At 72.6% G+C, this 57,671-nt stretch carries 50 protein-coding genes and 1 tRNA gene (2 of these 51 running past the window's edge); 35 read left to right on the plus strand and 16 right to left on the minus strand.

Features of this window, described 5'->3' with window-relative positions; translation table 11 throughout:
* Window positions 1-189, plus strand: the 3' portion of a protein-coding gene (locus AC069X_RS10960; RefSeq protein WP_007264613.1) for a hypothetical protein. The gene continues 33 nt to the left of window position 1, outside the view; only the last 189 of its 222 coding nucleotides appear in the window; its start codon lies beyond the left edge, outside the window; the stop codon is at window positions 187-189.
* A gap of 13 nt (window positions 190-202) precedes the next feature.
* On the opposite strand, the gene mscL is transcribed toward AC069X_RS10960, so the two are convergent.
* From mscL to AC069X_RS10995, 7 genes are all read right to left on the minus strand, one after another.
* Complete coding sequence (mscL, locus tag AC069X_RS10965) at window positions 203-712, minus strand: large conductance mechanosensitive channel protein MscL (RefSeq protein ID WP_478727288.1); 510 nt, start codon at window positions 710-712, stop codon at window positions 203-205.
* A gap of 123 nt (window positions 713-835) precedes the next feature.
* A complete protein-coding gene (locus AC069X_RS10970) occupies window positions 836-1,387 on the minus strand; it encodes a hypothetical protein (RefSeq protein WP_478727290.1) in 552 nt (183 codons plus the stop codon).
* Between the two features lie 138 nt (window positions 1,388-1,525).
* Window positions 1,526-2,083, minus strand: a complete 558-nt coding sequence (locus AC069X_RS10975; protein WP_478727292.1) for a carboxymuconolactone decarboxylase family protein — start codon at window positions 2,081-2,083, stop codon at window positions 1,526-1,528.
* Window positions 2,084-2,326: 243 nt separating this feature from the next.
* Window positions 2,327-3,160, minus strand: a complete 834-nt coding sequence (locus tag AC069X_RS10980) for an S-methyl-5'-thioadenosine phosphorylase (protein WP_478727294.1) — start codon at window positions 3,158-3,160, stop codon at window positions 2,327-2,329.
* A gap of 86 nt (window positions 3,161-3,246) precedes the next feature.
* Window positions 3,247-3,552, minus strand: a complete 306-nt coding sequence (locus AC069X_RS10985) for an FmdB family zinc ribbon protein (RefSeq protein ID WP_478727296.1) — start codon at window positions 3,550-3,552, stop codon at window positions 3,247-3,249.
* 67 nt (window positions 3,553-3,619) lie between these two features.
* Window positions 3,620-4,930 (minus strand): MFS transporter, encoded by a 1,311-nt coding sequence (locus tag AC069X_RS10990; protein ID WP_478727298.1) that lies wholly within the window; start codon window positions 4,928-4,930, stop codon window positions 3,620-3,622.
* A gap of 414 nt (window positions 4,931-5,344) precedes the next feature.
* Window positions 5,345-6,805: a potassium/proton antiporter gene (locus tag AC069X_RS10995; protein ID WP_478727586.1), complete on the minus strand. Its 1,461-nt coding sequence runs from the start codon at window positions 6,803-6,805 to the stop codon at window positions 5,345-5,347.
* Window positions 6,806-7,085: 280 nt separating this feature from the next.
* On the opposite strand from AC069X_RS10995, the gene AC069X_RS11000 reads away from it, so the two are divergent.
* Window positions 7,086-10,094, plus strand: coding sequence for a penicillin acylase family protein (locus AC069X_RS11000; protein WP_478727300.1), 3,009 nt, complete (start codon window positions 7,086-7,088; stop codon window positions 10,092-10,094).
* A gap of 64 nt (window positions 10,095-10,158) precedes the next feature.
* Here AC069X_RS11000 and AC069X_RS11005 read toward each other — a convergent pair whose 3' ends face one another.
* Complete coding sequence (locus tag AC069X_RS11005) at window positions 10,159-10,773, minus strand: 5-formyltetrahydrofolate cyclo-ligase (protein ID WP_478727588.1); 615 nt, start codon at window positions 10,771-10,773, stop codon at window positions 10,159-10,161.
* A gap of 106 nt (window positions 10,774-10,879) precedes the next feature.
* Here AC069X_RS11005 and galU point away from each other — a divergent pair, with 106 nt between their 5' ends.
* From galU to AC069X_RS11045, 8 genes are all read left to right on the plus strand, one after another.
* Window positions 10,880-11,782, plus strand: a complete 903-nt coding sequence (galU, locus tag AC069X_RS11010) for a UTP--glucose-1-phosphate uridylyltransferase GalU (protein ID WP_478727302.1) — start codon at window positions 10,880-10,882, stop codon at window positions 11,780-11,782.
* A gap of 4 nt (window positions 11,783-11,786) precedes the next feature.
* On the plus strand, window positions 11,787-13,148 hold the full coding sequence (gene glp / locus AC069X_RS11015) for a molybdotransferase-like divisome protein Glp (RefSeq protein ID WP_478727304.1): 1,362 nt from the start codon (window positions 11,787-11,789) through the stop codon (window positions 13,146-13,148).
* An 81-nt stretch (window positions 13,149-13,229) separates the two neighbouring features.
* Window positions 13,230-13,709, plus strand: coding sequence for a cyclic pyranopterin monophosphate synthase MoaC (gene moaC / locus AC069X_RS11020; RefSeq protein ID WP_007264601.1), 480 nt, complete (start codon window positions 13,230-13,232; stop codon window positions 13,707-13,709).
* Between the two features lie 152 nt (window positions 13,710-13,861).
* On the plus strand, window positions 13,862-14,419 hold the full coding sequence (locus AC069X_RS11025; protein WP_478727590.1) for a MogA/MoaB family molybdenum cofactor biosynthesis protein: 558 nt from the start codon (window positions 13,862-13,864) through the stop codon (window positions 14,417-14,419).
* 17 nt (window positions 14,420-14,436) lie between these two features.
* On the plus strand, window positions 14,437-15,054 hold the full coding sequence (locus tag AC069X_RS11030; RefSeq protein ID WP_478727306.1) for a GNAT family N-acetyltransferase: 618 nt from the start codon (window positions 14,437-14,439) through the stop codon (window positions 15,052-15,054).
* A 154-nt stretch (window positions 15,055-15,208) separates the two neighbouring features.
* Complete coding sequence (sepX, locus tag AC069X_RS11035; protein WP_478727308.1) at window positions 15,209-16,258, plus strand: divisome protein SepX/GlpR; 1,050 nt, start codon at window positions 15,209-15,211, stop codon at window positions 16,256-16,258.
* A gap of 78 nt (window positions 16,259-16,336) precedes the next feature.
* Window positions 16,337-16,410 (plus strand) — tRNA-Ala (locus AC069X_RS11040).
* A 155-nt stretch (window positions 16,411-16,565) separates the two neighbouring features.
* Window positions 16,566-17,879, plus strand: coding sequence for a CoA transferase (locus AC069X_RS11045; protein WP_478727592.1), 1,314 nt, complete (start codon window positions 16,566-16,568; stop codon window positions 17,877-17,879).
* 200 nt (window positions 17,880-18,079) lie between these two features.
* On the opposite strand, the gene AC069X_RS11050 is transcribed toward AC069X_RS11045, so the two are convergent.
* Complete coding sequence (locus AC069X_RS11050; protein WP_478727310.1) at window positions 18,080-18,586, minus strand: GNAT family N-acetyltransferase; 507 nt, start codon at window positions 18,584-18,586, stop codon at window positions 18,080-18,082.
* A gap of 38 nt (window positions 18,587-18,624) precedes the next feature.
* Here AC069X_RS11050 and AC069X_RS11055 point away from each other — a divergent pair, with 38 nt between their 5' ends.
* A complete protein-coding gene (locus AC069X_RS11055; RefSeq protein WP_478727312.1) occupies window positions 18,625-19,428 on the plus strand; it encodes an exodeoxyribonuclease III in 804 nt (267 codons plus the stop codon).
* Here the strand turns inward: AC069X_RS11055 and AC069X_RS11060 are convergent.
* Entirely contained in the window at window positions 19,410-20,267 is an 858-nt protein-coding gene (locus AC069X_RS11060) for a MerR family transcriptional regulator (protein ID WP_478727594.1), read from the minus strand. The genes AC069X_RS11055 and AC069X_RS11060 overlap by 19 nt on opposite strands.
* A 224-nt stretch (window positions 20,268-20,491) precedes the next feature.
* Here AC069X_RS11060 and AC069X_RS11065 point away from each other — a divergent pair, with 224 nt between their 5' ends.
* From AC069X_RS11065 to AC069X_RS11080, 4 genes are all read left to right on the plus strand, one after another.
* Window positions 20,492-22,105 (plus strand): flavin-containing monooxygenase, encoded by a 1,614-nt coding sequence (locus AC069X_RS11065; RefSeq protein ID WP_478727314.1) that lies wholly within the window; start codon window positions 20,492-20,494, stop codon window positions 22,103-22,105.
* Window positions 22,102-23,076 carry an alpha/beta fold hydrolase gene (locus AC069X_RS11070; RefSeq protein WP_478727316.1) on the plus strand — a complete coding sequence of 325 codons (975 nt, stop codon included), beginning with the start codon at window positions 22,102-22,104 and terminating at the stop codon, window positions 23,074-23,076. Before AC069X_RS11065 ends, AC069X_RS11070 begins: the two co-directional genes overlap by 4 nt.
* Window positions 23,073-23,957 carry an SDR family oxidoreductase gene (locus AC069X_RS11075; protein ID WP_478727318.1) on the plus strand — a complete coding sequence of 295 codons (885 nt, stop codon included), beginning with the start codon at window positions 23,073-23,075 and terminating at the stop codon, window positions 23,955-23,957. Before AC069X_RS11070 ends, AC069X_RS11075 begins: the two co-directional genes overlap by 4 nt.
* A gap of 76 nt (window positions 23,958-24,033) precedes the next feature.
* Window positions 24,034-24,222, plus strand: a complete 189-nt coding sequence (locus tag AC069X_RS11080; protein ID WP_478727320.1) for a hypothetical protein — start codon at window positions 24,034-24,036, stop codon at window positions 24,220-24,222.
* 254 nt (window positions 24,223-24,476) lie between these two features.
* On the opposite strand, the gene AC069X_RS11085 is transcribed toward AC069X_RS11080, so the two are convergent.
* Complete coding sequence (locus tag AC069X_RS11085; RefSeq protein WP_478727322.1) at window positions 24,477-27,740, minus strand: S41 family peptidase; 3,264 nt, start codon at window positions 27,738-27,740, stop codon at window positions 24,477-24,479.
* A 230-nt stretch (window positions 27,741-27,970) separates the two neighbouring features.
* On the opposite strand from AC069X_RS11085, the gene AC069X_RS11090 reads away from it, so the two are divergent.
* Together AC069X_RS11090 and AC069X_RS11095 are read left to right on the plus strand one after the other, a co-directional pair.
* Entirely contained in the window at window positions 27,971-28,549 is a 579-nt protein-coding gene (locus tag AC069X_RS11090; protein ID WP_478727596.1) for a TetR/AcrR family transcriptional regulator, read from the plus strand.
* A 465-nt stretch (window positions 28,550-29,014) separates the two neighbouring features.
* Window positions 29,015-31,150: an MMPL family transporter gene (locus AC069X_RS11095; RefSeq protein ID WP_478727324.1), complete on the plus strand. Its 2,136-nt coding sequence runs from the start codon at window positions 29,015-29,017 to the stop codon at window positions 31,148-31,150.
* Between the two features lie 222 nt (window positions 31,151-31,372).
* Here the strand turns inward: AC069X_RS11095 and AC069X_RS11100 are convergent, their stop codons facing one another.
* Window positions 31,373-31,834: an SsgA family sporulation/cell division regulator gene (locus tag AC069X_RS11100; protein WP_478727325.1), complete on the minus strand. Its 462-nt coding sequence runs from the start codon at window positions 31,832-31,834 to the stop codon at window positions 31,373-31,375.
* A 177-nt stretch (window positions 31,835-32,011) separates the two neighbouring features.
* Between AC069X_RS11100 and AC069X_RS11105 the strand changes: the two genes are divergently transcribed.
* The 4 genes from AC069X_RS11105 to AC069X_RS11120 are packed head-to-tail and all read left to right on the plus strand — an operon-like array spanning window position 32,012 to window position 35,852.
* Window positions 32,012-33,073 (plus strand): energy-coupling factor ABC transporter permease, encoded by a 1,062-nt coding sequence (locus tag AC069X_RS11105; protein ID WP_478727327.1) that lies wholly within the window; start codon window positions 32,012-32,014, stop codon window positions 33,071-33,073.
* Window position 33,074: 1 nt separating this feature from the next.
* Window positions 33,075-33,836, plus strand: coding sequence for a cobalt ECF transporter T component CbiQ (gene cbiQ, locus AC069X_RS11110; protein ID WP_478727328.1), 762 nt, complete (start codon window positions 33,075-33,077; stop codon window positions 33,834-33,836).
* Entirely contained in the window at window positions 33,824-34,651 is an 828-nt protein-coding gene (locus tag AC069X_RS11115) for an energy-coupling factor ABC transporter ATP-binding protein (protein ID WP_478727330.1), read from the plus strand. The genes cbiQ and AC069X_RS11115 overlap by 13 nt, the downstream gene beginning before the upstream one ends.
* A gap of 37 nt (window positions 34,652-34,688) precedes the next feature.
* Window positions 34,689-35,852, plus strand: coding sequence for a serine hydrolase domain-containing protein (locus AC069X_RS11120; RefSeq protein ID WP_478727332.1), 1,164 nt, complete (start codon window positions 34,689-34,691; stop codon window positions 35,850-35,852).
* Window positions 35,853-35,901: 49 nt separating this feature from the next.
* On the opposite strand, the gene AC069X_RS11125 is transcribed toward AC069X_RS11120, so the two are convergent.
* The 3 genes from AC069X_RS11125 to AC069X_RS11135 form a co-directional block, all read right to left on the minus strand.
* Window positions 35,902-36,381: a YbaK/EbsC family protein gene (locus AC069X_RS11125; RefSeq protein ID WP_478727334.1), complete on the minus strand. Its 480-nt coding sequence runs from the start codon at window positions 36,379-36,381 to the stop codon at window positions 35,902-35,904.
* Between the two features lie 193 nt (window positions 36,382-36,574).
* Window positions 36,575-38,218 (minus strand): penicillin-binding transpeptidase domain-containing protein, encoded by a 1,644-nt coding sequence (locus tag AC069X_RS11130; RefSeq protein ID WP_478727336.1) that lies wholly within the window; start codon window positions 38,216-38,218, stop codon window positions 36,575-36,577.
* An 80-nt stretch (window positions 38,219-38,298) separates the two neighbouring features.
* A complete protein-coding gene (locus AC069X_RS11135; RefSeq protein WP_478727338.1) occupies window positions 38,299-40,065 on the minus strand; it encodes a dolichyl-phosphate-mannose--protein mannosyltransferase in 1,767 nt (588 codons plus the stop codon).
* Between the two features lie 68 nt (window positions 40,066-40,133).
* On the opposite strand from AC069X_RS11135, the gene rsmI reads away from it, so the two are divergent.
* From rsmI to AC069X_RS11200, 13 genes are all read left to right on the plus strand, one after another.
* Window positions 40,134-41,030, plus strand: coding sequence for a 16S rRNA (cytidine(1402)-2'-O)-methyltransferase (gene rsmI, locus AC069X_RS11140; protein WP_478727340.1), 897 nt, complete (start codon window positions 40,134-40,136; stop codon window positions 41,028-41,030).
* Window positions 41,031-41,190: 160 nt separating this feature from the next.
* Window positions 41,191-41,682 (plus strand): hypothetical protein, encoded by a 492-nt coding sequence (locus AC069X_RS11145; RefSeq protein ID WP_478727342.1) that lies wholly within the window; start codon window positions 41,191-41,193, stop codon window positions 41,680-41,682.
* Between the two features lie 9 nt (window positions 41,683-41,691).
* Window positions 41,692-42,588 (plus strand): TatD family hydrolase, encoded by an 897-nt coding sequence (locus tag AC069X_RS11150; RefSeq protein WP_478727344.1) that lies wholly within the window; start codon window positions 41,692-41,694, stop codon window positions 42,586-42,588.
* Between the two features lie 286 nt (window positions 42,589-42,874).
* Complete coding sequence (locus AC069X_RS11155) at window positions 42,875-44,374, plus strand: ubiquitin-like domain-containing protein (protein ID WP_478727598.1); 1,500 nt, start codon at window positions 42,875-42,877, stop codon at window positions 44,372-44,374.
* Window positions 44,371-45,282, plus strand: a complete 912-nt coding sequence (gene rsmA, locus AC069X_RS11160; RefSeq protein WP_478727346.1) for a 16S rRNA (adenine(1518)-N(6)/adenine(1519)-N(6))-dimethyltransferase RsmA — start codon at window positions 44,371-44,373, stop codon at window positions 45,280-45,282. Before AC069X_RS11155 ends, rsmA begins: the two co-directional genes overlap by 4 nt.
* Complete coding sequence (locus AC069X_RS11165; protein ID WP_478727348.1) at window positions 45,279-46,181, plus strand: 4-(cytidine 5'-diphospho)-2-C-methyl-D-erythritol kinase; 903 nt, start codon at window positions 45,279-45,281, stop codon at window positions 46,179-46,181. The genes rsmA and AC069X_RS11165 overlap by 4 nt, the downstream gene beginning before the upstream one ends.
* A gap of 94 nt (window positions 46,182-46,275) precedes the next feature.
* Window positions 46,276-47,688, plus strand: a complete 1,413-nt coding sequence (locus tag AC069X_RS11170; RefSeq protein ID WP_478727350.1) for an acyltransferase family protein — start codon at window positions 46,276-46,278, stop codon at window positions 47,686-47,688.
* Between the two features lie 28 nt (window positions 47,689-47,716).
* Entirely contained in the window at window positions 47,717-49,516 is a 1,800-nt protein-coding gene (locus AC069X_RS11175) for an ABC-F family ATP-binding cassette domain-containing protein (protein WP_478727352.1), read from the plus strand.
* Between the two features lie 186 nt (window positions 49,517-49,702).
* Window positions 49,703-51,358 carry an outer membrane protein assembly factor BamB family protein gene (locus AC069X_RS11180; RefSeq protein WP_478727354.1) on the plus strand — a complete coding sequence of 552 codons (1,656 nt, stop codon included), beginning with the start codon at window positions 49,703-49,705 and terminating at the stop codon, window positions 51,356-51,358.
* Between the two features lie 41 nt (window positions 51,359-51,399).
* A complete protein-coding gene (locus AC069X_RS11185; protein WP_478727356.1) occupies window positions 51,400-53,097 on the plus strand; it encodes an outer membrane protein assembly factor BamB family protein in 1,698 nt (565 codons plus the stop codon).
* Between the two features lie 133 nt (window positions 53,098-53,230).
* Window positions 53,231-53,941 carry a LuxR C-terminal-related transcriptional regulator gene (locus AC069X_RS11190; RefSeq protein WP_478727600.1) on the plus strand — a complete coding sequence of 237 codons (711 nt, stop codon included), beginning with the start codon at window positions 53,231-53,233 and terminating at the stop codon, window positions 53,939-53,941.
* A gap of 116 nt (window positions 53,942-54,057) precedes the next feature.
* Entirely contained in the window at window positions 54,058-55,017 is a 960-nt protein-coding gene (gene galE, locus AC069X_RS11195; protein ID WP_478727358.1) for a UDP-glucose 4-epimerase GalE, read from the plus strand.
* Between the two features lie 519 nt (window positions 55,018-55,536).
* Entirely contained in the window at window positions 55,537-56,310 is a 774-nt protein-coding gene (locus AC069X_RS11200; RefSeq protein ID WP_478727360.1) for a LuxR C-terminal-related transcriptional regulator, read from the plus strand.
* On the opposite strand, the gene AC069X_RS11205 is transcribed toward AC069X_RS11200, so the two are convergent.
* Window positions 56,269-56,766, minus strand: a complete 498-nt coding sequence (locus AC069X_RS11205) for a MarR family winged helix-turn-helix transcriptional regulator (RefSeq protein WP_478727361.1) — start codon at window positions 56,764-56,766, stop codon at window positions 56,269-56,271. The genes AC069X_RS11200 and AC069X_RS11205 overlap by 42 nt on opposite strands.
* 146 nt (window positions 56,767-56,912) lie before the next feature.
* Between AC069X_RS11205 and AC069X_RS11210 the strand changes: the two genes are divergently transcribed.
* A protein-coding gene (locus AC069X_RS11210) for a trans-aconitate 2-methyltransferase (RefSeq protein WP_478727363.1) crosses the window boundary here: on the plus strand, window positions 56,913-57,671 show its 5' portion. Its footprint extends 99 nt past the window's final position; only the first 759 of its 858 coding nucleotides appear in the window; it begins with the start codon at window positions 56,913-56,915; the stop codon falls past the right edge of the window.

Consider the following 57,671-nt stretch of genomic DNA (forward strand, 5'->3'; position numbering starts at 1 on the left):
CCGAAGCCCGAAGCCGGGGCGAAGCCCGAGACGAAGCCGAAGCCCAGGCCGAAGCTCGTCTTCGACGACCCGCTCGACCAGCAGTCCTCGGACGACACCGACCGGGGCTGGGGCGAGCGGCCGCCCGCCGGAGGAAGCGCCGCCGACCTGGCCCGCTTCCTCGACGAGAAGCCCCCGCACCACATCTGAGCCTCGGCGGCCGTCAGACGGCGTCGCGCGCTCCCGGCGCTCCCTGCGTCCGCTTGACCTCGCCGTTCCCGCTGCGCTGCGAGACCAGGACGTCGCGGATGTCCTTGAGTACCTCCAGCTCGGTGACCTCCATGATCTCCTGCACGCCTTCCTTGGCCTTGCGGCGTGCCTCCACCTTGGCGAGGTACTTCGCCATGGGCAGGACCATCAGGAAGTACACGACCGCCGCGGTGATCAGGAAGCTGAGCGCGGCGTTCAGCACGGAGCCCCACATGATGTTGACGCCGGTCGGCTCGCCCTTCGCGTCGACCCCACAGGGTGCCTTCAGACACGAGGTGTAGACATCCAGGTTCTTGGTGCCGATGGCGCCCACGAGCGGGCTGATGATCCCCTTGACGATCGCGTTCACGATGTTCGTGAACGCCGCGCCGATGACCACGGCCACCGCCAGGTCGACCACGTTGCCGCGCATCAGGAAGGCCTTGAAGCCCGCCAGGACGCTCTCCTTCTTCTTCTCGCTCACCACTGAGCCTTTCTTTGTGCCTGCTGTAGACGGAGCCAACGGTTCCGAAAGCTACGGCAGTCACGGCCCGGCGTGTCCAGTCACCGCCCACTCCAGGGCGACTTGACTGCTCATCAGTTCGAATCAGCACAACGTCACCGCCAGCCGCGCCACAGCACCCGCCCCCACGAGAGCGCGTGCCGTATCCCGGGACACGGACAGCACCACCAGTGCTCCGCCGTCCCCGACACCCGCCTCCGGAGCAGGCACTTCGGCCACCCGGGCCCCGGCCGCCACCACCCGTGGCGGCCCGGTCCGCTCCGCCGCGATCACGTCCACCCGGTCCCCGGGACGCAGGAGCCGCACCGTCCCGGCGTCCGCGATGCGTACGGGCGCCGACACCAGCCGCGCCACCGCCACAGGCGCCGGCTTCACCACGGGCGCCGGTGCGGGCACGCTCCGGGATGCCTGCGCCTCCGTTCCGCCGACCGCCAGGGCGGCCGCCACCACGGCCAGCCCGGCCGAGGCGACCCGACGCCTGCGGCGCACCGCCCGCCGCAGCCGGCCTCCCGCCCGGCCCACGCGGAGCGGGGGGAAAGGAGGCACGGGGCGCGCGGGGGCACACGTAGAGGGACAGACGGGACGGGCACCCGCCGAAGAGGAGGAAACGGGGGACGGGCGAGAGGTCCTGGACATGATGAGCACCGCCAAGCTGGTCGAGGAACGCCATCCGGGCCCACTGCCCGGACTCCCTCACGATCCGCTTCCGCGCCGGCCCCCGCTCCGGCCTGTGGACAATCCCCAGCCTGTGGACAACGCCGTCACCCCCACGAGTCAGCGCCGCGCCGGGACCTCGCAGGCCTCCGAGAAGCCCTGGCTGGTCAGACCGAAGGCGCTGTTGACGCGCGAGCGCCAGTTCTCCAGCGCGACCATGGCGGTGAGCTCGACGAACGCCGCCTCACCGAGCCGGGCGATCAGCTCGGCCGCCAGCTCGTCCGTGACCGCCGGCTCGGTCTCCGTCATCGCCTCGGCGTACTCCATGACCAGCAGCTCCAGCTCGGTGAACACCTCACGGAACTCCCGCCACTGCGGCACCCGCTCGATCTTCTCCGGCGACAGCCCCTTCTCGTGGCCCTCCCAGTAGCCGAAGTCCATGCACCACGAGCAGTTGATGCGCGCGGCGGAAGCCATCACCGCCAGGTGCTTGAGGCCGGCGTCGAGCTTGTTCCACTTCGCCGCCTGCTGCTCCATGCGGACGTACGAGAACAGCACGCGCGAGTTGTGGCCGTACGCCTGCCCCGGGTCGAGGACCTTGCCGTAGGTGCGGCGGGAGTACCAGGCGCCGATGCGCATGAGCAGGGTGCGGGGCGGGGTGAGCGAGATGCGCGGCATGACGGGCCTCTTCCGGCGGGGGGTCCCGGTGACCCCTTCGTCAGGAAGACAGGACAGCCCCACGGAATGTGACACCGCCCGAGAAGTTTTCTCACCGGGCAGTGCCTGCGCGCCTGGGAGCGCGGATACGCGGGGCCGGGCAGGGCCCAGGGCCCGACCGCACGGCCCGATCGCCTGGCCGGCCCGCCGGGTTCCTTCACAGGGGAGGAGGGCTGACGGGGCTCCACCGGCCCCCAACCGGCACTACGGCAGCTCGATACCGAGGTCCCAGCCGTCGTGCGCGTGGGTGCACAGGCAGGCACGGGCCTCCGTCGCGGGGAGGGCCGCCACCGCGTCGAAAAGGACCTCGCGCAGCCGTCCGACGTTCTCGCCGAACACCTTCAGGACCTCCGTGTGGGACACGCCCTCACCCGTCTCGGCGCCCGCGTCCAGATCCGTGACCAGGGCCATCGACGTGTAGCAGAGCCCCAGCTCGCGCGCGAGGACCGCCTCCGGGTGCCCGGTCATGCCCACCACCGACCAGCCGGCGGCCGCGTGCCACTGCGACTCGGCCCGCGTCGAGAACCGCGGCCCCTCCACCACGACCATGGTGCCGCCGTCCACCGGCTCCCACTCCCGGCCGCGTGCCGCCGCCAGCGCCACGGACCGTCCCACCGGGCAGTACGGGTCGGCGAAGGTGGTGTGCACGACGTTCGGGACGGTCCCGTCCGGCAGCGGCTCGCCGTCGAAGAACGTCTGCACGCGGGACTTCGTACGGTCGACCAGCTGGTCCGGCACCAGCAGCGTGCCGGGGCCGTACTCCGCCCGCAGCCCGCCCACCGCGCACGGGCCCAGCACCTGGCGGACGCCCACCGAGCGCAGCGCCCACAGGTTGGCCCGGTAGTTGATCTTGTGGGGCGGCACGGTGTGGCTGCGCCCGTGGCGCGGCAGGAACGCCACCTGCCGTCCGGCCAGCTCACCGACGTACAGGGAGTCGCTCGGGGGCCCGTACGGCGTCTCCACCTGGATCTCGGAGACGTCCTCCAGGAAGGAGTAGAAGCCCGAGCCGCCGATTACACCGATCTCTGCGTTCACCATGCGCTCACCCTAACGGGGGACGCGCAAGGCCCCGCCGCCCAGAAGGGCGTGCGGGGCCTTGCGGCAAGCGGAACGCGTACGGGAAATCAGGCGGCCGAGGTGGAGCTGCTGCCCGTGCTGGAGGAGGCCGAGGCGGCGGGGGCGGCGGCAGCGGTCGACGTCGTCGTGGACGACGAAGAGGACGGCTTCGAGGCAGGCGTGCTGCTCGACGAGGCGCCACGGCTGTCGTTCCGGTAGAAACCGGAGCCCTTGAACACGATGCCGACCGCGGAGAACACCTTCTTCAGGCGTCCGTCGCAGCTCGGGCACACGGTCAGTGCCTCGTCGGTGAACTTCTGCACGGCCTCAAGGCCCTCACCGCACTCGGTGCACTGGTACTGGTAGGTCGGCACGAATTTCCTCCTGGCACTCTGACTCAATGAGTGCTAACGACGCTCCATGGTGACGTATTCCGGCGGATCAGTCCACCGTCACGGGCGTGCGGTGACCGATCCCACGCTCGTTCGCCGTGTTGCGGGCGGCCGGCGCGGACGAACTCACGATGCGGCTCGGGGCCTTCGGCGCGAGCTTCGCGCGCAGCGCCACCAGGGTGGCGAGGGCGAGGACCGTCGCCACCAGGGGCACCAGGAAGCCGTACGAGGACCCGTGCGCGTCCGTCAGGCGGCCGGCCAGCGTCACGGCGGCGGCCTGCCCGAACGCGACCGCTCCGGTCAGCCAGGTGAAGGCCTCGGTCCGCGAGGCGGCCGGGACCAGCTGCTCGATCATCGTGTAGCCGGTGATCAGGGCCGGAGCGATGCACAGGCCGACGATCAGGCCGAGCGAGCCCAGCAGCAGCACGGAGTGCGCGGCCCACAGCACCGAGGCGGCGACGGTGAGGCCGACGTAGCCCAGGATCAGGCGGCGGCGCGGGCCGATCTTCCAGGTGACGGCACCCATCGTGATGCCGGCGATCATGTTGCCGGCCGCGAAGATGCCGTACAGCAGACCGTTGGCGCCCGGGTTGCCGATCTCGTTGGAGAAGGCGGCGAGCGAGACCTGCATGCCGCCGAAGACGGCGCCGATGCCGATGAAGGCGACGATCAGGACGCGCAGGCCGGCGAAGGACAGCGCGGACTGGTGCTTGCCGCCGGCCACGGACGGCGCGGCGACCTTCGGCTCGGTGGCACGCTGCGCGGCGAAGAACAGTCCGCCGAGCAGGGTCAGCGCCGCCTCGGTGGCCAGACCGGCCGCCGGGTGGACGCCGGTGCACAGTGCGGTGGCGAGCACCGGGCCGACGACGAAGGTGAACTCGTCGGTGACGGACTCGAACGCGGCGGCCGTCGGCAGCAGCGGGGAGCCCTCCAGCTTGGCCGCCCAGCGGGACCGGACCATGGGCCCGACCTGCGGGACGGAGGCGCCGGCCGGGACGGCGGCCAGCGCGAGCGCCCACAGCGGGGCGCCGAGGAGCGCCAGCGCGGTCAGAGCGGAGACCGCGGCGGCGTGGGCGAGGACGACCGGCACGAGTACGGCGCTCTGGCCGCGGCGGTCGGTGAACTTGCCCATGACCGGGGCGAAGAGGGCCATGGAGACGCCGGTGACGGCGGCGACGATCCCCGCGTCACCGTAGGAGCCGGTGGCGTGCTGGACGAGCAGCAGGATGCTGATGGTCAGCATGCCGAACGGCAGGCGGGCGGCGAAGCCGGGGAGGACGAAGGAGAGGGCGCCGGGCGTGCGCAGGAGGCTCCCGTAGCCGGGTCGGGCGGACTTGTCGGTCGTGACCGCGGATGTCACGGCCTGGCCTTTCCGCTGCCTGGTAGAGCGTCCCCGTCTGCGGACGGCGGGCCGCTTTGTGAGCGACCGCACCCGTACATGTGGGAGCCCCGAGAGCTGTCCTCTTGCGCAGAACCGAGTGATACCTGGGCGCCCACTGCGGGAGGGTGCCACGGCCGCTTTGCGGTCGCGCCAGCTCTGCGTCAGGCAGAGTTGGTTCGATGTGGTGTGCCTTCATCGTACAGGGGAATCCGCTACCACGCCCTGTGATTACGGTGACAAGGCATGTCTTCACCTGCGATTAACCGGAGCGTTGCATTCCGTGCCCTGGAAATGGGTGCAAGCCCTGTCGTAAGCCAGCGAAATTGCCCGAACTAGAACGCCGCTCTAAGTAAAAATGATCACTTGAACAGTGTTCTGGCCATCCTCCGTCACCTAGAGTGACGTTCCGCCACCCGTGCCCAGCCACCCCGCCAGCTTGCCGCCGCGCGCCACCGCCCGCAGCCGCGCCTCTGCCGCGTCCCGCACCGGATCCGTGGCCACCACCAGCAGCTCGTCGCCGCGGCGCAGCACGGTTGACGGCGAAGGTACGAAGCTCTTGGCGTCCCGGACCACCAGCGTCACCGAAGCCCCGGCCGGCAGCCGCAGCTCACCGACCTCCACCCCGTGCATCCGCGAGGCGGACGGGATCGCGAACGACAGCAGGTGCCCGCGCAGCTTCTCCAGCGGCGCCGACTCGATCCCGAGGTCCGACGCGGCCTCGTCGGTGTCGCGCAGGTTCAGCTTGCGAGCCAGCCACGGCAGGGTCGGCCCCTGCACCAGCGTGTAGACGACGACGAGCACGAAAACGATGTTGAACACCCGGTCGCTGCCCTCGATCCCGGTCACCATCGGAATCGTGGCCAGGATGATGGGCACCGCGCCGCGCAGGCCGGCCCACGACATCAGCGCCTGCTCCTGCCACGGGATCCGGAAGGGCAGCAGGCTGACGAAGACCTCCAGCGGCCGCGCCACCATCGTCAGCACCAGCCCGATGATCACCGCGGGCCAGAAGTCGTGCACCAGCTCGTGCGGGGTGACCAGCAGCCCCAGCAGCACGAACATGCCGATCTGCGCGATCCAGCCGAGCCCGTCCGCGAACCCGCGCGTGGCCGGCCAGTGCGGCAGCTTCGCGTTCCCGAGGACCATCGCCGCCAGGTACACCGCGAGGAAGCCGGAGCCGTGCGCCATCGCGCCGGCCGCGTACGCCGTCACCGCGATCGCCATCACCGCGATCGGGTACAGGCCGGAGGCGGGCAGTGCCACGTGCCGCAGCCCGTACGCCCCCACGAAGCCCACCGTCAGGCCGATCGCGGCGCCGATCGCCAGCTCCAGCGCGATCTTGCCGACCAGTACGTACCACTCGTCCACCGGCCCGACCGCCGCGAAGGCGACCACCAGGATGACGACGGGGGCGTCGTTGAAGCCCGATTCGGCCTCCAGTACGCCGGTCACCCGCGACGGCAGCGGCACCTTGCGCAGTACCGAGAAGACGGCCGCCGCGTCGGTCGAGGAGACGACCGCGCCGATCAGCAGCGCCTGGCGCCACTCCAGCCCCACCAGGTAGTGCGCACCCGCCGCCGTGACGCCCACGCTGACCGCGACGCCGAGCAGCGACAGGACCACCGCCGCCGGCAGCGCGGGTTTGATCTCTTTCCACTTGGTGCCCAGACCGCCCTCGGCGAGGATCACGACCAGCGCCGCGTAGCCGATGACCTGCGTCAGCTCGGCATTGTCGAAAACGACGTTGCCTATGCCGTCCTGGCCTATCGCAATGCCTATGCCGAGGTAGATGAGCAGGCTGGGGAGGCCGCTGCGCGAGGAGACGCGCACCGCCGCGACGGCGACGAGCAGCACGAGCGAACACACCAGCAGGAGCTCATTGAGCGTGTGGACAGTCAGCGGGCGGCCCTTTCCTCAGAGCGTGCCTGGTGGATCTTTCCGCCGGCGGCGCATCGGCAAGTACTTCGTTACCTTACCTAATCTTTGACGGACTCTTTACGCGATAACCACATTGTGAAACGCCCGTAGCCGCCTGTCCTACGGACCTCGACCCCTGGCGGATCAACGGAGGCGGTCCTGCGCCTATGGTTGCTCCCAGCACTCCCAGGACCACCCTGCCCCTCTAAGGACAGCGATGCCCGCCAATGAATCCGGACCTTCCGTCAAGAAGAAGGGACGACGCGCACGCCTGCTCGTGCTCGTCATGGTCCTGGCGCTCTTGGCGGGCCTCGGCTACGGCGCGTACTGGAGCGTGGACACCGTGCGCGCCTCCTTCCCGCAGACCACCGGCTCCCTCAAGGTCCCCGGCCTGACCGGGACCGTCGACGTCAAGCGCGACGAGCACGGCATTCCGCAGCTCTACGCCGACAACGACGAGGACCTCTTCCGCGCGCAGGGCTTCGTGCACGCGCAGGACCGGTTCTGGGAAATGGACGTACGCCGCCACATGACCTCCGGCCGCCTGTCGGAGATGTTCGGCTCCGGCCAGGTCGAGACCGACGCCTTCCTGCGCACCCTCGGCTGGCGCCAGGTCGCGCAGGAGGAGTACGACAAGAAGCTCGCGCCCGAGACCAAGAAGTACCTCCAGGCCTACGCCGACGGGGTCAACGCGTACCTGAAGGGGAAGTCCGGCAAGGACCTCTCCGTCGAGCACGCCGCCCTCAAGCTGACCGACGACTACCAGCCGGAGCAGTGGACGCCGGTGGACTCGGTGGCGTGGCTCAAGGCGATGGCCTGGGACCTGCGCGGCAACATGCAGGACGAGATCGACCGCTCGCTGATGACGAACAAGCTCTCGCAGGCGCAGATCGACGAGCTCTACCCGCCGTACCCCTTCGACCGGAACAAGCCGGTCGTCGAGGGCGGCACCGTCGCGGGCGGCAAGTACGCACCCCAGGGCACCCCGGGCTCCGGCTCGACCGGCACGGGCACCGGCAGGGGCACCGGTACGGGAACGGGTACGGGCACGGGCACCCCGGGCACCGGCACCGGCAGCTCCACCACCCCGGGCACCGGCTCCCAGACCACCCCCAACGGCGGGACGGCGGGCACCCCCACCGGCCTCGCCGACAACGCCACCGCCCAGGGCGCGACCGTCGGCCTGCGCACGCAGCTCGGCGCCCTCGCCAAGACCCTGGACGAGATCCCGGCCATCCTCGGCCCGAACGGCAGCGGCATCGGCTCGAACTCCTGGGTCGTCTCGGGCCAGCACACGACCACCGGCAAGCCGCTCCTCGCGAACGACCCGCACCTGTCCCCGCAGCTGCCCTCGGTCTGGTACCAGATGGGCCTGCACTGCCGCGCCGCCTCGCCCCAGTGCCAGTACGACGTGGCCGGATACACCTTCTCCGGCATGCCCGGCGTGGTCATCGGCCACAACGCCGACATCGCCTGGGGCATGACCAACCTCGGCGCCGACGTGACCGACCTCTACCTGGAGCAGGTCCGTCCCGAGGGCTACGTCTACGACAACAAGGTCGTCCCCTTCACCACCCGTGAAGAGGAGATCAAGGTCGCGGGCGGCAAGAGCAAGAAGATCACCGTCCGCACCACCAACAACGGACCGCTGATCTCCGACCGCAGCGACGAGCTCGAGACCGTGGGCTCCAGCGCCCCCGTCCCCAGCTCGGCCCCCGACCGCGGCGACGGCTACGCCGTCGCGCTGCGCTGGACCGCCCTGGACCCGGGCAAGTCGATGGACGCGGTGTTCAAGCTCAACCGGGCCAAGGACTTCAACGCCTTCCGCGCCGCGGCGGCCGACTTCGAGGTCCCCTCGCAGAACCTGATCTACGCCGACAACAAGGGCGCCAACGGCAACATCGGCTACCAGGCCCCGGGCCGCATCCCGATCCGCACCCAGGGTGACGGCCGGCTGCCGGCGCCCGGCTGGGACCCCAAGTACGCCTGGAAGGGCGGCCGGGACGGCAACACCGGTTACATCCCGCAGAACGAGATGCCCTGGGAGCTGAACCCGGCCCGCGGCTACATCGTCACCGCCAACCAGGCCGTCACCGAGTCCGGCACCGTTCCCGCCCCTGCCGCCGGCACGGGCACGGGCACCGGCACGGGCACCGGAACCGGGACCGGCACCGGCAGCGGCACGGGCACCAGCGCCGGGAGCAGCGCCGCCGCCGGCGGCAAGTACCCGTACGTCCTGACCACGGACTGGGGCTACGGCGCCCGGAGCCAGCGGATCAACGACCTCATCGAGGCGAAGACCAAGGACAACGGCAAGATCTCCACCGACGACATGCGGACCATGCAGATGGACAACAGCAGCGAGATCGCCGCGCTGCTGACCCCGATGCTGGCCAAGATCCAGGTCTCCGACCCGGACGTGCGTTCGGCGCAGAAGCTGCTCGAGGGCTGGAACTACACGCAGGAGCCCGACTCGGCGGCCGCCGCGTACTTCAACGCGGTCTGGCGCAACATCCTCAAGCTGGCCTTCGGCGACAAGATGCCGAAGGAGCTGCGGGTCGAGGGCAGCTGCATGAACGTCAGCGAGGAGAGCACCGGCCCGAACGACGACCTCACCAAGACGGTCCGCGAGTGCGGTACGCGCGGCCCCGACTCGGCGCAGCCCGACGGCGGCGACCGCTGGTTCGAGGTGGTCCGCCGCCTGGTCAAGGACGAGAAGTCGCCGTGGTGGACGGCCACCCCGAAGACCGTCCACGACAAGCCGATCAAGACCCGCGACGAGCTCTTCGCCCGGGCCATGGAAGACGCCCGCTGGGAGCTGACCGCCAAGCTCGGCAAGGACCAGTCCACCTGGAGCTGGGGCCGGCTGCACCAGCTGACCCTGAAGAACCAGACGATCGGCAAGGAGGGCCCGGGCTTCATGCAGTGGCTCCTCAACCGCGGCCCGTGGAACCTGGGCGGCGGCGAGGCCACCGTCAACGCGACCGGCTGGAACGCCTCCAGCGGCTACGACGTCACCTGGGTGCCGTCGATGCGGATGGTCGTCAACCTGGGCGACCTGGACAAGTCCCGCTGGATCAACCTGACCGGCGCCTCGGGGCACGCGTACGCCGGCACGTACACGGACCAGACGTCGATGTGGGCCAAGGGCGAACTGCTGGAGTGGCCCTTCGGCAAGGACGCCGTCGACAAGTCGACAGTGGACACCCTGACGCTCAAGCCGTGACCGCGTGACCGCGTGACCGCGTGACCGCGTGACCGGACGGCCGGCCACCCGGCCGGCCGTCCGGTCACGTCGTGAAGCGCACCACCCCCGACGGGGTGGCGACCGCCTGGACGGGGTGGTCGTGCGGTTCCTCCGGGACCCGCGCGACCACCTCTTCGTCGTACAGGAGCACCACCAGCGCCGGATGCGCCCCGGCCCGTTCCAGCCGCGCCAGCACCCGGTCGTACGAGCCTCCGCCGCGCCCGAGCCGCATCCCGCGCCCGTCCACCGCGAGCCCGGGCAGCAGTACGGTGTCGGCGCCGGTGACGGCGTCCGGGCCGAGCGGCTCGCCCGCGGGCTCCAGCAGCCGCATCTTCCCCGGGTGCGCGGCCTCGGCGAGGCTGCCGGGGCCCTCGTACGCGGCCCAGTCCAGGTCGTTGTCGGGCAGCAGCAAGGGCAGCAGTACGCGCTTGCCGGCCGCCCGCAACGCGTCGAGCAGCTCGCGCGTGCCCGGTTCCGCGCCGACGGAGACGTACGCGGCCACCGTGCGCGCGCCGGCCAGTTCGGGCAGGGTGAGGGCGGAGCGGGAGAGTGCGCTGGCCGCGGCGTCGCGGGCCTCGGGGGACAAGGCGCGGCGGGCGGAGAGGAGTTCCCGGCGCAGGGAGGCCTTTTCGGGCACGGAGGGGTGGTTCCCGGGCAGGTTCTCTACCACAGTCGCGTCACAATTCCTTTCACATATGAATCAAGTCGGGCATATTTACCAGAACCTCGCTGGGGCTCCTGTACGACCCACTATCGTTCTGCCCATGACTCAGTCGCACCCAGTGATCAAGAAGGCCGTCATTCCTGCCGCGGGTCTCGGCACTCGGTTCCTCCCGGCGACCAAGGCGACCCCGAAGGAAATGCTCCCGGTCGTGGACAAGCCGGCCATCCAGTACGTGGTCGAGGAGGCCGTCTCGGCCGGCCTGGACGACGTACTCATGATCACGGGACGTAACAAGCGGCCCCTCGAGGACCACTTCGACCGGAACTACGAACTCGAGTCGGCCCTGATCGCCAAGGGCGACGACGACCGGCTGAAGAAGGTCCAGGAGTCCAGCGACCTGGCGACCATGCACTACGTGCGACAGGGCGACCCGCGCGGCCTCGGCCACGCCGTCCTGTGCGCCGAGCCGCACGTCGGCGACGAGCCCTTCGCCGTCCTCCTCGGCGACGACCTGATCGACCCGCGCGACCCCCTGCTGCGCCAGATGGTCGACGTCCACGCGCGCACCGGCGGCACCGTCATCGCGCTGATGGAGGTCGACCCGTCCAGCGTCCACCTCTACGGCTGCGCCGCCGTCGAGCCGACCGGCGAGGACGACGTCGTCCGCATCACCGGACTCGTCGAGAAGCCGGAGCCGGCCGAGGCGCCCAGCAACTACGCGGTCATCGGACGCTATGTCCTCGACCCGGCGATCTTCGGCATACTGCGGGAGACCGAGCCGGGCCGCGGTGGGGAGATCCAGCTCACCGACGCCCTGCAGAAGCTGGCCGCCGACGAGAGCGTGGGCGGCCCGGTGCACGGTGTGGTCTTCCGCGGCCGCCGCTACGACACCGGTGACCGGGGCGACTACCTCCGGGCCATCGTCCGACTCGCGTGCGAACGTGAGGACCTGGGCCCGGAGTTCCGCACCTGGCTTCACCGTTACGTCACGGAGGAGATGTAGGACCTTGAGCAGTTCCGCACCGCAGGACACCGGCCACCACCGTCTGTGGTCGGTGGACGAGCACCTCGCGGACGTCCTCGCCACCGTCCGGCCGCTGGAGCCGATCGAGCTCCAGCTGCTGGACGCCCAGGGCTGCGTCCTGGTCGAGGACGTCACCGTGCCCGTCGCCCTGCCGCCCTTCGACAACAGCTCCATGGACGGGTACGCCGTCCGCACGGCCGACGTCCAGGGTGCGAGCGAGGAGTTCCCCGCGGTGCTCGCCGTCATCGGCGACGTGGCGGCGGGCAGCGGCGAGCTGCCCACGGTCGGCCCCGGCCAGGCCGCACGCATCATGACGGGCGCCCCCCTCCCGCCCGGCGCGGAAGCCGTCGTACCGGTCGAGTGGACCGACGGCGGCACCGGCGGAGGCGCCGCCTCCGGCATGACCCCCGCCAGCGCGGCGCCCGAGGGCGCGGCCGGTGAGGTACGCGTCCACCGTGCGGCGGAGGCCCGGGCGCACGTGCGCTCGCGCGGGAGCGACGTACAGGCGGGTGACCTGGCGCTGGCGGCCGGCACCGTCCTCGGCCCGCCGCAGATCGCGCTGCTCGCGGCGATCGGCCGCGGCACGGTACGGGTCCGGCCGCGCCCGCGCGTGGTCGTCCTGTCCACCGGCAGCGAGCTGGTCCAGCCGGGCGAGGCCCTGGCGGCCGGGACGATCTACGACTCGAACAGCTTCGCGCTGGCCGCCGCCGCGCGCGACGCGGGCGCCATCGCCTACCGCGTCGGCGCCGTCGCCGACGACGCCGACACCCTGCGCGCCACCATCGAGGACCAGCTGATCCGGGCCGACCTGCTCGTCACCACGGGTGGCGTCAGCGTCGGCGCGTACGACGTGGTCAAGGAGGCCCTGACCGCAGCCGGGTCCGGGTCCGGGTCCGGTGACGGTGACGGCGGCGGGCCTGCCGGCGGGGGCGTCGACTTCCGCAAGCTCGCCATGCAGCCCGGCAAGCCGCAGGGCTTCGGGACCGTCGGCCCCGACCACACCCCGCTGATGGCCCTGCCCGGCAACCCGGTGTCCTCGTACGTCTCCTTCGAGCTGTTCGTGCGCCCCGCGATCCGGACGCTCATGGGCCTGCCGAAGTCGGAGGTCTCCCGGCCGAGCGTGCGCGCCGTGCTGGACGCCGACAAGCCGCTCGGCTCCCCGGCGGCCCGCCGCCAGTTCCTGCGCGGCAAGTACAACGTTCAAGACGGCACGGTCACCCCGGTCGGCGGATCCGGCTCGCACCTGATCGCCGCGCTGGCGCACGCCGACTCGCTGATGGTCGTACCGGAGGACGTCACCTCGGTGGAGCCGGGGACTGAGCTGGAAGTGATCCTGCTCGGCTGAGGGGCGGCCGGTGCGGGTAGCGTGTTGCACCACACAGGCCCCACGGCTCCAGGGGGCCCGGAGCGGGAGCGGCACGCAGATATGAGTACGCAGAGCAGGCTGACGCACATCGACGAGGCCGGCGCGGCCCGCATGGTCGACGTGTCCGAGAAGGACGTCACCACCAGGACGGCGCGCGCCAGCGGACGCGTCCTCGTCTCGCCCCGGGTGATCGAGCTGCTGCGGGGCGAGGGCGTGCCGAAGGGCGACGCCCTCGCCACCGCGCGGATCGCCGGGATCATGGGGGCCAAGAAGACTCCCGACCTGATCCCGCTCTGCCACCCGCTGGCGGTCTCGGGGGTGAAGGTGGACCTGACGGTCGCCGACGACGCCGTCGAGATCCTCGCCACCGTCAAGACCGCCGACCGTACGGGCGTCGAGATGGAGGCGCTGACCGCGGTCGCCGTCGCCGGCCTCACAGTGATCGACATGGTGAAGGCAGTCGACAAGGGCGCGGTCATCACCGACGTCCGGGTGGAGGAGAAGACCGGCGGCAAGTCCGGCGACTGGACCCGCGCGTGAACCCGCCGCGCGGCGGCGAGGTGCACAGCCACGCCCACGGCCCTGCGGACGGCCACGCCCACGCGGACGCGCACGCGGACGCGCACGCAGACGCCCACACGGACGCGCACGCAGACGCCCACGGCGGCGTCGAGGGCGCGGCCGTGGGTGGTGTGCCGGAGGCGGCGCCGTCCGCCACCGGGGCGACCGCCGGGCAGGCGCCGGCGGCGGGCCGGGCGCTGGTCGTCACCGCCTCGAACCGCGCCTCGCAGGGCGTGTACGCCGACAAGGGCGGCCCGCTGCTGGCCGAGGCGCTGGAGAAGCTGGGCTTCACGGTGGAGGGCCCGCGCGTGGTCCCCGACGGCGACCCCGTCGAGCAGGCGCTGCGCGAGGGCGTGGCCGGCGGCTACGACGTCATCCTGACCACCGGTGGCACCGGCATCTCGCCGACCGACCGCACCCCGGACGCCACCGCCCGGGTGCTGGACTACGAGATCCCGGGCATTCCGCAGGCCATCCGCGCGGAGGGCCTGGCCAAGGTTCCGACCGCCGCCCTGTCGCGGGGGCTGGCGGGTGTGGCCGGACGCACCCTCATCGTGAACCTCCCCGGTTCCACGGGAGGGGTGAAGGACGGACTCGCGGTGCTGTCGCGGATCCTGCCGCACGCCGTCGACCAGATCCGGGGCGGCGACCACCCCAGACCTGACGCGGCGCCCGGGAGCCAGAGCTGAACGGCCCCACCTGGCCGGTGGTGCTGGCGGACGGCGATGTCACGCTGCGGCCGATAAAGCTGCGCGACCAGCGCGCCTGGCGCGAGGTCAACCGCCGCAACCGCGACTGGCTGCGGCCGTGGGAGGCGACGATCCCGCCGCCGGCGCCGTGGGGCCCGGTTATCCATAGGCCGACATATCGACAAATGGTCCGTCATCTGCGCGCGGAGGCGAACGCCGGCCGGATGCTGCCCTTCGTCATCGAGTACCAGGGGCGGCTGGTCGGCCAGCTGACGGTCGCCGGGATCACCTGGGGCTCGATGTGCGCCGCCCATGTGGGCTACTGGGTGGACCGGGACGTGGCCGGCCGCGGGGTGATGCCGACGGCGGTCGCGCTCGCCGTCGACCACTGCTTCCAGAGGGTCGGGCTGCACCGGATCGAGGTCTGCATCCGCCCCGAGAACGGCCCCAGCCGCCGGGTGGTGGAGAAGCTCGGGTTTCGCGAGGAGGGGCTGCGGCCGCGGTACCTGCACATCGACGGGGCCTGGCGCGACCACCTGGTCTTCGCGCTCACGGCGGAGGAGATCCCGCAGGGGCTGCTGCGGCGCTGGCACCGGACGCGCAAGCGGGAAACCCCGCCGCAGGCACCCGCGTAAAGCAGGTAATCGCAAAAGCGTTCGAATTTCTGGCCGATTCGCCCATAACCTGATCCGAAGAATCACAAAAAAAGTCGGTGATATCAGCCGGATCGTGCGACACACCGGCCCAATTGGCTGATCCCCTCGGCCGCGCCCCTCTACGGTGTGAGGTGTGAGCAGCAGCGGCCTCATCTACGCAGTCATTGTCGGGGCCTGGGCCGCCTACTTGGTGCCCATGTGGCTCCGGAGGCAGGACGAGCTGAACGAAGCGCGTCCGACGGAACGCTTCTCCACCGCCATTCGGCTGCTTTCCGGCCGGGCGGGAATGGAGCGCCGTTACGCCAAGGGGCTGCGTGAGCGCGGTGAGGATCAGGCGGAGGCCCAGCCCCACGCGGACCCGGACGCGGCGACGGAAACGGTGAATTCCGTGGACGCCGACGCCCGGGCCATCGGCGTGTCCCCGACCAGAGCCGAACCGAGATCCGCGGAGGTCGAGCGGGTCCGCCGCCAGCAGCGCCTCCAGGTCCTCGCGCGCCGTCGGCGCACCACCGCACTCCTCTTCCTGGCCTTCAGCGGCGGCGCGGTCGTCGCCGCCGTCGGCGGGATCCGCTACCTGTGGGCCCCGGCCGTGCCCGCGCTGCTGCTGAGCGCCTACATCGTGCACCTGCGGGTCCAGGAGCGGCGGCGGTACGAGTTCACGATGGACCGGCGCCGCGCCGAGGCGGCCGCCCGCAGCCTCCGCGAGAACCGCCCCCAGCGCCACCGCGAGCAGCCCGAGCCCGCCGCCGGTGCCGGTTCCGGTTCCGGTGCCGGCACTGAACCGGACCCCGCGCCCCCGGTCTCCCCGCAGGAGGCCGGGCGTCGCGCGCTCGTGGAGCAGACGGACCACGCCGAGTGGGTCGACCAGCAGCGCGAGCGTGAGCGCGGCCCGGCGCGCGGAGACAGCTGGGAGCCGGTCCCGGTGCCGCTCCCGACGTACGTGACGGCCCCGGTCGCACCCCGCGCCACCGGTCCGGTCAACCCGGACGGCTGGAGTGCGGCCCGTTCCAGCACCGCCGAGCCGACCGATCCCCGCCTGCGCGCCCAGCCGGCCGCCCCGAATGCGGACCCGGCGCCCCAGCCGGCGCCGGCCCCGCCTCGCCCCCGGGGCCGCGATCTCGGCCGCACGCCACTCTTCGACCAGTACGAGAGCGACGACCGCCCGCGCGCCGCAAACGAGTGACGGGTGACCTGCGCGGACCCTCCGGACAACGCGTTTTGGAGCACCCGCGCAGGGATGCTAATGTTTCACACGTCGCAAGGGCCTGTGGCGCAGTCTGGTAGCGCACCTCGTTCGCATCGAGGGGGTCTGGGGTTCAAATCCCCACAGGTCCACAGACGACAGTTCTCGGATAGCTACCGGGAACGTCACGAGATCCCGTCCGGTCGAAAGACCGGACGGGATCTCGGCGTTTTCGGGGTCGTACCCGAACCCCGCAGCGAACGCGGCCGGTTGAACGCTGTGCAGGCGTCGGCACAATGAGCGCATGATGACGATGGACGGGGCCACCGCACAGGCGTGGGAAGCGCTCGGCGGGAACGGTGAGTTGGCCGGGCGGGTGGGATTTCGCGGGGCGAGCGGGCTGGAGGGGCCGCTGCCGGTGCGGGAGTTGGCGCGGGCAAGCGTTGGGGCATGCGCGCTGGCCGCGGCCGAGTTGAACGCCGTACGAGCCGGCGGTACGGCGCTGGACGCGGCTCCCGTCGTCGTCGACGAGGGGGCCGTGGCCACGGCGTTCGTCAGCGAGCGGCACCTGCGCGTGGAGGGCAGGGCGCCGGTGAGCTTCGCGCCGCTGTCGGGGTTCTGGCGGGCGGCCGACGGCTGGGTGCGGACCCACGCCAACTACCCGCACCACCAGGCGGCCCTGGTACGTGCTCTCGGAGTGCCGGCGACCCCGGAGGCCCTGCGGGAAGCACTAGCGGACTTGAACGCCGTACAGGCGCAGGAGGCGGTCTACGCGGAGGGCGGCCTCGCCGTCGCGGTGGCGCCCGCGTACGGGGAACCGCAGCCGCTGGTGGAGTGGGTACGCGGCCCCGGGCGCGGCCGGCCGCTGGGCCCGGGCGCGCGCCCCGCGTCCGGCGTACGGGTGCTGGACCTCACCCGCGTCATCGCCGGGCCCGTCGCGACCCGGACGCTGGGGCTGCTCGGCGCCGACGTGCTGCGCATCGACTCCCCGGCGCTGCGCGAGGCCGACGACGCGCACGCGGACACCGGCTTCGGGAAGCGCTCCGCGCAGCTGGACCTCGAGGCCGCGGCCGACCGGCGTGTACTGGAGCGGCTGCTCGACGGGGCCGACGTGGTGGTGACGGGGTACCGGCCGGGGGCTCTGGAGCGGTTCGGGCTCGGCGCGCGGGAGTTGCTGGAGCGGCGGCCGGGGCTGGTGGTGGCCGAGCTGTGCGCGTGGGGGTGGCACGGGCCGTGGGCGGTGCGCCGGGGCTTCGACTCGCTCGTGCAGGCGGGGTACGGGATCGCCGCGCGCTGCGCGGGGGACGACGGTGCCCCGGGGGTGCTGCCGGCTCAGGCCCTGGACCATGGCACGGGGTACCTGGTGGCCGCGGGCGTGCTGCGGGCGCTCGCGGAGGGCGGCGGCCGCGCGCTGCGGTTCTCCCTGGCCGGGACGGCGTCGTGGCTGGTGCGGGAGGTTCCGGCGGCGGGCGTTCCGGTCCCCGGGTACTCGGCGGAGCCCTGGCTGCGCGAGGCGGGGTCCGGCTACGGCACCCTGCGGCACGCGGCGAGCCCCTTCGGGGAATGGGAGCGGGGGCCGTCGCGGTGGGGTGCGGACGAGGCCGCCTGGCTCGGCCGCTGAGCCCCTTCCGGGGCTCCCTTCCACGGCCCGGGCCTCGCTCCGCGGCCGGGGCCTCGCTCCGCGGCCGGGGCCTCGCTCCGCGGCCGGGGCCTCGCTCCGCGGCCGGGGCCTCGCTCCGCGGCCGGGGCCCCGCTCCGCGGCCCGGGCCCCGCTCCGCGGCGCGGGCCCCGCTCCGGCTTCCCCGCCGGGCGCCGCCCGCGTCAGGCGGTGGCGGCGGCCGCCAGGGGCTTCGTCATGCAGCGGCTGGACTCGTAGAAGCGGTAGTAGCCGAACTTCTCGGACAGCGCGTACCCCGACGACAGGTAGAGCGCGATGGCCTCCGGCTGCTGGTCGCCCGTCTCCAGGACCATGCGGCGGCGGCCCGCCGCCAGGGCGTCTGCCTCCAGCTCCGCCAGGATCCGCCGGGCCAGGCCCAGGCCGCGGGCCCGCGGGACGACGTACATGCGCTTGACCTCGGCGTCTCCGTCCGAGTAGCCCTCGTCGTTCTTCTCCTGGCTGCGCCAGGCGCCGCTGGCGACCGGGGACCCGGAGGCGTCGTAGGCGAGGAGGTAGAGGCCCCTCGGCGGGACGAACATCGCGGGGTCGAGGAAGGTGGCGTCGCCCTCGCCGTCGTAGCGCTGCTGGTACTCGACCTGGACCTGGGCGTCGAGCTCCGCCGCGTCCGGGTGGTCGTACGGCACGGCGCGGATGTTTATACCGTGAGACATTCGAATATCGTACGGATCCCTCCCGCTATGGTGCAGGGATGCTCACCGTGACCTCCGTGAATGTGAATGGGATCCGCGCCGCCGCCAAGAAGGGGTTCGTGGAGTGGCTCGCCGGATCCGACGCCGACGTCGTCTGCCTGCAGGAGGTGCGGGCCGAGGAGTCGCAGATTCCGCTGGAGGTCAGGGAGCCCGAGGGCTGGCACACCGTGTTCGCGCCGGCCGCCGCCAAGGGGCGGGCCGGCGTCGCCGTCTACACGCGGCGGGAACCCGAACGGGTGCGGGTGGGCTTCGGGAGTGACGAGTTCGACGCGAGCGGGCGCTACATCGAGGTCGACCTGCCCGGCGTCACCGTCGCCAGCCTGTACCTGCCCTCGGGGGAGGCGGGTACCGAGAAGCAGGACGAGAAGTACCGGTTCATGGAGGAATTCCTCGTCTACCTCCAGGCGCTGAAGGCGCGGGCCGCCGCCGACGGGCGGGAGGTCGTGGTGTGCGGTGACTGGAACATCTGCCACCAGGAGGCCGACCTCAAGAACTGGAAGACCAACCGCAAGAACGCCGGCTTCCTGCCCGAGGAGCGGGAGTGGCTGGGGAAGGTGTACGCGGAGGCCGGGTACGTCGACGTCGTGCGCGGGCTGCATCCGGAGACGGAGGGGCCGTACTCCTGGTGGTCCTACCGGGGCCGGGCCTTCGACAACGACGCCGGCTGGCGCATCGACCTGCAGGTCGCGAGCCCGGGGCTGGCGGGGAAGGCCGTGAAGGCCTTCGTCGAGCGGGCCGAGACGCACCCGGAGCGCTGGTCGGACCACGCGCCGGTGACGGTCGTCTACGAGCTCGGTGTCTGAGGCTCCTCGGGGGTGTCCGCGGGGCCTGTGGCCCCATGGGTCCGATAGGGCTTATGGGGCCTGTGGGGCCTGGGTGTGTGCGGGGCGGTCCGGGGCTGTTCGGGGCTGGGCTCGGGTTCGGGTGAGGGCTCGGGGGCAGGCCCGGGTTCGGGTCCGGTTTCCGCCGCCGGCTGGTGAAGCCGGTCCATCGCCATCGCCAGCTCCGCCTCGACCACGCTCTTCGCCAGCGGGCGCAGCCGTGCGACGGCGTCCTGGCCGATGTGCGCGGCGATCAGCTCGGTGAACAGCGCGGCCAGGGTGTCCGCGTGCTCGCGTACCCGGCGGCCCGTCTCCAGGACCGCGGACAGCGGTACGCCCTCGCGGACCAGGGCCGAGGAGACGTCCAGCAGGCGCCGGCTGACGTGCACGATTTCCTCGCCGTCGGTGGCGAGGTAGCCGAGGTCGAGCGCGGCCGCCAGGTTCTCCGGGGTGACCTCGCCCTCGAAGTGGTCGGCCAGCGCTTCCGGCGAGAGCCGGACCGGGGTCTCCTCCGACCAGCCCATGCCGAGCAGCTCGCCGAGCTGGCCGACGTCGCGGCCCTTCTCGAAGGCGGCGGTCAGTTCGGCGATGCCGCCGAGGGTGTGGCCGCGTTCGAGCAGGGCGGCGATGGTGCGCAGCCGGGCGAGGTGCTGGTCGTCGTACCAGGCGATGCGGCCCTCGCGGCGGGGCGGCGGGAGCAGCTTGCGCTCGCGGTAGAAGCGCAAGGTGCGCACGGGGATGCCGGCCGCCTCGGCCAGTTCCTCCGTCCGGTACTCGCGCCGGTACTCGCGCTGGTACTCGCGCTGGTACTCGCGCTCCACGGCGGGCTCCGCTCCTCTCGTCACCGGTCTCTCCACACGCGCAGCCTAGGGGCTCTCCTGTGGATCATGCCGGAGCCGATCCGGCGGGAGGCCCCGGGGTGTACCCGCAGTAACTTTCCGAGCGCGACCCCTACCCATGGGTACGGAGCTGCTCTACCCTCCCGATTGTGCCAGTGATTGCTGGCAACGTTGCGGTTCGGATTACGGTGCGGAAGGCGGCGGGCATGGGCGGCACGGTCGGCAAGGGCAGGAAGGTCGGCAAAGGCCGGCGCGAGCACGTACGGGTGGCGGTGATCGGGTCCGGCTTCGGCGGGCTCGGCGCGGCCGTACGGCTGCGGCGCGAGGGGATCACGGACTTCGTCGTACTGGAACGGGCCGACTCCGTCGGCGGCACCTGGCGCGACAACAGCTACCCAGGGTGCGCCTGCGACGTGCCCTCGCACCTCTACTCCTTCTCCTTCGCGCCCAACCCCGACTGGCCGCGGACCTTCTCCGGCCAGCCGGCCATCCGGGCGTACCTGGAGCACGTCGCCGACACCTTCGGACTGCGCCCGCACATCCGGCTCGGCCACGAGGTCCTGATGATGCGCTGGGACGCGCAGGAACTGCGCTGGGAGATCGAGACCTCGGCGGGCGAGCTGACCGCCGACGTCGTGGTGTCGGCGACCGGGCCGCTCTCCGACCCGAAGATGCCCGAGGTCCCCGGGCTCGCCGAGTTCCCCGGCAAGGTCTTCCACTCCGCGCGCTGGGACCACGACTACGACCTGCGCGGCAAACGCGTCGCCATGATCGGCACGGGCGCCTCCGCGATCCAGATCGTGCCGGCCATCGCCCCCGAGACGGCCCGCCTGACGCTCTTCCAGCGCACCCCGCCATGGGTGATGCCGCGCACCGACCGGGCCATCAGCACCGTCGAGCGGTGGCTGCACCGGCAGCTGCCCTTCACCCAGTCGGCCCGTCGCGGGCTGCTGTGGGGGATCCGCGAGCTCCAGGTCAGCGCCTTCACCAAGCGGCCGAACCAGCTCGGGCTCATCGAATCCCTGGCCAAGGCCAATATGGCGCGCTCCGTCAAGGACCCGGCGCTGCGGGCCAAGCTCACCCCGTCGTACCGGATCGGCTGCAAGCGGATCCTGCTGTCCAGCGAGTACTACCCGGCGCTGGCGCGGCCCGACGTGGACGTGGTCGCGTCGGGGCTCAAGGAGATCAGGGGCTCGGTCCTCGTCGCCGCCGACGGGACGGAGGCCGAGGTCGACGCGATCATCTTCGGCACCGGCTTCCACGTCACGGACATGCCGATCGCCGAACGGGTGGTGGGCGCCGACGGGCAGACCCTCGCCGACGCCTGGAAGGACGGGATGCAGGCCCTGCGCGGGGCGACCGCGGCGGGCTTCCCCAACTGGATGACGATCATCGGACCGAACACCGGGCTCGGGAACAGCTCGATGATCCTGATGATCGAGTCCCAGCTGAACTACATGGCGGACTACCTGCGCCAGCTCTCACTCCTCGACGGCGGCAGGCTGGGCGGGCGCACCGCCCTCGCCGCCCGGCCCTCCGCCGTCAACCAGTGGAACCGCCGGGTCCAGGCGCGGATGGAGCGGACGGTGTGGAACACCGGCGGCTGCACCAGCTGGTACCTGGACTCGCAGGGCCGCAACACGACGGTCTGGCCGGGGACGACCGGCGAGTTCCGGCGCGAGACGCGCACCGTCGACCTGGCCGAGTACGAGGTCGTACGCGTACGGGAGCGCGAGCGCGGGCAGGGCCGCCTCCCGGTCCCGGCCGCCCAGGCGGCCCCGGCCGCGGCGCCCGCGCCCGCGGGGGAGGGGGCGGCGTGAGCCGGCCGGGGCACGTCACCACCGGCCGGTACGCGCCCCCGGCCCCAGCCCGCGAACTGGTCGCCGTGTCCGCCGACGGCGCCCGGCTCCACGTGGAGTTGCACGGTGTTCAAGAGGCTCCGGCCGTCGTGCTGTCCCACGGCTGGACCTGCTCCACCGCCTTCTGGGCGGCGCAGATACGGGACCTGGCCCGCGACCACCGCGTCATCGCCTACGACCAGCGCGGCCACGGACGCAGCCCGGCGGCCGCCGCCTACAGCACCACCGCGCTCGCCGACGACCTGGCCGCCGTGCTGAAGGCCGCGCTCGCCCCCGGTGAGCGGGCCGTGGTCGCCGGCCACTCCATGGGCGGCATGACCGTCATGGCCGCCGCCGGCCGCCCCGAGTTCGCCGAGCACGCCGCGGCCGCCCTGCTGTGCAGCACCGGCAGCTCGCGGCTGGTCGCGGAGGCGACCGTGCTGCCCTTGCGCGCCGGGCGCACGAGGACCCGTACGACCCGCGCGGTGCTCGGGTCGCGCGCCCCGCTCGGACCCGTCACCCCCCTCGCTCGAACAGTGCTCAAGTACGCGACCATGGGCGCCGGGTCCGCGCCGGACCGGGTGGAGGCGTGTGCCCGCATCGTGCACGCCTGCCCGTCGGGGGTGCGCCACGCCTGGTCCGAGGTGCTGGCGGGGCTGGACCTGGACGCCGGACTCGCCGGGCTGACGGTGCCGACCGCCGTCATCGCCGGCCGGGACGACCGCCTCACCCCCGTCGCGCACGCCCGGCGGCTCGCGGCGGCGCTCCCGCACTGCGTGGGGCTGACCGAACTCACCGGAATGGGCCACATGACCCCCATCGAGGCTCCCGAGGCCGTCACCGGCGCCGTCCGCGAGCTGACGGGCCGGTACCTGGGCACCTCACCCGGCGCGCCTGCCGAGTCCGCCGTACCTTCCACATCCGAGGACGCAGAGAAGGAGATGACCGCGTGAGCGCTCGCAGGAGTCTGGAAGGCCAGGTCGCCGTCGTCACCGGCGCCGCCCGCGGAGTCGGCGAACTGCTCGCCCGCAAACTGTCCGCGCGCGGGGCGAAGGTCGCGCTGGTGGGCCTGGAACCGGAGGCGCTCAAGGAGGTCTCCGAGCGGCTGCACACCGACAGCGCCCACTGGCACGCAGACGTCACCGACCACGAGGCCATGGCCCGCGTCGCGCGGGAGGTCAAGGAGCGGTTCGGAAAAGTCGACATCGTCGTCGCCAACGCGGGCGTCGCCGCCGGCGGGCCGTTCGGGGACTCCGACCCCGTGGCCTGGCGGCGCGTCATCGAGGTCAACCTGATCGGCGGGGCCGTCACCGCCCGCGCCTTCCTGCCCGTACTCATGGAGAGCCGCGGCTACTTCCTCCAGATCGCCTCGCTCGCCGCGATCACCCCGGCCCCCATGATGACGGCGTACTGCGCCTCAAAGTCCGGCGTCGAGGCCTTCGCCCACTGCCTGCGCGCCGAAGTCGGCTACAAGGGCGTCAAGGTGGGCGTCGGCTACCTCTCCTGGACCGACACCGACATGGTGCGCGGCGCCGACCAGGACGACGTCATGCGCGAGCTGCGCCAGCGGCTGCCGTGGCCCTCGAACCGCACCTACCCGCTGGGGCTGGCCGTCGACCGGATCGTCGCGGGAATTGAACGGCGTTCAGCGCACGTGTACGCGCAGTGGTGGCTGCGCGGGATGCAGGGCGCGCGCGGCTACCTGCCGGCGGTCATCGCGGCGGCCGGACAGCGGGAGATGAGGCGCTTCGAGCCGCGGCTCGCCGCTGTCTCCAAGGGGCTGGTGGGGGCGGGCGGAGCAGCCGACGAACGGGAGCGATCCCGGCACTCCTGATCGAAATGCGCCCTTTGTCACCCCGTGTCAGTCTGGTCGAGGCCCAACCACCGACACCCCGTACGGAGTGAGAAGCATGGGTATCAAGGACCAGTTCCAGGACAAGGCGAACGAGCTCAAGGAACGGGCGGAGCAGGCCAGGCAGGGCGCGAAGGACGAGATGTCCGAGCGCACCGCCAAGGCCAAGCAGAAGAAGGACATGAAGAAGGACATGCGGTCGAAGCAGCTCGACGACGCCAAGAGCGAACTCGACGACCGGACCTGAGGTCCGGGACCCGCACCCGCACCCGCGTACGCGTCACGAGGCGCGCACCACGCACCACGCACCACGCACCACGAAGCACGCATCACCAAGCAGGCATCGTGAAGCACGAACCTTCGGGCCCGCCTGCTACCGGGCCCTGACAGACGGCGGGCGCCGACGCACACGGCGTCCGCGCACACAGCGCCTGGGGCGCGGTCCGTACCCAACGCGGTACGGACCGCGCCCCTCCTCCGTACCCGCGGCCCCCCCGCTTCCTACTCGCGCGGCGGGAGCTTCGGACGCCGCCGGTCCGGTACGTCGGTGTAGCCGGGCGGTACCGCGGCGGGGTCCTGCTCCAGCAGCTCCAGCGCCAGGTGCACGGCGTCGTCCAGTTGCGCGTGCCGCCCCTCCGCCCAGTCGAGCGGGGTGCGCAGGATCGCGAGGTCCGGTTCCACGCCGTGGTTCTCCACCGACCAGCCGTACTCGGGGAACCATGCGGCGTTCATCGGAACGGTGATCACCGTCCCGTCGCCCAGGGTGTGCCGGCCGGTCATGCCGACGACCCCGCCCCAGGTGCGCTGGCCCACCACCGGGCCCAGCCCCAGCAGCTTGAACGCGGCGGTGATCATGTCCCCGTCGGAGGAGGTCGCCTCGTCGGCCAGCGCCACGATCGGGCCGCGGGGCGCGTTGGACGCGTACGAGACCGGCTGCGCGTTGCGCGTCAGGTCCCAGCCGAGGATCGAACGGGTGAGTTTCTCCACGACGAGTTCACTGATGTGCCCGCCCGCGTTGCCGCGTACGTCCACGATCAGGGCGGGCCGGGACATCTCCATGCGCAGGTCGCGGTTGAACTGTGCCCAGCCCGAGCCGCCCATGTCCGGGATGTGCAGGTAGCCGCAGCGCCCGCCGCTGACCTCCCGGACGACGGCCCGGCGCTTGGACACCCAGTCCTGGTAGCGCAGCGGGCGTTCGTCGATCAGCGGGACGACGGCCACCCGCCGGGCCCGGCCCTCGCCCTCGGCGGGCTGGAAGGTGAGCTCGACGGTGGTGCCGCCGGCCGCCGACAGCAGCGGGTACGGGCCGCTGACCGGGTCGACGGGCCGGCCGTCCACGTGGGTGAGGACCGCGCCCTCGCGGATGCCGGTGCCCGCGAGCGGGGAGCGGGCCTTGGAGTCGGAGGACTCGCCGGGCAGGATCCGCTTGACCACCCAGCCCTCCTCGCGGTGCACGAGGTTGGCGCCGAGCAGCCCGATGGCCCGCTGGTAGTGGGGCGGTCCTTCGTTGCGGCGGGCGGGGGAGACGTACGCGTGGGAGGTGCCGAGTTCGCCGAGCACCTCGCGCAGCAGGTCCGCGAACTCGTCCGGGGAGGCGACGCGTTCGACGAGGGGCCGGTACTGGCGCAGTACGCCTTCCCAGTCGATGCCGCACATCTTCGGTTCCCAGAAGTACGCCTGGATGAGCCGGCCTGCCTCCTCGAAGGCCTGGCGCCACTCGGCCGCCGGGTCCACCTCGTGCAGGATGCGCCGCAGGTCGAGGTAGACGGTGGAGTCGCCGTCACCCGATTCGGTGGCCGGCACGGCGCGGAGGTCACCGTCGTCGTTGACGACGAGCCGGGTCCCGTCGCCGCTGACCGCGAACCAGTCCAGCCCGGAGGCCAGTTCGCTCTTGCGGGCCTTCGTCATGTCGAAGTGCTCCAGCGTCGGCTTGCCGCTGGTGTCGGCGGGGTTGGCGAACGTCTCGCCGAGCGCGCCGGAGATGGGCCAGCGCAGCCAGACCAGTCCGCCCCCGTGGACCGGGTGGAGGGCCGAGTACTTCGACGCGGCGACGGGGAAGGGCGTGACCCGGCTCTCCAGGCCCTCCACCTCCACGGTGACGGTGCCGTCGCCCTCGCCGGACTCGCCCTCGACGGGGTCGAGTCCGCCCGCCGCGGGCCGGCCGTCGGGGGAGAACGCGAAGGGGGAGGGGGTGGCCGAGGAGAGCGGCACCAGGTACGGGCGGCAGCCCAGCGGGAAGGACAGGTCGCCGGTGTGGACGTCGTACACGGGGTCGAACCCGCGCCACGAGAGGAAGGCGAGGTAGCGGCCGTCCCGTGTGAAGACCGGGTTCTCGTCCTCGAAGCGGCCGTTGGTGACGTCGACGACGACGCGCCCGCCGGGTCCGGAGATCTTCGCCATCTTGATCTGCCGCAGGGAGCGCCCGATGCCCGGGTGCGACCAGGTCAGCCAGCAGCCGTCGGGGGAGAAGGCGAGGTCGGTGACGGGCCCGTTGATGGACCGGATGAGTTCGGTGACCTCGCCGTTGGACTCCTCGGTCGCGTCGAGCAGCAGCAGCCGCCCGTCGTGGGAGGCGATGGCGAGCCGCTCCCCGGCGGGGTCGGACAGCAGTTCCGTGACGCGGCCCAGCTCGCCCGAGGCCAGCCGGCGCGGCTCGCGGTCGCCGGAGGCGCGCGGGAGGTAGGCGATCTCGATCGCGTCCTCGCCCTCGGCGTCGGTGACGTAGGCGACCTGCCCGCCGCTGCCGAGCATCTCGGGCAGCCGGACCCGTACGCCGGGGGTGTCGGCGATGGTGCGGGCGGGGCCGTCGCGGTGGGTGAGCCAGTACAGGCTGCCGCGCACGACGACGGCGCTGGCCCGGCCGGTGGTGTCGACGGACAGCGAGTCGACGTTGCTGGCGGCCGGCACCTGGTACGTACGCCGCCCCGCGCGCGGGCCGCCGAGGCGGACCGGCAGCTTGCGCGGCGAGGCGCCCTCGGCGAGGGAGTCCACGAGCCAGATGTCGCCGGCGCACTGGTAGACCACCCGGGAGCCGTCGCTGGAGGCGTGCCGGGCGTAGAACTCGTCGTGGTCGGTGTGGCGCCGCAGTCCGGTGCCGTCGGGCAGGCAGGAGTAGAGGTTGCCGATGCCCTCGTGGTCGGAGAGGAAGGCGATCCGGCCGTCCACGAACATCGGCGATTCGAGGTGTCCCTCGATGTCCTCCAGGAGCCGCTGCCCGTGCAGCCACAGCCGGCCGGTGGCGCCGCCGCGGTAGCGCTTCCAGGCGGCGGGCTCGTGCGGGGGTTTGCCGGTCAGCAGCAGGCTGCGGTGTTCGCCGTCGGTGTCGGCGACCTGGATGTCGGAGACCGGTCCCCAGGGGAGCCGGCCGCCGGGGCTGCCGTCGGTCGGCAGCTTGTACGCCCAGGAGTAGTAGGAGAAGGGCTGCCCGTGCGAGGAGACGGCCAGGATGTTGCCGTCCGGGTCCCAGCCGCAGACCCGGGTGTCGGTGGAGCCCCAGTGGCTGAGCCGGCGGGCCGGGCCGCCGTCGACGGGGGCGAGGTGGATCTCGGGGTCGAGGCTGCGCCAGGTGGTGAAGGCGATGTGGCGTCCGTCGGGGGAGAAGCGCGGGTGGCCGACCCGGGTGCGGTCGACGGTGATGCGCCAGGCCCGGCCGGGGGTCTGGCCCTCGGGGACGAGGGGGGCGACCCAGAGATCGTCTTCGGTGGCGAAACACAGCAGGTCGTCGTGCAGGTGCGGGAACCGGAGGTACGCGACGTCGTGACTCACCCCCCAATGCTTTCCGTGCCAGGGGGGCGCGGCAACTCGTACAGGTGACCGTGGGCGCCCCTCGGGGGTGATGCGCGCTCGCTCCCGGGCGTGACCCACACCACGCCGTCAGCGAAACGGAACGGTTTCGTTTCGTTAGGGGTTGGGGGTACCCTCTGAAGAGTACGGAACCGTTTCGTTCGGAGTCGGAGGTGGTCGTTGTGAAGACGGGTTGCCGCGTGACCGACGTCATGTCGGCCCGGCGCAGCCGGATCACCCCCGAGCGGGAGGCCGAGCTCCACGGAGCGGTCCTCGACCTCCTGCGGGAGGTCGGGTACGAGGCGCTGACCATGGACGCGGTCGCCGCCCGTACGAAGTCCAGCAAGGCCACCCTCTACCGCCAGTGGGGGAGCAAGCCGGAGCTGGTCGCCAAGGCCCTGCGGTGTACCCAGCCGGTCTCCCTCCGGGAGATCGACACGGGGACCCTGCGCGGGGACTTCGCGCAGATGGTCGAGTGCTCGGACGACGCGCAGATGGCCAAGGACACCGCGCTGATGCGGGGCCTGGCCCATGCCGTCCACGAGAGCCCGGAACTGCACCGGGCGCTGCGCGACCTGCTGGTGGACCCGGAGATCAACGGTCTCCAGGTGATGCTCCGGCGCGCCGTCGAGCGGGGCGAGATCCGGCCGGACTGCCCGGCGCTGGACTTCGTACCGCACATGCTCATCGGGGCGTTCATCGCGCTGCCGCTGATCGAGGACCGGTCCGTCGACCGGGAATTCCTCGGCCAGTTCATCGACGCCGTGGTCTTCCCCGCCCTCGGCGTCTGACGTCCCGTCCGCCTGTCCGTCCTGCCCGTCCGCCCGTCCGCCCTGCCCGTTCCACCCGGGTACTTCGCCGCACGTCACCACCTCCCCGGGAGCGCGGCTCCGCGAAGTACAGCTCCCCAGAAGTACAGAACGTCCTTCCTGCTGCTCCTGACACGCCGCTCTCGTCGTCGGGCCGGCTCCTCACGCCCTGATCCGTCCCGGATCCATCCCACGACCTGAAACGGGAGAACCACGACGTGGCCACCTTCCTCTACCGGCTCGGGCGCGGGGCCTTCCGGCGCCGCGGCCTGGTCGCCCCCCCCTGGGTGGCGCTGCTCGTTGCCGCGGGGTTCTGCGCCACGACAGCCTCCGCGCCCCCCCCCCCCCCTCGCCCCCCTCCCCCCCCCCCCCCCCCCCCCCCCCCCCCCCCCCCCCCCCCCTGTCCCCCCCCCCCCCCCCCCCCGCGGCCTGGTCGCCCTCATATGGGTGGCGCTGCTCGTCGCCGCGGGCTTCGGCGCCGCGACGGCCTCCGCGCCCACCTCCGGCTCGTTCTCGATACCCGGCACGGAGGCCCAGAAGGCCTTCGACCTGCTGGACGAGAAGTTCCCGGGCATGTCCGCCGACGGCGCGACCGCCCGCATCGTCATCAAGGCGCCGGCCGGCGCCAAGGTCACCGACCCCGGCCCCAAGGCCGAGGTCGAGAAGCTGATCTCCGGCCTGAAGAGCGGCGAGGGCGCCGCCCAGATCGCCACCGTCGACGACCCGTACCAGACGAAGGCGGTGAGCCAGGACGGCTCCGTCACCTACGTCAGCGTGAAGTACAAGGTCAGCGGCATGGAGCTGAAGGACGAGACCCGCGAGGCGCTGAAGGAGTCGGGCCACGGCGCCCAGGAGGCCGGCCTCCAGGTGGAGATCGGCGGCGACGCGCTGATGGAGGCCCCCGAGACCGGTTCCGGTGAGGCCATCGGCATCCTGGTCGCCGGCATCGTCCTCGTCATCACCTTCGGCTCGCTGGTCGCCGCCGGGCTGCCGCTGCTGACCGCGCTGATCGGCGTCGGCATCGGCGTCTCCTCGATCACCGCCCTCGCCAACGTGCTGGACCTCGGCTCCACCACCTCCACCCTCGCGATGATGATCGGCCTCGCGGTCGGCATCGACTATGCCCTCTTCATCGTCTCCCGCTACCGAGTGGAGCTCGCCGAGGGCCGTGAGCGCGACGAGGCCGCCGGCCGCGCCGCCGGAACCGCCGGCTCCGCCGTTGTCTTCGCCGGTCTGACGGTCGTCATCGCCCTGGTGGGCCTGGCCGTCGTCAACATCCCGATGCTGACGAAGATGGGTGTCGCCGCCGCCGCGACGGTCGTCATCGCGGTGCTCGTCGCCCTGACGCTGGTCCCGGCGATCCTCGGCTTCGCGGGCAAGCGGGTGCTGCCGGCCGGCCGGCGGAGCAAGCTGTTCGGCAAGGGCCTCCCGGCCGATGCTGAACCCAAGGCCAACGGCGGGACGCGCTGGGCGCGCTTCGTGCTGCGCCGCCCGGTCGTGGTGCTGCTGGCCGGTGTGATCGGCCTCGGCGTCATCGCACTGCCCGCGAGCAAGCTGGAGATGGGCCTGCCGGACGACGGCTCGAAGCCGGTCTCCACCAGCCAGCGCAAGGCGTACGACATGCTGTCCGAGGGCTTCGGCCCCGGCTTCAACGGCCCGCTGATGGTCGTCGTCGACGGCGACAAGGCGCTGGCCGACCGCACCGCCGACCGGATCAAGGGGCTGGACGGGGTGGCGGCCGTGATGCCTCCGCTCCAGAACGAGGCCAAGGACGCCGCGATCGTCAGCGTCATCCCGAAGGACCGGCCGTCCTCCACGGAGACCGAGGACCTGGTCCACTCGATCCGCGAGGGCAACGGCAAGGACGTGTTCGTCAGCGGCCAGACCGCGATGAACATCGACTTCTCGCAGAAGATGAACGACGCGCTGCTGCCCTACCTGGCGCTGGTCGTGGGTCTCGCGTTCCTGCTGCTGATGCTGGTCTTCCGCTCGATCCTGGTCCCGCTCAAGGCGGCGCTCGGCTTCCTGCTGTCGGTCGTCGCGGCCCTCGGCGCGGTCGTCGCGGTGTTCCAGTGGGGCTGGCTCGGCTCCCTCTTCGGGGTGGAGCAGACCGGTCCGATCATGTCGATGATGCCGATCTTCATGGTGGGCGTGGTCTTCGGCCTGGCGATGGACTATGAGGTCTTCCTGGTCACCCGGATGCGGGAGGCGTACGTCCACGGCGAGCGCCCGGGGCAGGCCGTGGTGACCGGCTTCCAGTACAGCGCTCGAGTGGTCGTGGCGGCCGCGGTCATCATGATCGCCGTCTTCTCCGGCTTCCTCGGCGCCAGCGACTCGATGGTCAAGATGATCGGCTTCGGGCTGGCGGTCGCGGTCCTCTTCGACGCGTTCGTGGTGCGCATGGCCATCGTCCCGGCGGTGCTGGCGCTGCTCGGCCACAAGGCCTGGTGGCTGCCGAAGTGGCTGGACCGGATCCTGCCCAACGTGGACGTGGAGGGCGAGAGCCTGCGCAAGCACCTCGGCGACTCCGAGGCCGGCTCGCCGGAGGACCCCGACAAGCAGCGCGAGCTCGTCAACGCCTGAGGCGGCGCGTCGGCGGCCCAGGCGAATCCCGGGCCGTGACGGTTGAACGGTGTTGAAGGCGGCACTTGAACGGTGTTCAGGTGCCGCCCCGGTCGCGCCGTCCGGGTCAACTCCGGGCCCGGGAACTCACACCAGCCTCACGCTCGCCTCACGCCCGTCCCGCAAACGCCGAACGCCGGCCCCGCATCCGGAACCTCCGGGTGCGGGGCCGGTGGCGTTCCGCTACGCCGTCCGGGTGGCTGCGTACGTACGGCGCAGGAAGCGCCGCAGCGCGGCGCTGTCGAACTGGAGGACGGCGACTCCCTCGGGCGAGTGGAACTCGACGACCGCCTGGACGCGGCCGCAGGGCCAGACGCGTACGTCCCCGCTGCCGGACGGGGCGAGCAGGCCGGCCTCCAGGAGCGCGAGGGGGAAGACCCACTCGTTGTCGGTGTCCTCGGGGGACAGTTCCGCCGGGAAGACGACGCGTACGGCCAGCGGCTCGGCGGGGGTGAAGCGCAGCGCCACCGGAATGGCCCGGTAGAGGGGGTCGTCGGTGATCACGCGGGCGCGCACCCGCTCCTCGATGGCGGCGCCGGTGACAGTTCCCGCGGCGGCGCGGGTCGCGGTGCTGGTGGCGGTGGTGGCGCCGGCGGTCGCGGTCGTCCCCGCGGTCGCTGGTGGATTCTCGGCGGTGGCTGACATCGACAAGACTCCTCGAAATCGGAACATTTGCGTCCGTTTGTCCGTCCAGCCTCGCACATTCCCACGAAACCGCACGCATCTATTTGTGACCTGCCCGCTCTTGCCAACGGTTTGCAACTGGGCACTACTCTTGAACGGTTAAAGACTTGTGCGAGTAAGACGAAGCGGAGCTTCTCCATGCATGTGCCCGACGGATTCATCAACACACCCGTCTCGGTGGCCGCAGGAGTAGCGGCCGCCGCCGCTGTCGCGGTCAGCCTGCGCGGCGCCCGCCGCGAGCTCGACGAACGCACCGCCCCGCTGGCCGGGCTCGTCGCCGCCTTCATCTTCGCCGTCCAGATGCTGAACTTCCCCGTCGCCGCCGGCACCAGCGGCCACCTCCTCGGAGGTGCCCTCGCCGCGATACTCGTCGGCCCGTACACCGGTGTGCTGTGCGTGTCCGTCGTCCTGCTCATGCAGGGGATGCTCTTCGCCGACGGCGGCCTGACCGCCCTCGGCGTCAACGTCCTGGTCATGGGCGTGGTCACCGTCGTCGTCGCCTACGCCGTCTTCCGCGGGCTGCTCAAGCTGCTCCCCGCGGGCCGCCGCTCGGTCACCGCCGCCGCGTTCGCCGGCGCCCTGCTCTCCGTCCCCGCCTCGGCCGCCGCCTTCACCCTCCTCTACGCCGTCGGCGGCACCACCGACGTCCCGATCGGCAAGGTCCTGACCGCCATGGTCGGCGTCCACGTCCTCATCGGCATCGGCGAAGCCGCCATCACCGCCGCGACGGTCGGCGCCGTGATCGCCGTACGCCCCGACCTGGTGCACGGCGCCGGCCGGCTGGCCGCCCCGCTCAAGCTGCGCGTCGGCGGCGAGCTCGTCGACGCCCCCGCGCCCGCCGCCATCCCCGCGCCCGCCGCCGCCCGCTCCACCCGCGCGTTCTGGCTGACCGGCCTGGCCGCCGCCCTCGTCCTGGCCGGCTTCGTCTCCTTCTACGCCTCCGCCAGCCCCGACGGCCTGGAGAAGGTCGCCGCCGACAAGGGCATCGACACCAAGGTCGAGGAGCACGCCGCCGCCGGCTCCCCCCTCGCCGACTACAGCGTCAAGGACGTCGCCGACGCACGCCTGTCCGGCGGCCTCGCCGGCGTGATCGGCGTCGGCGCGACCGTCGCGGTCGGCACCGGAATCTTCTGGACCGTGCGCCGTCGCCGCGCCCAGGACCTGACCGCGGCCTCCACGGCCGCCCCGCCGGCCGGCTGACATGGGAGCGGGACACGCGCACAAGCTCTACCGGCACGGCCACTCACCCGTGCACGAGCTCCCGCCGCACTGCAAGATCGCCGCGGCGTTCGCGTTCGTGGTCGTCGTCGTGTCCACCCCGCGCGAGGCGATGTGGGCCTTCGCCGGGTACGCGGTCCTCGTCGCCGCCGTCGCGGCCGCGGCCCGGATTCCCGCGGGCTTCCTGCTGCGGCGGATGCTGATCGAGGTCCCGTTCGTCCTCTTCGCCGTGCTCATGCCCTTCGTGGCCCAGGGCGAACGGGTCGAGGTGCTCGGAACGTCCCTGAGCGTCTCCGGCCTCTGGGGCGCCTGGAACGTCCTGGCCAAGGGCACCCTCGGCGTGGCCGCCTCCGTGCTGCTCGCCTCCACCACCGAACTGCGCGCCCTGCTGCTGGGACTCCAGCGGCTGAAGCTGCCGCCGCTGCTGGTGCAGATCGCGTCCTTCATGATCCGGTACGGCGACGTCATCACCGACGAGCTGCGCCGCATGTCGATCGCCCGGCGCTCGCGCGGCTTCGAGGCGCGCGGGATCCGCCACTGGGGAGTGCTCGCCAAGACGGCCGGCGCCCTCTTCATCCGCTCCTACGAACGCGGCGAGCGGGTCTACCTCGCGATGGTCAGCCGCGGCTACGCCGGCTCCATGCCGGTGATCGACGACGTCACGGCCACCCGCGCCCAGTGGGCGTACGCGGCCGTGCTCCCGGTGACGGCGCTCGCCGTCTGTCTGATGGGATGGACGCTGTGACGCCCTCCTCCGCTACCCCCTCCGCTTCCGCTTCCCCCTCCGCCTCCTCCGCGGCTTCTTCCGCCGCGTCGCCCGTGCCCTCCCTGGAGGTGTCGGGGGTCGCGTACGCCTACCCCGACGGGCACCAGGCCCTCTTCGGGGTCGACCTGAGCGTCGGGCGCGGAGAACGCGTGGCGCTGCTCGGCCCCAACGGCGCGGGGAAGACCACCCTCGTACTGCACTTGAACGGCATTCTGGGCGGCGGACTCGGCTCGGTGGCCGTGGCCGGGCTGCCGGTGGAGAAGCGGAACCTCGCCGAGATCCGGCGCCGGGTCGGCATCGTCTTCCAGGACCCCGACGACCAGCTGTTCATGCCGACCGTACGGGAGGACGTGGCCTTCGGCCCGGCCGCGGCCGGCCTGCGCGGCGCGGAACTGGAGGAACGCGTCCGCGAGGCGCTCGAACAGGTCGGCATGGCCGGCTTCGCCGACCGGCCCCCGCACCACCTGTCCTTCGGGCAGCGCCGCCGCGTGGCGGTGGCGACCGTACTGGCGATGCGGCCGGAGATCCTCGTCCTGGACGAGCCCTCCTCCAACCTGGACCCGGCCTCGCGCCGCGAGCTCGCCGACATCCTGCGCTCGCTGGACGTCACGGTGCTGATGGTGACGCACGACCTGCCGTACGCGCTGGAGCTCTGCCCCCGCTCGGTGATCCTGAGCGACGGCGTGATCGCCGCCGACGGGCGCACGCGGGACCTGCTCTGCGACGACGCGCTGATGCGGCAGCACCGGCTGGAGCTGCCGTTCGGCTTCGACCCGCGCTCGGTGGCGGCATAAGCGGCATAAGCGGAGGCCGGCGGTTGTTGGCCTGCTCGTGAACATCCAGGGTGTGGTGACCGAGGGCTTCGAGCCCGTCAGAGACGCCTTCGCGCGCAACTTCGAGGTCCTCGGCGACCGGGGCGCGGCCGTGGCCGTGTACCGGGACGGCCGCAAGGTCGTCGACCTGTGGGGCGGCACGAAGGACGCCGACGGCGACGCCGCCGGACCCTGGACCGAGGACACCGCGACCATCGTGCGCTCCGCCACCAAGGGCGTGGCCGCCGCCGTTCCCCTGCTGCTGCACCAGCGCGGACTGCTGGACCTGGACGCGCCGGTCGGCTCGTACTGGCCGGAGTTCAAGGCGGGCGGCAAGGAGAAGGCGCTCGTACGCCACCTCCTCGCCCACCAGGCCGCGGTTCCGGCACTGGACCACGGCCTCGCGATGGCGCAGGCGGCCGACGGGGTGAGCGGGGCGCGCGCGGTCGCCGCGCAGCAGGCCTTCTGGGAGCCCGGCACCGCGCACGGCTACCACGCCCAGACCTTCAGCTGGCTGGTCTCCGAACTGGTGCTGCGGGCGACGGGCCGTACCGTCGGCGGGATCCTGGCCGAGGAGATAGCCGAGCCGCTGGGACTGGACTTCTGGATCGGCCTGCCCGAGGACGAGGCGCACCGGGTGGGCCGGGTGGCGCCGGTCGAGCCGCCGCCGAGCGCGGGACTGCTGAAGACCCGCCCGAGGCGGAACGTTTCCGAAGCGTACGCGGACCCGGACTCCCTCACCCGGCGCGCCTTCGCCGCCATCGACCCCCTCCCCGACGAGAACGACCCCGTCTACCAGGCGGCCGAGCTCCCCGGTTCCGCCGGCATCGGCACGGCGCGCGCCCTGGCCCGCTTCTACGCGGCGACCATCGGCGTGGTGGAGGACGGGGCGCGGATCTTCACCCCCGCCACCACCGGGCTGGCCGGCACGGAGTTCGCGTCCGGGCCGGACCGGGTGCTCGTGGTGAACACGCGCTTCGGCCCGGGTTACATGCTGCACGGGCCGGCGTCCCCGCTGCTGTCCCCGGCCTCCTTCGGTCATCCGGGGCGCGGCGGATCCCTGGCCTTCGCGGACCCGGAGGCGGGCATCGGCTTCGGCTACGTCACCAACGCGCACGCCAAGTCCGTCACCGCCGACCCGCGGGCGCAGGCCCTGGTGCGGGCGCTGCGCTCCTGCCTCTGACGCGGTCCGGGCGCGGATGTCGGCCGCGGCCCCGGGGCCGCCGTGGCTGTCAGGCGCTTTCGCGTACGTCGGCCAGCGCGGCCGAGGCGTGCCGGATCAGCTCCCGCGGGGCCATGGGGAACACCGTGTGCGGGGTGCCGGCCGCCGCCCAGACCACGTCGTGCTCCAGGAGCGAGCGGTCGGCCAGTACCCGGGTGCGGGTGCGATGGCCGAAGGGCGGGACGCCGCCGATGGCGTAGCCGGTGGTCTCGCGGACCAGCGCGGCGTCGGCGCGGGTGACTTTCGCGGCGCCGAGTTGACGCCGCACCGCTTCGACGTCGACGCGTGAGGCGCCGTCCATGAGCACCAGCACCGGGACGCCGTCCGCCGCGAAGATCAGCGACTTCACGATCTGGCTGAGCTCGCAGCCGATCGCGGCGGCGGCGTCGGCGGCCGTGCGGGTCCCTTCGGGGAAGGCGCGGACGTCGAGGTCGAGGCCCAGTTCGGTGAGGGCCTGGGCGAACAGGGGGTGCGGGGTGGTGGTCGTCATGGCGGGACGCTAGCGCCGCGGGCGTGCCGGAGGCGAGGCGTTTTGGGCCGGTCCGGTCCGGCCCTGTGTCTCGGACCGGCCCCGCCGCCCGGCCCGGCCGCGGGCTTCGGTGCCGGCCCGGCGGGGCCGGCCCAGACCGGCCGGCACCCGGTCCCCGCCGCAGCAGCCCCCGACCGCGCCTGCCCCGCCCGCGTCAGGAGGCGTTCAGCACGCTCGCGACGATGGGGCCCGCCGCGTCGCCGCCGTGGCCGCCGCCCTCGACCATCGCGGCCGCCGCCACATCGCCCCGGAAGCCCGTGAACCAGCTGTCCGGGGCCGCGGCGCCGTCCACCTCCGCCGAGCCGGTCTTCGCGCCCTTGTCGGAGCCGCCGACCGAGGCCATGGCGCCCGCCGCGGTGCCGCCCGGGGCGGCGGCCTGCTTCATCATCCGCACCAGCTGCGCCGACACGCCGGCCGTCAGCGAGCGCGGGGTGGCGGCCAGGGGGCGGCCGTCCAGCGAGGCCTTGACCAGCACCGGCTGCCGGAACACCCCGGTGCGGGCGGTCGCGGTGATGGAGGCGACGTTCAGGGGGTTCATCTGGATGGCGCCCTGGCCGATGTACTCCGCGGCCGCCGCGGGACCGGACGTCACCGGCACGCTTCCGTCCTGGGACGGGATGCCGGTCTTCCAGTCCAGCCCGATCCCGAAGGCCTCCCGCGCCACCCTCGGCAGCGCGCCGTTGTCGCCCACCTCGTCGATCAGGCCGATGAAGGCGGTGTTGCAGGACCGGGCGAAGCTCGTCGAGAACGGCTGCCCCTTCAGTGAGAAGTGGTCCAGGTTGTGGAAGACCTTGCCGTCCCACGAGACGGTCTGCGGGCAGTCCGCCGGGCGGTCCGCCGCCACCAGGCCCTTCTCCAGCAGCATCGCCGCCGTCACGATCTTCATCGTCGAGCCGGGTGCACGCCGGCCCTGCATCGCCGCGTTGAAGCCGTCCCTGCGGTGGTTGGCCACCGCCAGGATGTCGCCGGTGCTCGGCTGGACCGCGACGACCGAGGCCTCGGGGTGCCGCGCCACGGCCTTCTCCGCCGCCGCCTGCACTTCGGCGTCCAGCACGGTCTGGATCTGCCCCGGCTTGCCCTCCGCCAGTGTCAGCAGGCTACGGCGCGGCGCGTCCTGGGAGGCGGGCTCGATCCACAGCTCGGCGCCGGGCGTGCCGCCCGTCTTCTCCCCGTACGTCTTGCGCAGGGAGTCCAGTACCGGCCGCAGCGACGGGTACTGCTCGGGCGTCAGCTCCTTGCCGTTGCGGTCGACCGCCTTGACCGGCGGGCTCGCCGGGGTGCCGGCGCGCAGCTTCTCGTCCTTCTGGAGCTGCGGGTGGATCACGGAGGGCTGCCAGTCGACGAGCGGCTTGCCGGTGCTGACGCCCCGCACGACCGTCAGCCGGGAGTCGTAGACGAGGGGCTTGGCCGTGCCCCCGTAGCTGACCTCGGCCTCGACCTTGAACGGCACGCCGGTGCCGTCGGGCGTGCCGGGGGTGATGACGGCCTTGGACACCATCGCCTTGGCCTTGTAGTCCGCGACGGCGGCCTGCGCGGCTTGAACATTGTTCGTGAGCTCGGCGGCCGTGCGGTCGTCACCGGCCGCCCACGCGGCGAGGAAGGCCCGCGCGGTGGCCGCCGCCTCCTTGTCGGTGACGGGCCCGCTCGTCTTCCCGGCGGGCGACGCGCTGCTCGTCGTACCGCCGCCCGCGTCGCTGCCGCCGCTGTCCCCGACCAGGGTGTACACCCCGTACGCGGTGCCGCCGACCATCGCGAGGAACACCCCGCCGACGATGGCACCCTTCGCCGCCCCGTTCACTGCGTCCCCTCCCCAGGAGCACCCGTTCTCTGAACATGTTCAAAGAACCTGTGGCAGGGACTTTACCTCTCGGTAACGGCTCAGATCCACGTATCCAGCCACATCCGGCCACGCCACGAGTCCATCGGCAGGGTCTGGCCCGTGTAGATCGGCCAGAAATAGATGAAGTTCCAGATGATGAGGAGGACGAGGACGCCCGCCCCGATCGCACCCACCGCCCGCCGGCGCTCCGACGAACCGGCCGGCCCCAGCATCGCACCGGCCATCATCGCCACCGCCAGACACAGGTACGGGACGAAGACCACCGCGTAGAAGTAGAAGATGGTCCGCTCCTGGTAGTTGAACCAGGGCAGCAGACCGGCGCCCAGCGCGCACGCGATCGCGCCCGCCCGCCAGTCGCGGCGGAAGAACCACCGCCACAGCACGTACAGCAGCGCGAAGCAGCCCGCCCACCACAGCAGCGGCGTGCCGAGGGCCAGCACCTCGCGCGCGCACTTGCCGGCCTCGGACGCCGGGCAGCCGTCGGTGCCGGGCGCGGGGGACTCGTAGAAGTAGGAGACGGGCCGGCCCAGGACCAGCCAGCTCCACGGGTTCGACTCGTAGGTGTGGCCGGAGGTCAGGCCCACGTGGAACTTGTAGACCTCCGTCTCGTAGTGCCACAGGCTGCGCAGCCACTCGGGGAGGAAGGACAGCGCGCTGTCCTGGTCGTTCTTGGCGGCCCAGTCGCGGAAGTAGCCGCCCTTGCCGTTGTCCGGGCTGAGGATCCAGCCCGCCCAGGAGGTCACGTACACGGCGATCGCGACCGGGACCGTCGACAGGAAGGCGGGCAGTGCGTCGCGGCGGAGCATCGCCGCGTACGGGGCACCCGCGCCGGCGGTGCGGCGCGCGGCCGCGTCCCACAGCACGGTGAGGATCCCGAAGAACGCCAGTACGACGAGGCCGTTCCACTTGGTGCCGAAGGCCAGGCCCAGACAGACGCCGGCCAGCAGCCGGTACGGCCGCCAGCCCAGCCGCAGCGTCTCGGCGACCGTCACGTCGGGATGGGCGCGCCCCTCCCCGTCGACCGGCAGCGCCGCGGCGAGCCGTGCCCGCGCCTTGTCCCGGTCGATGACCAGCGCCCCGAAGGCCGCCAGGACGAAGAACATCAGCACCAGATCGAGCAGCGCGGTCCGGCTCATCACCAGGTGCAGCCCGTCGACGGCCAGCAGCGCGCCCGCCAGGCAGCCGAGGAAGGTGGAGCGGAACAGCCGCCGGCCGATGCGGCACACCATCAGCACCGACAGGGTGCCGAGCACCGCCGTCATGAACCGCCAGCCGAAGGGGGTGAAGCCGAACATCCACTCGCCGAGCCCGATCACCCATTTGCCGACGGGCGGGTGCACGACGTAACCCGGGTCGAGGGGGAGCGGTACCGCGTCGGGATTCGACAGAATCGACTTGTCGACATCCTTGGGCCAGCTGGCTTCGTAGCCCTGCTTGATGGTGGCCCACGCGTCCTTCGCGTAGTACGTCTCGTCGAATATCACCGCCTTGGGGCTGCCCAGGTGCGTGAACCGCAGCACCCCCGCCACCAGCGTGATCAGCAGCGGACCCGCCCAGGCCATCACCCGCTGCCAGGTCCGCCGGCTCGCCTCGGGGATCCCGAGCGCCGTCCACAGGTGTGCGGACGGACGCGCGTACGGGGGCACGAGGCGGGTGCGGACATCGGTCACCGGCGCGGCCGGCGCGTAGCCGAACCCGCGCAGGCGGCGCAGCCACACGGGCGGCTCGTAGTCGGAGTCGCCTCCGCCCGGCCGGACGGGCGGGGCCCCCGCGGGGCTGGGCGGCGGCGTCGCGGTACTGGTCACCGGGTCATCGTAGGGAACGCCCCTGTGCGAGCCCCAGTCCCCACGAGCCCCAATGAGAGGATGAGCCGGTGACAGCTGACCAGCCCCGCGGTGCCGAAGCCCCCTCCTCCCACGGCGTACTCGTCCTCGCCGGTACCCCCATCGGTGATCTTTCGGACGCCCCGCCCCGGCTCGCGGCAGAGCTGGAGCGCGCCGACGTGATCGCCGCCGAGGACACCCGGCGGCTGCGCCGGCTCACGCAGGGGCTCGGCGTCCACACCACCGGGCGCGTCGTGTCGTACTTCGAGGGCAACGAGTCCGCCCGCACCCCCGAACTGGTCGAAGCCCTGGAGGCGGGCCGCCGCGTGCTGCTGGTGACCGACGCCGGCATGCCCTCCGTCTCCGACCCCGGCTACCGGCTCGTGGCCGCCGCCGTGGAGAAGGACATCAAGGTCACGGCCGTGCCCGGCCCGTCCGCCGTGCTCACCGCCCTCGCCCTGTCGGGGCTGCCCGTGGACCGCTTCTGCTTCGAGGGCTTCCTGCCGCGCAAGGCGGGCGAGCGCCTCGGCCGGCTGCGCGAGGTGGAGGGCGAGCGGCGCACGCTCGTCTACTTCGAGGCACCGCACCGGCTCGACGACACCCTCGCGGCCATGGCCGAGGTGTTCGGAGCCGACCGGAGAGCCGCCGTGTGCCGCGAACTCACCAAGACCTACGAAGAGGTCAAGCGCGGCGGAATCGGCGCGCTCGCCGCATGGGCGGCCGAGGGCGTGCGCGGCGAGATCACCATCGTGGTCGAGGGCGCGCCCGCGGCCGTACCCGGTGACGTGGACGACGAGGAGCTGGTGCGCCGCGTCCGGGTGCGCGAGGAGGCCGGCGAGCGCCGCAAGGAGGCCATCGCGGCGGTCGCGGCGGAGGCCGGCGTACCCAAGCGCGAGGTGTTCGACGCCGTCGTGGCGGCAAAGAACGCGGCACAAAAGATGCCGTGAGTCGGTAAAGAGCTAACCTGAAAAGCAAAGCTCAGACCGCGCACCGGCCCCTTTGGGCATGACTCGGCCAAAGGCCGTCCATTACTGGACAGGGCCTGATGCGCTCCCGCCCGAAGAGGCGTCCACTGGCAGTGGCACCAGTGGAACAAGAGGAGCTGGCATGAGTGAGATCGCAGACACCCCGGTACCCGTCACGGCCGCGGGACCGGCCCCTGTCCCCAGCCCCGGCGTGCAGACCGTGCACGAGGCGTACTCCTTCGCGTGCATGAAGTGCGGCTACGGGTGGGAGCAGGCCTACGCGATAGAGCACCACGTCGACGGCAAGGGCGAACCGTTCATCATGTACACGGTGAACGGCGAGCGGGTGCCCTCCCCGCTGTCGAACCCGACCTGCCTCAACTGCGGCGGACACGTCGTACGCATCATGCGCGAGGGCCAGGTCTCCACGGTCCTCGGCACGATCGACCGGCTCTACCACCACCGCATCGCCCCCGGGATCGCCGGACCGGTACCGGCGGGTGAGGACGCCCCCCGGCCGCCGAAGCAGCGCCGGATCCCGGCGCACGACTCACCCGGGCCGGTCGCGGTCGACGCGTCCGAGCGGCGACGCGGCCTGCTCTCCCGCCTGCTCGGGCTTTTCCGCCGGTCATAAGATCGGCCCATGAGCCCTAGCCCTTCCTCCTCCGCCACCGCCTCGAAGGACGTCCCGCCCCCGCTGCCCGAGCCGCTGCGGGTGGCGGTGGCCGACTCGCACACCCACCTCGACATGCAGTCCGGCACCGTAGAGGAGGGCCTGGCGAAGGCTGCCTCCGTGGGCGTGACCACCGTCGTCCAGGTGGGCTGCGACGTGAAGGGCTCCCGCTGGGCCGCCGAGACCGCGGCCGCGTACGCCAACGTCCACGCCGCCGTCGCCCTCCACCCGAACGAGGCCCCCCGGATCGTCCTCGGCGACCCCGACGGATGGTCCCGGCAGGGTGCCCGGCCCGGCGGCGGCGACGGGGCCCTCGACGAGGCCCTCGCCGAGATCGAGGCACTGGCCGCCCTGGACCACGTGAAGGCGGTCGGCGAGACCGGCCTCGACTACTTCCGCACCGGCCCCGGGGGAATGGCCGCGCAGGAGCGTTCCTTCCGGGCCCACATCGAGATCGCCAAGCGGCAGGGCAAGGCCCTCGTCATCCACGACCGCGACGCCCACGCCGACGTGCTGCGCGTACTGCGGGAGGAGGGCGCGCCCGAGCGCACCGTCTTCCACTGCTACTCGGGGGATGCCGAGATGGCCCGCGAGTGCGCCGCCGCCGGCTACTACATGTCCTTCGCCGGGACCGTCACCTTCAAGAACGCGGCGCCGCTGCGCGAGGCCCTCGCCGTGGCCCCGCTGGAACTGGTGCTGGTGGAGACCGACGCCCCGTACCTCACTCCCGCGCCCTACCGCGGACGGCCCAACGCCCCGTACCTCATTCCGCTGACGGTACGGGCCATGGCGGCGGTGCGCGGCATCGACGAGGACGCGATGGCCACCGCCCTCGCGGCCAACACGGCGCGCGCCTTCGACTACTGACGCGGCCGCCGCTCCGCTCCGACCGCCGCTCGCGCAACCGTTCGGCCGACACGCTGTGTGGTCGAACGGCTTTGGTGCGTGACGCCCGCTGCCGCTAGGGTGCCGTGCCCGAGCAGCCGGGGGCCGTACCAGTGGAGCGAGCGACGTGAGCGATACGCAGGGCAGTCACCGCCGTGGCCCCTGGCCGCAGACCGAGCCGGACCCTGACTTGTACGCCGTTCAGGGCGGCGGCGGTCCGCACGACGACGGCCGTCACGGCGGGCCGCACGACAGCCCCGGCGCCGACTTGTACGGTGTTCAACGGGACGAGCCGTACGCCGCCGCGCACGCCGCCGCGGGCCCGGACTCGTACGGCGTTCAATACGGCCTTCAGTACGAGGACCCGTACGGCGACCCGTACGCCGCCCGCGCCACCGAGCCGCAGGTCCCCGCCCCCCGGGGCGAGGGCCGCCGGGCCTCCCGCCGCCGGGCCGCGGTCCCCGCCCCCGCGTCCGCCCCCGCGGACGTACCGCCGCCCTCCCCGGACCCCGACCGCCCCGGCGGCCGCCGCCGGGCCGCCCCCGCCGGCGGCGCCCGCCGCCGCACCGCCACCGCGGAACCGCCCCCGCCCCCGCCCGCCCCGGACGCCGGCGGCACCAGGGCCGGCCGGCGCAGGCGCCCCGCCCCCAGTCCGGCCGGCCAGGCCGCCGCCGCCCGCGACAGCTGGCGCCGCATCGTCCCCCAGGCCCTGGTCGTGGCCTTCCTGGCCGGCGGCACCACCGCCTTCGTCGCCGCCGACAAGGCCGTCCGGCTCACCGTCGACGGCGTACCCCGCACCCTCCACACCTTCGCCGGGAGCGTCGACGAACTCCTCGCATCCGAAGGCCTCGGCGTCGGCCCCCACGACCTCGTCGCCCCCGCCCCCGGCTCCGCCCTCGACGACGGCCAGCAGGTCGTCGTCCGCTACGGCCGCCCCCTGCGGCTCACCCTCGACGGCACCAGCCGCCAGGTGTGGACCACCGCCCGCACCGTCGACGGCGCACTCCGCCAGCTCGGCGTCCGCGTCGAGGGCGCCTACCTCTCCACCCCCCGCACCGCCCCCGTCCCCCGCAGCGGCCTCACCCTCGGCGTGCGCACCGAACGCGGCGTCACCTTCATGGCCGACGGCCGCGAACGCACCATCCGCACCAACGCCGCCACCGTCCAGGAAGCCCTCGACCAGGCCGGCATCACCCTCCAGGGCCAGGACACCACCTCCGTCCCGCCGGACTCCTTCCCCCGCGACGGCCAGACCGTCACCGTGCTGCGCATCACCGGCACCCGCGAGGTCCGCGAGGAACGCATCCCGTACGAGACCGAACGCGTCGAGGACGCCGGGCTCTTCGCCGGCACCGAGGTCGTCGACCGCGTCGGACGGCCCGGGGCGCGCCGGGTCACGTACGCCCTGCGCACCGTCAACGGCGTCCGCCAGCAGCCGCGGAAGATCGCCGAGGAGGTCGTCCGCGAGCCCGTCAGCCAGCGGGTCCTGGTCGGCACGAAGCCGCTGCCCACCTCCGTCGCGGGTGCCGACGGCCTCAACTGGGCCGCGCTCGCCCAGTGCGAGTCCGGCGGCCGCCCCTCCGCGACCGACCCCTCGGGCACCTACGGAGGCCTGTACCAGTTCGACGTGAGCACCTGGCGGGCCCTCGGCGGCAGCGGCCGCCCGCAGGACGCGCCCGCCTCGGAGCAGACGTACCGGGCGAAGAAGCTGTACGTGCAGCGGGGGGCGAGTCCGTGGCCGCACTGCGGCCGTAGGCTTGAGCGGTGAGCACCGCAGAGCAGCAGCCCCACGAGACCTCCGAGGTCCCTTCCGACGCCCTCCTCGGGCCGGCCGACATCCGAGAGCTGGCCGCCGTCCTCGGCGTACGCCCGACGAAGCAGAAGGGCCAGAATTTCGTCATCGACGCCAACACGGTGCGCCGGATCGTACGCACCGCCGAGGTGCGTCCGGACGACGTGGTCGTGGAGGTCGGACCGGGTCTCGGGTCGCTGACGCTCGCGCTGCTGGAGGCCGCCGACCGGGTGACCGCCGTCGAGATCGACGACATCCTGGCCGCCGCGCTGCCCGCCACCATCGAGGCGCGGATGCCGCACAAGAAGGACCGCTTCGCGCTGGTGCACTCCGACGCGATGCTCGTCACCGAGCTGCCGGGCCCCGCCCCGACCGCGCTCGTCGCGAACCTCCCCTACAACGTGGCCGTGCCGGTCCTGCTGACGATGCTCGACCGCTTCCCGAGCATCGAGCGGACCCTCGTCATGGTCCAGTCCGAGGTCGCGGACCGGCTCGCCGCCCGCCCCGGCAACAAGGTGTACGGGGTGCCTTCGGTCAAGGCCGCCTGGTACGCGGACGTCAAGCGCGCCGGCGCCATCGGCCGCAACGTCTTCTGGCCCGCGCCGAACGTCGACTCCGGACTCGTCTCACTTGTACGGCGTTCAGAACCGGTGAAGACCACCGCCTCCAAGGCAGAGGTCTTCGCGGTCGTCGACGCCGCGTTCGCACAGCGCCGCAAGGGCCTGCGCGCCGCGCTCGCCGGCTGGGCCGGGTCGGCCGCCGCCGCCGAGCAGGCGCTGGTCGCCGCCGGCGTCTCCCCGCTGGCGCGCGGGGAGTCCCTGACGGTGGAGGAGTTCGCGGCGATCGCCGAGCACAAGCCCGCAGCGGAGAGGCCCGCGCTGTGAGCGTGACGGTACGCGTCCCCGCGAAGGTCAACGCCCAGCTGGCGGTCGGCGCCGCCCGCCCCGACGGCTTCCACGACCTCGCCAACGTCTTCCTCGCCGTCTCCCTCTTCGACGAGGTCACCGCGACCCCGGCCGACGAGCTGACCGTGACCTGCGAGGGCCCCGACTCCGAGCAGGTGCCGCTCGACCGCACCAACCTCGCGGCGCGCGCCGCCGAGCTCCTCGCGGCCCGCGCCGGCATCGAGCCCGCCGTCCACTTGCACATTGTTAAAAACATCCCCGTGGCCGGCGGCATGGCCGGCGGCAGCGCCGACGGTGCGGGCGCCCTGCTGGCGTGCGACCTGCTGTGGAAGCTGGACACCCCGCGCGAGGAACTGCTCGCCATCTGCGCGGAACTGGGCAGTGACGTCCCCTTCAGCCTCGTGGGCGGCGCCGCGCTGGGCACCGGCCGCGGTGAGTTCCTCACCCCGGTGGCAGCCGGCCGGTTCCACTGGGTGTTCGCGGTGGCCGAAGGCGGCCTGTCCACCCCGGCGGTGTTCAGGGAGTTCGACCGCCTGACCGCCGGTACGGACGTTCCGGCGCCCGAAGCCTCCCCGGAGCTGCTCGCGGCCCTCGCCTCGGGGGACGCCGACGCGCTGGCCGCCGTCCTGCCGGCGTCCAACGGCCTGCAGTCCGCCGCCCTGTCGCTGCGGCCCGGGCTGGCCGACACCCTCGCGGCGGGCACCGAAGCCGGCGCGCTGGCCGGGCTGGTCTCCGGGTCGGGTCCGACGACGGCCTTCCTGGTCCGGGACGCGGAGTCCGCCGCGAAGGTCGCCGCCGCGCTGGAGGCCTCGGGCACCTGCCGTGCCACCCGGATCACCTCCTCCCCGGCCCCGGGAGCCACGGCCGTCTCCGCCTGACGTGCCGGACGCGGCAAGGGCGCGGGCTACCTAGTCCCCGGATGAGTACCCGCGCCCTGTCGCGGCACGGGGCGCGGCGGCGACTGTAGGGGGCATGACAGTCAGTGCACGCGGCATGGCCGCCGCCACGCCCGCCTCCCGCGACCGGTACGTGGACCTGCTCCGGGTCGCCTCGCTCGCCACCGTCGTGTTCGGGCACTGGCTGATGGCCGCCGTCAGCACCGACGGCATAGGGAACCTGCTCGCGCTCGTACCGCCGCTCCAGGTGCTCACCTGGGTGCTCCAGATCATGCCGGTCTTCTTCTTCGTCGGCGGCTTTTCGCACGCGCTGTCGTACCGTTCTCTTGAACGCCGTGCAAGTGGCCGGCCCGTGTACGCAGCCTTCCTGCGCGCCCGCCTCCAGCGGCTGCTGCGGCCCACCCTCGTCTTCGTCCTCGTCTGGGCGGCGCTCGCGCTCGTCGTGCAGCTCGCCGGCGCCGACCGCGGCCGGCTGGCCGGCGCCGCACTGCGGATGGTCACGCAGCCGCTGTGGTTCATCGGGATCTACCTGGCGATGGTGGCCTTCACCCCGCCGCTGCTGAAGCTGCACGCACGCCACGGCTGGGCCGCCTTCGCCGCCCTGGCGGGCGCCGCGGCACTGGTCGACGTACTGCGCTTCGCGCTCGGGGTCCCGTACGTGGAGTTCCTGAACTTCGCCCTCGTCTGGCTCGCCGTGCACCAGCTCGGCTTCCTGCGCGCCGACGGCCGCATCACCCGGCCCGCCCTCCTCGGTGCCGCCGGGCTCGCCGGGGCCGTGCTGCTGGTGGCGGCCGGACCGTACCCGCTGTCCATGGTGGGGATGCCCGGGGAGAAGGTGTCCAACATGGCCCCGCCGACCCTCGCCCTGCTCTGCCACGGCATGTGGCTGGTCGGCGCCGTGCAGCTGCTGGCGCGGCCCGCGGCGGCGTGGCTGGCCCGGCCGCGCGTGTGGCGCGGGGTCGTCGCCGCCAACGGCATCGCCATGACCGCCTTCCTCTGGCACCTGACCGCCATGCTCGCCGTGTACGCCGTGCAACTCGCCCTCGGCCTCGCGCTGCCCGAGCCGGCCACCGCCGCCTGGTGGGCGCAGGTGCCGCCGCGGATCCTCCTCGCGGCCGCGCTCACCGCCCTGCTCGTGGCCTGCTTCCGCCGGTTCGAGGCGCCGCGGGCCCCGTCCGCCACCGCCCCCGCCACCGCCACCGCCCCCGCCACCGCCGTCCCCAGCCCCGCCCCCGCCCCCGCCGTCCCCAGCCCCGCCCCCGCCCCCGCCGGGCCCGGCAGCGGCCCCGCCGCCGCCCTCGGCACCACCCTGTGCCTGCTCGGGATCCTCGGCCTCTCCATGACCGGCCTCGGCGGCCTCCTGGACGGCCACACGGCCACGCTGATCGCCCTCCCGGTGACCGCACCCGCCGCCATCGGCATGGCTGTGGCGGGCGCCTGGCTGGTGGAACGTTCCGCGTCGGCCCGGAGGGTTAGGCTGAGGGGCTGATCCACACCCTTTCCCTGGAGCGCGTCTGATGGCCGTCAATCTGGTCAATGTCGAGGCAGTCAGCAAGGTGTACGGCACCCGTACCCTGCTCGACGGCATCTCCCTCGGCGTATCCGAGGGAGACCGGATCGGTGTCGTCGGCCGCAACGGCGACGGCAAGACCACCCTCATCCGGATGCTCGCCAAGCTGGAGGAGCCCGACTCCGGCCGCGTCACCCAGAGTGGCAGCCTCCGTATGGGCGTCCTCACCCAGCACGACTCCCTCGACCCGGCCGCCACCATCCGGCACGAGATCATCGGCGACATGGCCGACCACGAGTGGGCCGGCAACGCCAAGATCCGCGACGTCCTCACCGGGCTCTTCGGCGGCCTCGACCTGCCCGGCTTCGGCCAGGGCCTCGACACCGTCATCGGCCCGCTCTCCGGCGGCGAGCGCCGCCGCATCGCGCTCGCCAAGCTCCTCATCGCCGACCAGGACCTCCTCGTCCTCGACGAGCCCACCAACCACCTCGACGTCGAGGGCATCTCCTGGCTGGCCGGCCACCTCCAGAGCCGCCGCTCCGCACTCGTCTGCGTCACCCACGACCGCTGGTTCCTCGACCAGGTCTGCACCCGCATGTGGGACGTGCAGCGCGGCTCCGTCTTCGAGTACGAGGGCGGCTACAGCGACTACGTCTTCGCGCGCGCCGAGCGCGAACGGATCGCCGCCACCGAGGAGGCCAAGCGGCAGAACCTGATGCGCAAGGAGCTGGCCTGGCTGCGCCGCGGCGCCCCCGCCCGGACGTCCAAGCCCCGCTACCGCATCGAGGCCGCCAACGAGCTGATCGCCGACGTGCCGCCGCCGCGCGACAAGTCGGAGCTGATGCGCTTCGCCAACGCCCGCCTCGGCAAGACCGTCTTCGACCTGGAGAACGTCACCGTCCAGGCCGGCCCCAAGACCCTGCTCAAGCACCTCACCTGGCACCTGGGCCCCGGCGACCGCGTGGGCCTCGTCGGCGTCAACGGCGCCGGCAAGACCTCCCTGCTGCGGGCCCTCGCCGAGGCCGCCCGCACCCAGGGCGAGACGCAGCCGGCGTCCGGTGAGATCACCGTCGGCAAGACCGTGCGCCTGGCCTACCTCTCCCAGGAGGTCGGCGAGCTCGACCCGTCGCTGCGCGTGCTGGAGGCCGTCCAGCGCGTCCGCGACCGCGTCGACCTCGGCAAGGGCCGCGAGATGACCGCGGGCCAGCTGTGCGAGCAGTTCGGCTTCACCAAGGAGAAGCAGTGGACGCCGGTCGGTGACCTCTCCGGCGGCGAGCGGCGCCGGCTGCAGATCCTGCGCCTGCTGATGGACGAGCCGAACGTCCTCTTCCTCGACGAGCCCACCAACGACCTCGACATCGAGACCCTCACCCAGCTGGAGGACCTCCTCGACGGCTGGCCCGGCTCGATGATCGTGATCTCCCACGACCGGTTCTTCATCGAGCGCACCACCGACACGGTGATGGCGCTGCTCGGTGACGCGAGCCTGCGCATGCTGCCGCGCGGCCTGGACGAGTACCTGGAGCGCCGCCAGCGGATGATCGAGGCCGCCGCCCCGGCGCCGACCCCGGCCGCCGCGGTCAAGTCGACGTCCTCCGGTGACTCGCGCGCGGCGAAGAAGGAGCTCCAGAAGATCGAGCGTCAGCTCAACAAGATGTCGGACCGCGAGACGAACCTGCACGCGCAGATCGCCGAGCACTCCACCGACTACGACAAGGTCGCCAAGCTCGACGCGGAGCTGCGGGAACTGATCGCCGAGCGCGACGAATTGGAGATGCGCTGGCTGGAACTGGCCGAAGAGGCCTGAGTCCCGGGGGCCGCTGCGGCCCCCCGGCGCGACGGCCGGCCTGATCACGGCCGTGTCACGGGCCGGTCCTCCCTTGGGAACAGGCGTGCGACCGGCCCGGTGTGTACCGGCCACGGGTGATAGAAAGGGTCGGTTCTTTTCGATCTCCTGGATCGCCCCACCGTCCGAACCCGAAGGTATGCGCTGATGACCGAGCCGCCCCAGCCGCCGAACCAGCCGCCGTCCCCTTCCGGTTACGGGCACCTGCCCGGACCGCCTCAGCAGGGCTACGGATACCCGCCGCAGGGCCCGAACCCGTACGCGGAGCAGCCGCCCACCGTCCCGCAGCCGCCGGTCCAGCAGGGCGGGTACGCCTTCCCGCCGGCCGGGCCGGGCATGCCCCCCGGCCCGCCGGCGCCCGGGGGTTCCGGCCGCCGCAAGGGCGCGGTCGTCATCGCGGCGGCGGTCGCGGGGGTCCTCGTACTCGGCACCGGCGCCTACTTCACCTTCCTGAGCGATGACGAGGGCTCCAAGAAGCCCGCCGCGCAGGCCTCGACGCCCGCCGACCCCAAGCCGTCGGGCTCCGCGTCCGTGGACAAGGGCGACGGATCCGGCAACGGCATGGGCGAGCAGACCGACCTCAACGCGGGCCGCAAGCCCGGCGAGGACAAGGCGCTGTGGCTCAAGACGGCCAAGCTCCAGGCGTCGGGTACGGGAGGGATCCCCGCCCCGGCGATGTGGGTGGTCGGCGACACCGTCGTCAAGACTGTCGACAAGTCGCTGATCGGCTACGCGGTCACCGACGGCAAGGAGAAGTGGAAGGTCGACTTCAAGGCGGAGATCTGCGGGTACGCCGACCAGACCACCCCCGACGGCAAGACCGTGCTGACCGTCAAGGACGGCGAGGGCTCCAACGCCACCTGCAACCAGATGAAGCTGGTGGACCTCAAGGCGGGCAAGGAGGGCTGGACCAAGGAGCTCGCCAAGGAGAACCTCTTCGACGGCGACAGCCGCGTCAGCATGGCCCTCACCGGCGACGTCTTCGTCGTCAACCGGATGGCCAACGCCACCGTCCACCGCCTCGCCACCGGCGACAAGCTCTTCTCCGGCAACACCCCCGAGGGCTGCCAGCCGACCGACTACGCGGCCGGCAGCGGCAAGCTCCTCGCCGTCGCCCTGTGCATGGACGACGACAAGACCGTGGAGGTCCAGGACGCCGACCCGGTCACCGGCAAGAAGACCTGGTCCTACCGGCTGCCCAAGGGCTGGCGGGTCACCAGCGTGCTGTCCGTGTCCCCGATCGTCCTCGACATCGGCAACCGGGACCTCAACAACGCGGACCAGAGCAAGCGCGCCATCATCTCCCTGACGCCCGACGGCAAGAAGCGCTCCAGCATGTCCGCCGAAGGCTCCTTCGAGACCAACTGCAACGCCGGCAGCACCGAGAACCTCCAGGGCTGCGGCAACTCCGTCGTCGACGGCGACACCCTCTACCTGCGCACGACCACGAGCAAGGGGTACGACAACGAGGTCGTCGCCTTCGACCTCGCCACCGGCAAGGCCAAGTGGCGCCACAAGGCCGGTGACAAGCGCAACTTCTACCCCGTCAAGGCGGCCAACGGCCAGCTCGTCGCCTACCGGGCCGGCGCCCTGCGCGAACCCGGCGAGATCGTCTCCATGGCGGCCGCCGGCGGCGCCCCCAAGACCCTGCTCCGCATGCCCTCCGGTCCCTCCGCGAACATCGAGAGCGCGATGGTCACCTTCCAGGTGCGGGCCTTCGAGGACGGCCGGTACTTCACCTCCGCGACCTCGCTGGTCGGCAACAGCACGGAGGAGCGGCTCCTGATGGTCTTCGGCAAGTGAACGAGTCCACCGAGCGTCCCACCGAGAGGCAGTAGCACGCGATGAGTACCCCGCCGCCCCCCAGCCAGCCGCCGTCCGGCGGTTTCGGCGGCCCGCCGCCGTCCGGACCGCCGCAGCCCCCGGCCCAGCCCGGCCAGCCCCCGGTGCAGCCGCCGTTCCCGCAGCCGGGCGCCGCCGCCCAGCCGCCCACGGTCCCGGCCCCGCAGGCCGGCTACGGCTACCCGCAGCCCCAGGCCCAGCCCGGCTACGGCTACCCGCAGCAGCCCGGCACGGTCGTCCAGCAGCCCGTCCCCGCAGGCGGCGGCAACGACAAGCGCAACCAGCTGGTGATCGTCGGCGCGGCCGTACTGTCCATGGCCCTCATCATCGGCGGCGGCTTCTGGTACGTCTCGGGCGACGACAACGGCGGCCAGCCCACCGCGAACGGCCCCAGCGGCTCGCCCGACGGGGACAAGGGCCCCGCCCACACGCCCGGCAGCGAGAAGGTCCCCTCCAACCCCAAGTCGAAGACGCTGATCAACGTCCCCAGCCCGACCCCGCCCGACCTGGTCGCCGTCGACGGCTCCTGGCTCACCGACACCACCTACGTCAAGTCCGACGTGGCGAAGGTCGTCGGCTACAACCTGGTCGACGGCGGCAAGAAGTGGGAACTCCCGCTCCCCGCCAACGTCTGCGGCGCCACCAAGCACATCAGCGACAACAAGACCGCCATCCTCTTCGAGGAGGGCATGGCGACCAACGAGAAGAAGTACCCCCAGTGCACGCAGGTCGGCGTCATCGACTTGAACACCGGTAAACTCGTCTGGTCCGCCACCGCCAAGTCCGCCACCGGCGGCGACAAGCCGGTCTCCTTCAACGAGGTCACCATCAGCGGCCAGACGGTCGCGGCGGGCGGCCTCTCCGGCGGCGCCGCCTGGAACCTCGCCGACGGCAAGTCCCTGTGGGCCCCGAAGACCGACGGCGAAGGCTGCTACGACATGGGCTACGCCGGCGGCGAGGCCCTCGCCGTCCTGCGCAAGTGCGGCCGCAGCTCCAGCCCGACCCTGTACGCGCAGGCCCTCGACCCCGCCACCGGCGCACCGAAGTACCAGTACAAGCTGTCCGCGGGCATCGAGTGGGCCGGCATCATCTCCACCAAGCCGCTCATCATCGCCGCCGACGTCGGCGACACCGCCAAGAACGCCACCAACGTCAGCGACCTCTTCGTCGTCGACGACGCGGGCCAGCTCAAGGCCCGCATCGGCCTCGCCGGCGGCAGCTACGCCCCCAAGTGCCCCGCCACCGAGGTCGAGCAGTGCTCGAACATGGTCGTCGGCAACGGCAAGGTCTACCTCCCGACGTACGAGCACCAGGGCACGGCCTCCGTCGGCCGCACCAACGAGATCGTCTCCTTCGACCTGGAGACCGGGAAGCCCACCAGCGACCGCGCCGACGCCGGCGAGCGCTACACCATGTACCCGCTGCGCATGGACGGGTCGAACATCATCGCCTACAAGGTTCCCCCCTACGACGGGGGCGGCCAGATCGTCAGCATCGACGGCAAGACGATGAAGGAAACGCTGCTGATGCAGAACCCGTCCGACAAGACGAGCCAGCGTGCCGAGACCGCCTTCTCGGTGGACCGCTCGGAGTACCGCTACCACAACGGCCGCCTGTTCATCGCCCGCACCAGCGTGCGCAAGCCGTACTCGGAGAAGTCCGACCCGGAGAACCTCTTCGTCTCCTTCGTGGCGAGCTGACGCACAGCCCTCCTCTCGCGCGAAAGCCCCCGGACGGTGCCCACCGATCGGGGGCTTTCGCGCGGTAACCGGCACGCCCCCTCGAACAAGCGTGTAGCTTGCCGGGTCAGAAGGATCTGGGGTGGGAGCCTTGATGGGCGTACGGGTCATGGTGGTCGACGAGCACCGGCTGCTGGCCGAGGCGCTCGCCTCGGCCCTGAAACTGCGCGGGCACCGCGTGCTCGCGGCGGCCGCGCCGGCGGCCGGAGCCGCCGAACTGGTCATCGGCCGCGCCCCGGAGGTGTGCCTGTTCGGCACCGCCACCCCGGCCGAGCCAGGGGTCTTCGAGCCGGTGGTGCGGATCAAGCGGGAGCGCCCGCAGATCGCGGTGGTGGTGCTGGGCCCGGTGCCGAGCCCGCGCGGGATAGCCGCCGCCTTCGCGTCCGGGGCCTGCGGGTACGTACGCCAGGACGAGCGCATCGAGGGCGTCGAACGGGCCCTGGCCAAGGCCCGGGCGGGGGAGGTCGCCATCGCCCCGCAACTGCTCCAGGGGGCCTTCGCGGAGCTCCTCAACCCCGCCGCGCAGCCCGACGACGAGGGCAGCCGGCTGCTGCGGCTGCTGACGCCGCGCGAGGTCGAGGTGCTGGTCCGGGTCGCGGAGGGCGAGGACACGCGGCTGATCGCGGCCGGCATGGCCATCGCGCCGAGCACAGCCCGCACCCATGTCCAGCGGGTACTGATGAAGCTCGGCGTGGGGTCACGGCTGGAGGCCGCCGCGCTGGCCGCCCGTACCGGGCTGCTGGACCGGGCCGTGCTGCCCGCGGCCCGGCGGCCGCACGGGTTGGAGGAGCCGTCCGGGGACTGAGCCCGGACAGTGCGCGGACCGGCTCTTCCGGCCCGCGATTTCCCCGGAAGCGCAGAATCCGGTAAGCCAGTCATCAGAGCGCGCGCATCGGCGTGCCGCGAGAGGTAGGAGTGAGAGTGAGCAAGTACCTGGTCACCGGCGGCGCCGGATACGTGGGCAGCGTCGTCGCCGCCCATCTGCTGGAGGCCGGACACGAGGTCACCGTCCTCGACAACCTCTCCACCGGCTTCGCCGAGGGAGTCCCCGCCGGCGCCACCCTGATCGACGGCCGGATCCAGGACGCCGCCGACCACCTGGACGCCTCCTACGACGCGGTCCTGCACTTCGCGGCCTCCTCGCAGGTCGGCGAGTCCGTCGTGAACCCCGGCAAGTACTGGGACAACAACGTCGGCGGCACCCTCGCCCTGCTGACCGCCATGCGGGAGGCCGGGGTGCGCCGGCTCGTCTTCTCCTCCACCGCCGCCACCTACGGCGAGCCGTCCGGCGGAGTGCTGACGGAGACGTCGGTGACCGCGCCGACCAACCCGTACGGGGCCTCGAAGCTGGCCGTCGACCACATGATCGCGGGGGAGTGCGCGGCGCACGGCCTGGCCGCGGTCTCGCTGCGCTACTTCAACGTGGCCGGCGCCTACCGGGAGTTCGGCGAGCGCCACGACCCCGAGACGCACCTGATCCCGCTGGTGCTCCAGGTCGCCCTCGGGGAGCGCGAGGCCATCTCGGTGTTCGGCGACGACTACCCGACGCCCGACGGCACCTGCGTCCGCGACTACATCCACGTCGCCGACCTGGCGGAGGCCCACCTGTCGGCGCTGCGCGTCGCGGCCGAGGGCGAGCACCTCGTGTGCAACCTCGGCAACGGCAGCGGCTTCTCGGTGCGCGAGGTGATCGAGACGGTCCGCAAGGTCACCGGCAGGGAGATCCCCGAAGTCGTCGCCCCGCGCCGCGCCGGGGACCCGGCGGTCCTCGTCGCCTCGGCCCGCGCGGCGCACGAGCGCCTCGGCTGGACCCCGACCCGCTCGGACCTCACGAACATCGTTCAAGACGCCTGGAACTTCGCCCTCGCACAGCGTTCATGACCCCCTGATTCCCGGCCCCCGGCGGCCCCCGGATCCCCGCCGATCCGGGACCCGGCTCCGGCCGCAGCGGCTCTCGCGCGCCCCCCGCACCCGACGGTGCGGGGGGCGCACGCGTAGGGGCCGGGCGCGGCCGGCAGGCGCTGTGCGCGGGCGCCCGGCGTGCGTACGCCGGGTGAAATGCCCCCCGTGCAACTGCCCGGGGCACGAGCCGGTCGGAAATCCGCCTCCCGGAGCCCCGGGACCGTTGAAAACAAGCCACCGCCAGGGCCGTTGCGGGCGGCCCCGCTGCAAAATCGCCCGAAAAACTTCTGCTATTCGGCCAACCGTGAGACGCCGCCCCCTCTACGCTGATGCGTGACACCGGTGGGGGCCGGTGTTGATTCAGGGGTCGAGACACGCCGGGTACGGCGTCCGGTCCGGGGTAGTGCACAGATGTCGCGGCGGCGGCCGCGGGGGCTGTGGGCCACCCGGCCGGACGCCGTACCCGTAGTCGTCCGTTCCCCGACCCTTGGGGGTTTTGTGGTTCGTATCCGGGTCCTGGTGGTCGACGGCCACCGCATCTTCGCCGAATCTCTGGCAGCCGCGCTCGCGGCCGAGCCGGACGTGGACGTGTCCGCGGCCGGCAGCGGTCCCGCCGCGTCGCGCTGCCTCGAGCGCGCGGTGGCGGAAGGCCGCCGCTACGACGTGCTGCTCGTCGACGCCGACCTCGGCGCCGGCGCGGCCGCGTCGGGGGCCGTGCCCGGCCAGCGGGAAGCGGGCTCCGGTCCGGCGCCCCCGGCCGACGGGATCGCCCTCGTCGCCGGCGTGCGGGTGGCGCACCCGGGAGTGCGCACGGTGGTCCTCGCCGAGCGCGACGACCCCCGCCGGGCCGCGCTCGCCCTGCAGGCGGGGGCGTCGGGGTGGGTCGCGAAGGACTGCTCCCTCTCGCGCCTGCTCGCCGTCATCCGCGGGGTGCTGCGCGAGGAGACCCACCTGCCGCCCGCCCTGCTGACCGGGGTGCTGCGGGAGCTGACGGCCGCCCGCAAGCACCGTACGGACAGCGAGCGGCTCGTGGAGTCCCTCACCCCGCGCGAACACGAGGTGCTGCGCTGCATGGTGGCCGGACTGGGCCGCAAGGACGTGGCCGCGCGGCTGTTCCTGTCCCCGCACACCGTGCGCACGCACATGCAGAACGTGCTGGGCAAGCTCGGGGTGCACTCCACCCTGGCCGCGGTGGCACTGGCCCGGCGGGCCGGCGTACGTCCCGCGGAGCTAGCCGGGGATGTTGTCGAACGGAGCGGTCAACTGGCGTAGCAGCCCGGCGAGCTCGCCCCGCTGGCCGGTGGAGAGCTGGGCCAGGATCGCCCGTTCCTGGGCCAGCAGTCCCGCCAGGGACTGGTCGGCGCGGTCGCGCCCCTCGGGCGTGAGCCGGACCAGGACCCCGCGCCGGTCGTTGGGGTCGGGCAGTCGCTCGACGAGGCCCTTCTTGGCGAGGCGGTCGATGCGGTTGGTCATGGTGCCGGAGGTGACCAGGGTCTGCGTCAGCAACTGGCCGGGGGACAGCTGGTACGGCGCGCCCGCGCGCCGCAGCGAGGTGAGGACGTCGAATTCCCACGGCTCCAGGCCGTGCTCGGAGAAGGCGAGCCTGCGGGCCCGGTCGAGGTGGCGCGCGAGCCGGCTGACGCGGCTGAGCACTTCGAGCGGTTCCACGTCGAGGTCAGGGCGCTCTCGCCGCCATGCCGCGACCAGTCGGTCGACCTCGTCCTCCATGCCGATCAGTGTACGGGGTCTGTCGACATGAAGTCTCTTCAAATCGAGAATCTTGAGATCGAGATATACTCTGACCGAGCATGGGGCATGGAGGTGGCCGGAACGGCTTCCGCTTCCGACCGCCCCACCAGTAGGGAGGCTCGAACATGCATTCCGATATCGCGCCGGCCGTGCGCCCTCAGACCCTGGACGGCTCCGCACCCGTCTGGGACCCCCAGCAGTACCTCCGCCACGCCGGCCACCGCACGCGCCCCTTCCTCGACCTGATGAACCGCATACCCGAGCTCCCCACCCGCCCCGCACGCATCGCCGACCTCGGCTGCGGCCCCGGCAACGTCACCGCGCTCCTCGCCGACCGCTGGCCCGAAGCCCGCATCACCGGCTTCGACCTCTCCCCGCAGATGCTCCAGCGCGCCACCGACGAATACGCCGGACCCACCTCCGGCGGCGGCCTCCTCGACTTCCGCCACGGCGACCTCGCCGACTGGATGCCCGAGGAGACGTACGACCTGATCGTGTCCAACGCGGCCCTCCAGTGGGTGCCCAGCCACCCCGGCTCCTTCGCCGCCTGGATCAACGGCCTGCGCCCCGGCGGCACCTTCGCCTTCCAGATCCCCGGCAACTTCACCGCCCCCAGCCACCGCCTCCTCGCGGAACTCTGCGACACCCCGCGCTGGCGCGACCGCCTCGCCGGACACGGCGCGCGCTACATCCACATCCTCGAACCCGCCGAGTACCTCGCCCGGTTCACCGAACTCGGCTGCGCCGTCGACGTCTGGGAGACCACCTACTCCCAGCTCCTCCAGGGCCCCGACCCCGTCCTCGACTGGGTCAAGGGCACCGCCCTGAGGCCCGTCCTCACCGCCCTCGGCGACGACCGCGACGCCGTCGACCGGTTCCTCACC

The sequence above is a fragment of the Streptomyces sp. NPDC043896 genome (genome assembly GCF_056435605.1).

Coding starts and splice junctions, on each gene's coding strand:
- AC069X_RS11175 (WP_478727352.1), top strand. CDS start 47,717: ATGGCCGTCAATCTGGTCAATGTCGAGGCAGTCAGCAAGGTGTACGGC.
- AC069X_RS11045 (WP_478727592.1), top strand. CDS start 16,566: ATGACGATGGACGGGGCCACCGCACAGGCGTGGGAAGCGCTCGGCGGG.
- AC069X_RS10970 (WP_478727290.1), bottom strand. CDS start 1,387: ATGTCCAGGACCTCTCGCCCGTCCCCCGTTTCCTCCTCTTCGGCGGGT.
- AC069X_RS11100 (WP_478727325.1), bottom strand. CDS start 31,834: ATGTCAGCCACCGCCGAGAATCCACCAGCGACCGCGGGGACGACCGCG.
- AC069X_RS11115 (WP_478727330.1), top strand. CDS start 33,824: ATGGACGCTGTGACGCCCTCCTCCGCTACCCCCTCCGCTTCCGCTTCC.
- AC069X_RS10975 (WP_478727292.1), bottom strand. CDS start 2,083: ATGCCGCGCATCTCGCTCACCCCGCCCCGCACCCTGCTCATGCGCATC.
- moaC (WP_007264601.1), top strand. CDS start 13,230: ATGAGTACGCAGAGCAGGCTGACGCACATCGACGAGGCCGGCGCGGCC.
- AC069X_RS11065 (WP_478727314.1), top strand. CDS start 20,492: ATGGGCGGCACGGTCGGCAAGGGCAGGAAGGTCGGCAAAGGCCGGCGC.
- AC069X_RS11145 (WP_478727342.1), top strand. CDS start 41,191: ATGAGTGAGATCGCAGACACCCCGGTACCCGTCACGGCCGCGGGACCG.
- AC069X_RS11080 (WP_478727320.1), top strand. CDS start 24,034: ATGGGTATCAAGGACCAGTTCCAGGACAAGGCGAACGAGCTCAAGGAA.
- AC069X_RS11050 (WP_478727310.1), bottom strand. CDS start 18,586: ATGTCTCACGGTATAAACATCCGCGCCGTGCCGTACGACCACCCGGAC.
- AC069X_RS11185 (WP_478727356.1), top strand. CDS start 51,400: ATGAGTACCCCGCCGCCCCCCAGCCAGCCGCCGTCCGGCGGTTTCGGC.
- AC069X_RS11180 (WP_478727354.1), top strand. CDS start 49,703: ATGACCGAGCCGCCCCAGCCGCCGAACCAGCCGCCGTCCCCTTCCGGT.
- AC069X_RS11190 (WP_478727600.1), top strand. CDS start 53,231: ATGGGCGTACGGGTCATGGTGGTCGACGAGCACCGGCTGCTGGCCGAG.
- AC069X_RS11105 (WP_478727327.1), top strand. CDS start 32,012: ATGCATGTGCCCGACGGATTCATCAACACACCCGTCTCGGTGGCCGCA.
- AC069X_RS11125 (WP_478727334.1), bottom strand. CDS start 36,381: ATGACGACCACCACCCCGCACCCCCTGTTCGCCCAGGCCCTCACCGAA.
- galU (WP_478727302.1), top strand. CDS start 10,880: ATGACTCAGTCGCACCCAGTGATCAAGAAGGCCGTCATTCCTGCCGCG.
- AC069X_RS11000 (WP_478727300.1), top strand. CDS start 7,086: ATGCCCGCCAATGAATCCGGACCTTCCGTCAAGAAGAAGGGACGACGC.
- cbiQ (WP_478727328.1), top strand. CDS start 33,075: ATGGGAGCGGGACACGCGCACAAGCTCTACCGGCACGGCCACTCACCC.
- AC069X_RS11170 (WP_478727350.1), top strand. CDS start 46,276: ATGACAGTCAGTGCACGCGGCATGGCCGCCGCCACGCCCGCCTCCCGC.
- AC069X_RS11055 (WP_478727312.1), top strand. CDS start 18,625: ATGCTCACCGTGACCTCCGTGAATGTGAATGGGATCCGCGCCGCCGCC.
- AC069X_RS11205 (WP_478727361.1), bottom strand. CDS start 56,766: ATGGAGGACGAGGTCGACCGACTGGTCGCGGCATGGCGGCGAGAGCGC.
- AC069X_RS11090 (WP_478727596.1), top strand. CDS start 27,971: ATGTCGGCCCGGCGCAGCCGGATCACCCCCGAGCGGGAGGCCGAGCTC.
- AC069X_RS11150 (WP_478727344.1), top strand. CDS start 41,692: ATGAGCCCTAGCCCTTCCTCCTCCGCCACCGCCTCGAAGGACGTCCCG.
- AC069X_RS10980 (WP_478727294.1), bottom strand. CDS start 3,160: ATGGTGAACGCAGAGATCGGTGTAATCGGCGGCTCGGGCTTCTACTCC.